The organism is Xenorhabdus sp. TS4 (genome assembly GCF_014467265.1).
GTDB lineage: Bacteria > Pseudomonadota > Gammaproteobacteria > Enterobacterales > Enterobacteriaceae > Xenorhabdus > Xenorhabdus ehlersii.
Genome location: NZ_NKHQ01000024.1, coordinates 1 through 57414 on the forward strand (window position 1 = coordinate 1; position 57414 = coordinate 57414).

The 57414-nt window shown below is 43.5% G+C and carries 63 protein-coding genes and 3 pseudogenes (1 of these 66 only partly in view); 19 read left to right on the forward strand and 47 right to left on the reverse strand.

Going from position 1 to position 57414, the window contains the following annotated elements; all coding sequences use genetic code 11:
* Window positions 1-35 precede the first annotated feature (35 nt).
* A complete protein-coding gene (locus Xets_RS11345) occupies window positions 36-437 on the forward strand; it encodes a hypothetical protein (protein ID WP_222941577.1) in 402 nt (133 codons plus the stop codon).
* A gap of 124 nt (window positions 438-561) precedes the next feature.
* On the opposite strand, the gene Xets_RS28670 is transcribed toward Xets_RS11345, so the two are convergent.
* Window positions 562-741, reverse strand: a complete 180-nt coding sequence (locus Xets_RS28670) for a DNA/RNA helicase domain-containing protein (RefSeq protein ID WP_120211381.1) — start codon at window positions 739-741, stop codon at window positions 562-564.
* 183 nt (window positions 742-924) lie between these two features.
* Between Xets_RS28670 and Xets_RS11350 the strand changes: the two genes are divergently transcribed.
* Both Xets_RS11350 and Xets_RS11355 read left to right on the forward strand, forming a co-directional pair.
* Window positions 925-1272, forward strand: a complete 348-nt coding sequence (locus Xets_RS11350; RefSeq protein WP_187651684.1) for an SH3 domain-containing protein — start codon at window positions 925-927, stop codon at window positions 1270-1272.
* Window positions 1273-1384: 112 nt separating this feature from the next.
* The gene (locus Xets_RS11355; protein ID WP_187651685.1) at window positions 1385-2353 is read left to right on the forward strand and encodes a threo-3-hydroxy-L-aspartate ammonia-lyase; all 969 of its coding nucleotides are present in this window, start codon (window positions 1385-1387) and stop codon (window positions 2351-2353) included.
* A gap of 63 nt (window positions 2354-2416) precedes the next feature.
* Here Xets_RS11355 and prpR read toward each other — a convergent pair whose 3' ends face one another.
* A complete protein-coding gene (gene prpR / locus Xets_RS11360) occupies window positions 2417-4090 on the reverse strand; it encodes a propionate catabolism operon regulatory protein PrpR (RefSeq protein WP_099133777.1) in 1674 nt (557 codons plus the stop codon).
* 294 nt (window positions 4091-4384) lie between these two features.
* On the opposite strand from prpR, the gene prpB reads away from it, so the two are divergent.
* From prpB to Xets_RS11380, 4 genes are read left to right on the forward strand one after another with little or no spacing between them, the layout of a single operon-like run.
* Window positions 4385-5290, forward strand: coding sequence for a methylisocitrate lyase (gene prpB / locus Xets_RS11365; protein WP_099133778.1), 906 nt, complete (start codon window positions 4385-4387; stop codon window positions 5288-5290).
* Entirely contained in the window at window positions 5283-6455 is a 1173-nt protein-coding gene (prpC, locus tag Xets_RS11370; protein ID WP_187651686.1) for a 2-methylcitrate synthase, read from the forward strand. The genes prpB and prpC overlap by 8 nt, the downstream gene beginning before the upstream one ends.
* 38 nt (window positions 6456-6493) lie before the next feature.
* A complete protein-coding gene (locus Xets_RS11375; RefSeq protein WP_099133780.1) occupies window positions 6494-7945 on the forward strand; it encodes a bifunctional 2-methylcitrate dehydratase/aconitate hydratase in 1452 nt (483 codons plus the stop codon).
* Window positions 7946-7981: 36 nt separating this feature from the next.
* Complete coding sequence (locus tag Xets_RS11380) at window positions 7982-9874, forward strand: propionate--CoA ligase (RefSeq protein WP_099133781.1); 1893 nt, start codon at window positions 7982-7984, stop codon at window positions 9872-9874.
* A gap of 277 nt (window positions 9875-10151) precedes the next feature.
* On the opposite strand, the gene Xets_RS11385 is transcribed toward Xets_RS11380, so the two are convergent.
* Both Xets_RS11385 and Xets_RS11390 read right to left on the reverse strand, forming a co-directional pair.
* Window positions 10152-10550 (reverse strand): hypothetical protein, encoded by a 399-nt coding sequence (locus Xets_RS11385; RefSeq protein WP_187651687.1) that lies wholly within the window; start codon window positions 10548-10550, stop codon window positions 10152-10154.
* A 316-nt stretch (window positions 10551-10866) separates the two neighbouring features.
* A pseudogene (locus Xets_RS11390) lies at window positions 10867-11202 on the reverse strand (glutathione S-transferase); the annotation flags it as partial.
* Between the two features lie 289 nt (window positions 11203-11491).
* Between Xets_RS11390 and Xets_RS11395 the strand changes: the two are divergent.
* Together Xets_RS11395 and Xets_RS11400 are read left to right on the forward strand one after the other, a co-directional pair.
* Window positions 11492-12046 carry a cytochrome b gene (locus tag Xets_RS11395; RefSeq protein ID WP_099133783.1) on the forward strand — a complete coding sequence of 185 codons (555 nt, stop codon included), beginning with the start codon at window positions 11492-11494 and terminating at the stop codon, window positions 12044-12046.
* A 21-nt stretch (window positions 12047-12067) separates the two neighbouring features.
* Window positions 12068-12649, forward strand: a complete 582-nt coding sequence (locus tag Xets_RS11400) for a YceI family protein (protein ID WP_099133784.1) — start codon at window positions 12068-12070, stop codon at window positions 12647-12649.
* Between the two features lie 76 nt (window positions 12650-12725).
* Here Xets_RS11400 and Xets_RS24670 read toward each other — a convergent pair.
* The 4 genes and pseudogenes from Xets_RS24670 to pvcA form a co-directional block, all read right to left on the reverse strand.
* Window positions 12726-13235, reverse strand: a pseudogene (locus Xets_RS24670) (AAA family ATPase); the annotation flags it as partial.
* A gap of 534 nt (window positions 13236-13769) precedes the next feature.
* The gene (locus tag Xets_RS11410; protein ID WP_099133785.1) at window positions 13770-15050 is read right to left on the reverse strand and encodes a rhabduscin glycosyltransferase; all 1281 of its coding nucleotides are present in this window, start codon (window positions 15048-15050) and stop codon (window positions 13770-13772) included.
* Between the two features lie 30 nt (window positions 15051-15080).
* Window positions 15081-15953, reverse strand: a complete 873-nt coding sequence (pvcB, locus tag Xets_RS11415; RefSeq protein ID WP_099133786.1) for a tyrosine isonitrile desaturase/decarboxylase — start codon at window positions 15951-15953, stop codon at window positions 15081-15083.
* A gap of 43 nt (window positions 15954-15996) precedes the next feature.
* Complete coding sequence (gene pvcA, locus Xets_RS11420) at window positions 15997-16995, reverse strand: L-tyrosine isonitrile synthase (protein ID WP_099133787.1); 999 nt, start codon at window positions 16993-16995, stop codon at window positions 15997-15999.
* Between the two features lie 408 nt (window positions 16996-17403).
* Between pvcA and Xets_RS11425 the strand changes: the two genes are divergently transcribed.
* Window positions 17404-17997 carry an ATP-dependent Clp protease proteolytic subunit gene (locus Xets_RS11425; protein ID WP_187651688.1) on the forward strand — a complete coding sequence of 198 codons (594 nt, stop codon included), beginning with the start codon at window positions 17404-17406 and terminating at the stop codon, window positions 17995-17997.
* Between the two features lie 79 nt (window positions 17998-18076).
* Here the strand turns inward: Xets_RS11425 and Xets_RS11430 are convergent, their stop codons facing one another.
* From Xets_RS11430 to eco, 3 genes are all read right to left on the reverse strand, one after another.
* Entirely contained in the window at window positions 18077-18529 is a 453-nt protein-coding gene (locus tag Xets_RS11430) for a GNAT family N-acetyltransferase (protein ID WP_187651689.1), read from the reverse strand.
* A 101-nt stretch (window positions 18530-18630) separates the two neighbouring features.
* The gene (aqpZ, locus tag Xets_RS11435; protein WP_099133790.1) at window positions 18631-19338 is read right to left on the reverse strand and encodes an aquaporin Z; all 708 of its coding nucleotides are present in this window, start codon (window positions 19336-19338) and stop codon (window positions 18631-18633) included.
* A gap of 231 nt (window positions 19339-19569) precedes the next feature.
* A complete protein-coding gene (eco, locus tag Xets_RS11440; protein ID WP_099133791.1) occupies window positions 19570-20046 on the reverse strand; it encodes a serine protease inhibitor ecotin in 477 nt (158 codons plus the stop codon).
* A 267-nt stretch (window positions 20047-20313) separates the two neighbouring features.
* On the opposite strand from eco, the gene Xets_RS11445 reads away from it, so the two are divergent.
* Window positions 20314-20538 carry a YdcH family protein gene (locus tag Xets_RS11445; RefSeq protein WP_099133792.1) on the forward strand — a complete coding sequence of 75 codons (225 nt, stop codon included), beginning with the start codon at window positions 20314-20316 and terminating at the stop codon, window positions 20536-20538.
* Between the two features lie 143 nt (window positions 20539-20681).
* Here the strand turns inward: Xets_RS11445 and Xets_RS11450 are convergent, their stop codons facing one another.
* The 8 genes from Xets_RS11450 to Xets_RS11485 all read right to left on the reverse strand — a co-directional run bounded on the left by Xets_RS11450 (window position 20682) and on the right by Xets_RS11485 (window position 28863).
* Window positions 20682-20918, reverse strand: coding sequence for an ogr/Delta-like zinc finger family protein (locus Xets_RS11450; RefSeq protein WP_045973604.1), 237 nt, complete (start codon window positions 20916-20918; stop codon window positions 20682-20684).
* 96 nt (window positions 20919-21014) lie between these two features.
* A complete protein-coding gene (locus Xets_RS11455) occupies window positions 21015-22493 on the reverse strand; it encodes a phage late control D family protein (RefSeq protein ID WP_187651690.1) in 1479 nt (492 codons plus the stop codon).
* Window positions 22490-22954 carry a phage tail protein gene (locus Xets_RS11460; protein ID WP_099133794.1) on the reverse strand — a complete coding sequence of 155 codons (465 nt, stop codon included), beginning with the start codon at window positions 22952-22954 and terminating at the stop codon, window positions 22490-22492. The genes Xets_RS11455 and Xets_RS11460 overlap by 4 nt, the downstream gene beginning before the upstream one ends.
* A complete protein-coding gene (locus Xets_RS11465; protein ID WP_187651691.1) occupies window positions 22951-26604 on the reverse strand; it encodes a phage tail protein in 3654 nt (1217 codons plus the stop codon). The genes Xets_RS11460 and Xets_RS11465 overlap by 4 nt, the downstream gene beginning before the upstream one ends.
* Window positions 26597-26716, reverse strand: coding sequence for a GpE family phage tail protein (locus tag Xets_RS11470; RefSeq protein WP_208638602.1), 120 nt, complete (start codon window positions 26714-26716; stop codon window positions 26597-26599). Before Xets_RS11470 ends, Xets_RS11465 begins: the two co-directional genes overlap by 8 nt.
* A 14-nt stretch (window positions 26717-26730) precedes the next feature.
* Complete coding sequence (locus Xets_RS11475) at window positions 26731-27048, reverse strand: phage tail assembly protein (RefSeq protein WP_074024573.1); 318 nt, start codon at window positions 27046-27048, stop codon at window positions 26731-26733.
* 106 nt (window positions 27049-27154) lie between these two features.
* Window positions 27155-27673: a phage major tail tube protein gene (locus tag Xets_RS11480; RefSeq protein ID WP_074020972.1), complete on the reverse strand. Its 519-nt coding sequence runs from the start codon at window positions 27671-27673 to the stop codon at window positions 27155-27157.
* Window positions 27674-27684: 11 nt separating this feature from the next.
* Window positions 27685-28863, reverse strand: a complete 1179-nt coding sequence (locus Xets_RS11485) for a phage tail sheath protein (RefSeq protein WP_099133797.1) — start codon at window positions 28861-28863, stop codon at window positions 27685-27687.
* A 357-nt stretch (window positions 28864-29220) separates the two neighbouring features.
* Here Xets_RS11485 and Xets_RS11490 point away from each other — a divergent pair, with 357 nt between their 5' ends.
* Together Xets_RS11490 and Xets_RS11495 are read left to right on the forward strand one after the other, a co-directional pair.
* On the forward strand, window positions 29221-30042 hold the full coding sequence (locus Xets_RS11490; RefSeq protein WP_187651692.1) for a hypothetical protein: 822 nt from the start codon (window positions 29221-29223) through the stop codon (window positions 30040-30042).
* Window positions 30043-30044: 2 nt separating this feature from the next.
* Window positions 30045-30395 (forward strand): tail fiber assembly protein, encoded by a 351-nt coding sequence (locus tag Xets_RS11495; RefSeq protein ID WP_187651693.1) that lies wholly within the window; start codon window positions 30045-30047, stop codon window positions 30393-30395.
* Window positions 30396-30423: 28 nt separating this feature from the next.
* Here Xets_RS11495 and Xets_RS11500 read toward each other — a convergent pair whose 3' ends face one another.
* On the reverse strand, window positions 30424-31017 hold the full coding sequence (locus Xets_RS11500) for a hypothetical protein (protein WP_187651694.1): 594 nt from the start codon (window positions 31015-31017) through the stop codon (window positions 30424-30426).
* A gap of 77 nt (window positions 31018-31094) precedes the next feature.
* Here Xets_RS11500 and Xets_RS28675 point away from each other — a divergent pair, with 77 nt between their 5' ends.
* On the forward strand, window positions 31095-31157 hold the full coding sequence (locus Xets_RS28675) for a tail fiber assembly protein (RefSeq protein ID WP_187651771.1): 63 nt from the start codon (window positions 31095-31097) through the stop codon (window positions 31155-31157).
* Window positions 31158-31183: 26 nt separating this feature from the next.
* On the opposite strand, the gene Xets_RS11510 is transcribed toward Xets_RS28675, so the two are convergent.
* The gene (locus Xets_RS11510; RefSeq protein WP_244208813.1) at window positions 31184-31714 is read right to left on the reverse strand and encodes a tail fiber assembly protein; all 531 of its coding nucleotides are present in this window, start codon (window positions 31712-31714) and stop codon (window positions 31184-31186) included.
* On the reverse strand, window positions 31701-32630 hold the full coding sequence (locus Xets_RS11515; RefSeq protein WP_187651695.1) for a hypothetical protein: 930 nt from the start codon (window positions 32628-32630) through the stop codon (window positions 31701-31703). The genes Xets_RS11510 and Xets_RS11515 overlap by 14 nt, the downstream gene beginning before the upstream one ends.
* 162 nt (window positions 32631-32792) lie before the next feature.
* Here Xets_RS11515 and Xets_RS11520 point away from each other — a divergent pair, with 162 nt between their 5' ends.
* Complete coding sequence (locus Xets_RS11520) at window positions 32793-33533, forward strand: hypothetical protein (protein ID WP_187651696.1); 741 nt, start codon at window positions 32793-32795, stop codon at window positions 33531-33533.
* Between the two features lie 110 nt (window positions 33534-33643).
* A pseudogene (locus Xets_RS11525) lies at window positions 33644-33991 on the forward strand (tail fiber assembly protein); the annotation flags it as partial.
* Window positions 33992-34015: 24 nt separating this feature from the next.
* Here Xets_RS11525 and Xets_RS11530 read toward each other — a convergent pair.
* The 12 genes from Xets_RS11530 to Xets_RS11585 form a co-directional block, all read right to left on the reverse strand.
* On the reverse strand, window positions 34016-34441 hold the full coding sequence (locus Xets_RS11530; RefSeq protein ID WP_187651698.1) for a tail fiber assembly protein: 426 nt from the start codon (window positions 34439-34441) through the stop codon (window positions 34016-34018).
* A gap of 2 nt (window positions 34442-34443) precedes the next feature.
* The gene (locus Xets_RS11535; RefSeq protein WP_187651699.1) at window positions 34444-36018 is read right to left on the reverse strand and encodes a phage tail protein; all 1575 of its coding nucleotides are present in this window, start codon (window positions 36016-36018) and stop codon (window positions 34444-34446) included.
* On the reverse strand, window positions 36015-36623 hold the full coding sequence (locus Xets_RS11540) for a phage tail protein I (RefSeq protein WP_099131698.1): 609 nt from the start codon (window positions 36621-36623) through the stop codon (window positions 36015-36017). Before Xets_RS11540 ends, Xets_RS11535 begins: the two co-directional genes overlap by 4 nt.
* On the reverse strand, window positions 36616-37524 hold the full coding sequence (locus tag Xets_RS11545; protein ID WP_099131697.1) for a baseplate J/gp47 family protein: 909 nt from the start codon (window positions 37522-37524) through the stop codon (window positions 36616-36618). The genes Xets_RS11540 and Xets_RS11545 overlap by 8 nt, the downstream gene beginning before the upstream one ends.
* An 11-nt stretch (window positions 37525-37535) precedes the next feature.
* Window positions 37536-37886, reverse strand: coding sequence for a GPW/gp25 family protein (locus tag Xets_RS11550; RefSeq protein ID WP_099131696.1), 351 nt, complete (start codon window positions 37884-37886; stop codon window positions 37536-37538).
* The gene (locus Xets_RS11555; protein ID WP_187651700.1) at window positions 37883-38518 is read right to left on the reverse strand and encodes a phage baseplate assembly protein V; all 636 of its coding nucleotides are present in this window, start codon (window positions 38516-38518) and stop codon (window positions 37883-37885) included. Before Xets_RS11555 ends, Xets_RS11550 begins: the two co-directional genes overlap by 4 nt.
* Window positions 38519-38696: 178 nt before the next feature.
* Window positions 38697-39191, reverse strand: coding sequence for a lysis system i-spanin subunit Rz (locus Xets_RS11560; RefSeq protein WP_099131694.1), 495 nt, complete (start codon window positions 39189-39191; stop codon window positions 38697-38699).
* A 45-nt stretch (window positions 39192-39236) separates the two neighbouring features.
* Window positions 39237-39440, reverse strand: a complete 204-nt coding sequence (locus Xets_RS11565; RefSeq protein WP_099131693.1) for a tail protein X — start codon at window positions 39438-39440, stop codon at window positions 39237-39239.
* A 200-nt stretch (window positions 39441-39640) separates the two neighbouring features.
* Window positions 39641-39877, reverse strand: coding sequence for a DinI-like family protein (locus tag Xets_RS11570; protein ID WP_187651701.1), 237 nt, complete (start codon window positions 39875-39877; stop codon window positions 39641-39643).
* A 17-nt stretch (window positions 39878-39894) separates the two neighbouring features.
* Window positions 39895-40134 (reverse strand): hypothetical protein, encoded by a 240-nt coding sequence (locus tag Xets_RS11575; protein ID WP_370588228.1) that lies wholly within the window; start codon window positions 40132-40134, stop codon window positions 39895-39897.
* Between the two features lie 103 nt (window positions 40135-40237).
* A complete protein-coding gene (locus Xets_RS11580; protein WP_099131691.1) occupies window positions 40238-42193 on the reverse strand; it encodes a replication endonuclease in 1956 nt (651 codons plus the stop codon).
* An 87-nt stretch (window positions 42194-42280) separates the two neighbouring features.
* On the reverse strand, window positions 42281-42619 hold the full coding sequence (locus Xets_RS11585; protein ID WP_099131717.1) for a DUF5347 family protein: 339 nt from the start codon (window positions 42617-42619) through the stop codon (window positions 42281-42283).
* A 254-nt stretch (window positions 42620-42873) separates the two neighbouring features.
* On the opposite strand from Xets_RS11585, the gene Xets_RS11590 reads away from it, so the two are divergent.
* Complete coding sequence (locus tag Xets_RS11590) at window positions 42874-43494, forward strand: phage repressor protein CI (RefSeq protein ID WP_099131690.1); 621 nt, start codon at window positions 42874-42876, stop codon at window positions 43492-43494.
* 74 nt (window positions 43495-43568) lie between these two features.
* On the opposite strand, the gene Xets_RS11595 is transcribed toward Xets_RS11590, so the two are convergent.
* Window positions 43569-44117, reverse strand: coding sequence for a GNAT family N-acetyltransferase (locus Xets_RS11595; RefSeq protein ID WP_099131689.1), 549 nt, complete (start codon window positions 44115-44117; stop codon window positions 43569-43571).
* Between the two features lie 16 nt (window positions 44118-44133).
* Window positions 44134-44628 carry a polymer-forming cytoskeletal protein gene (locus Xets_RS11600; RefSeq protein WP_099131688.1) on the reverse strand — a complete coding sequence of 165 codons (495 nt, stop codon included), beginning with the start codon at window positions 44626-44628 and terminating at the stop codon, window positions 44134-44136.
* Between the two features lie 996 nt (window positions 44629-45624).
* Here Xets_RS11600 and Xets_RS11605 point away from each other — a divergent pair.
* Complete coding sequence (locus Xets_RS11605; RefSeq protein WP_099131687.1) at window positions 45625-46440, forward strand: AraC family transcriptional regulator; 816 nt, start codon at window positions 45625-45627, stop codon at window positions 46438-46440.
* A 314-nt stretch (window positions 46441-46754) separates the two neighbouring features.
* Here the strand turns inward: Xets_RS11605 and Xets_RS11610 are convergent, their stop codons facing one another.
* Together Xets_RS11610 and Xets_RS11615 are read right to left on the reverse strand one after the other, a co-directional pair.
* Window positions 46755-47423 (reverse strand): epoxyqueuosine reductase QueH, encoded by a 669-nt coding sequence (locus tag Xets_RS11610; RefSeq protein ID WP_099131686.1) that lies wholly within the window; start codon window positions 47421-47423, stop codon window positions 46755-46757.
* A 121-nt stretch (window positions 47424-47544) separates the two neighbouring features.
* Window positions 47545-48294: an SDR family NAD(P)-dependent oxidoreductase gene (locus Xets_RS11615; RefSeq protein ID WP_187651702.1), complete on the reverse strand. Its 750-nt coding sequence runs from the start codon at window positions 48292-48294 to the stop codon at window positions 47545-47547.
* 262 nt (window positions 48295-48556) lie between these two features.
* On the opposite strand from Xets_RS11615, the gene Xets_RS11620 reads away from it, so the two are divergent.
* Complete coding sequence (locus Xets_RS11620) at window positions 48557-50161, forward strand: AMP-binding protein (protein WP_187651703.1); 1605 nt, start codon at window positions 48557-48559, stop codon at window positions 50159-50161.
* Window positions 50162-50210: 49 nt separating this feature from the next.
* On the opposite strand, the gene cobT is transcribed toward Xets_RS11620, so the two are convergent.
* The 9 genes from cobT to cbiG form a co-directional block, all read right to left on the reverse strand.
* The gene (gene cobT / locus Xets_RS11625; RefSeq protein ID WP_099131683.1) at window positions 50211-51296 is read right to left on the reverse strand and encodes a nicotinate-nucleotide--dimethylbenzimidazole phosphoribosyltransferase; all 1086 of its coding nucleotides are present in this window, start codon (window positions 51294-51296) and stop codon (window positions 50211-50213) included.
* Between the two features lie 110 nt (window positions 51297-51406).
* Complete coding sequence (gene cobS, locus Xets_RS11630) at window positions 51407-52165, reverse strand: adenosylcobinamide-GDP ribazoletransferase (protein WP_099131682.1); 759 nt, start codon at window positions 52163-52165, stop codon at window positions 51407-51409.
* Complete coding sequence (gene cobU, locus Xets_RS11635) at window positions 52162-52707, reverse strand: bifunctional adenosylcobinamide kinase/adenosylcobinamide-phosphate guanylyltransferase (protein ID WP_099131681.1); 546 nt, start codon at window positions 52705-52707, stop codon at window positions 52162-52164. Before cobU ends, cobS begins: the two co-directional genes overlap by 4 nt.
* The gene (locus Xets_RS11640; protein WP_187651704.1) at window positions 52704-54269 is read right to left on the reverse strand and encodes a cobyric acid synthase; all 1566 of its coding nucleotides are present in this window, start codon (window positions 54267-54269) and stop codon (window positions 52704-52706) included. The genes cobU and Xets_RS11640 overlap by 4 nt, the downstream gene beginning before the upstream one ends.
* A gap of 58 nt (window positions 54270-54327) precedes the next feature.
* A complete protein-coding gene (locus Xets_RS11645) occupies window positions 54328-55086 on the reverse strand; it encodes a cobalt-factor II C(20)-methyltransferase (protein ID WP_099131679.1) in 759 nt (252 codons plus the stop codon).
* Entirely contained in the window at window positions 55083-55874 is a 792-nt protein-coding gene (locus Xets_RS11650) for a sirohydrochlorin cobaltochelatase (RefSeq protein WP_187651705.1), read from the reverse strand. Before Xets_RS11650 ends, Xets_RS11645 begins: the two co-directional genes overlap by 4 nt.
* A gap of 23 nt (window positions 55875-55897) precedes the next feature.
* Window positions 55898-56683, reverse strand: a complete 786-nt coding sequence (locus Xets_RS11655) for a cobalt-precorrin-6A reductase (protein WP_187651706.1) — start codon at window positions 56681-56683, stop codon at window positions 55898-55900.
* The gene (locus Xets_RS11660) at window positions 56680-57405 is read right to left on the reverse strand and encodes a precorrin-3B C(17)-methyltransferase (RefSeq protein WP_099131676.1); all 726 of its coding nucleotides are present in this window, start codon (window positions 57403-57405) and stop codon (window positions 56680-56682) included. Before Xets_RS11660 ends, Xets_RS11655 begins: the two co-directional genes overlap by 4 nt.
* Window positions 57399-57414: the final stretch of a cobalt-precorrin 5A hydrolase gene (gene cbiG, locus Xets_RS11665; RefSeq protein WP_370588229.1), read on the reverse strand. Its footprint extends 1115 nt past the window's final position; the window shows 16 of its 1131 coding nt (coding positions 1116-1131); its start codon lies off the right edge, out of view; it ends in the stop codon at window positions 57399-57401. Before cbiG ends, Xets_RS11660 begins: the two co-directional genes overlap by 7 nt.

Sequence of the window (57414 nt, forward strand, 5' to 3'; positions counted from 1 at the left end):
GCTAAGCAGGTTTATAAAGGCTTGAGCCGTATGCGGTGAAAGTCGCTCGTACGGTTCTTAGAGGGCGGGTGCGTAGTAATACGTGCTCGCTACTCGACGACAACATAAACCGTTATAGTTCACCGATTGAAGCTCTGACAGAAACGTTAGCTGAGTGGTTCAACTCTAATGAATTCAGAGGTTGTGCATTCATCAATACAGTCATCGAAATAGGAAAGGAGCAACCACAAGTTATTCCTCTTATTCAGGAGCATAAAAAGCAAATGGAACAGGTCATTGCGTTTTCTCTCCCCTCAGAACTTAGTGGAAAACGCCTAGCACAGAAATTTGCTTTACTTATCGAAGGTGCCATCACTATGATGCAACGCACTGAGCACAGTGATGAAGTCTTGTTACTATTGCGGGAGTGTCTATCGGATATTTCTATGTCTGAATGACTACAAGTCAACATTACAACAACAAATTCGAAAAATTCACGACCCAAAGTCCCTCTCTGAACGGGTGTGTTTCTGTAGAGCCTGTACTGCATTTTGTGTAAATGCCTTTCTCAGAGGTGACCATCTAGGCGGTCACCTCACTTGACAATATATGCATCCCACAAGATTTAAGGTAATCAAAGGTCTCATCATCATCACTCTTAATGATCAACCCATTTCTGCCTCGACTAAGAAGTACTCGATAGCTGCCAAACGTGTAGTGATCTTGTGTTCTTTTATACTTACTTTGATCTGATAAGACTATACGACCATTGCCACCAAAACATACAACTCACCAACTAAACTTAATTAGACACATTGCATTTTCCAATATTGATGAACCTATTTCAGGCAATTTATGGGGCACCATTAGCTATAGCACATAATTATCTCTGTATCTTTGTGTTGTAATATCCTGACCATAACTATCAATGAGGAGTAAAAAATAATGAGAAAAGGTATTGTAATTCACGATTATGTTAGCGCTTATCCAAATCCGATCAAATTACAAGCTGGAGATATTGTTTCGATCAGCCATAGCGATATTGAATACCCTTACTGGATTTGGACGACAAACTCTTTAAATGTCAGCGGCTGGGTTCCCCAACAAATTCTGTACCTCATTTATCCTGATAACGCAATATGTAAGGAAGATTATACGGCTCACGAGTTAACAGTAAAAGCGGGAGAATATCTGTATCTGGATCAGGTATTAAATGGTTGGTATTGGGCATATAAAGACTCAGGGGAAGCAGGCTGGCTCCCTCTGGAATATATAAATTCTAATATACCATAATGATACAGCCACCCCAGTATTAACCACAATATTGTGATTACACTACCCTCTTATTATCAAGGTATTCAATAGTATTAATGGGATACGTTACTGAGCAAAGGAGACTAAAGTAATGAAGTTTATTCCCGATTATAATCATATCCATGCAGCACATTCTCGTATTAAACCCTATATCAATAAGACTCCTGTATTCACATCAACAACTGTCAATGAACTCTTTGACGCCCAAGTCTATTTCAAGTGTGAAAACTATCAAAAAATGGGAGCATTCAAATTCCGCGGAGCCATGAATGCTCTATGCCAGTTTAGTGATGAGCAGAAAAAAGCAGGGGTTATTGCTTTTTCATCAGGCAATCATGCACAGGCAATTGCGCTGGCAGCTAAGTTACTGAATATTTCTGCCACCATTGTCATGCCACACGATGCTCCCCAGGCCAAGATAACTGCAACCAAAGGCTATGGTGGTAAAGTCGTTTTTTATGACAGATATACTGAAGATCGCGAAGAAATTGGGCGGAAACTGGCGGAAAAACACGGTATGACACTCATTCCGCCTTTCGATCATCCACATATCATTGCTGGTCAAGGCACTGCGGCTAAGGAGCTGTTGGAAGAAATCGGTGAGTTGGATGCTCTGTTTATACCTCTTGGCGGTGGTGGTTTATTGTCTGGCTCTGCGCTTGCCGCTGCTCACTTATCCCCTACATGTCAGGTTTTTGGTGTCGAGCCAGCAGCCGGTAATGATGGTCAGCAATCTTTTAAAAAAGGTGAAATAGTTCATATAGATACCCCAAAAACAATCGCAGATGGTGCTCAAACACAGCACTTGGGGCAACATACTTTTGCCATCATTCGCCACCTTGTCAAAGGTATTCTTACTGCGTCAGATGATCAATTAATTGATGCCATGTACTTTTTGGCAGAGCGAATGAAAACCATTGTCGAGCCTACTGGTTGTTTGGGGTTTGCTGCGGCAAAAGCAATGCGGGAACAATTGAAAGGGCAACGTATCGGAATTATCTTGAGTGGCGGAAATATTGATATAAAACGATATGCACATTTGTTAGCAAACAAGATCTAACTAGCATTCATTGTCTAATAATTAAAAGACCCGATTAGCATGATAAAAATGTGGAAAATGTTTCTACTTAGCTTTTTTCTGCTCCTTCTTTAACTTCCGCCATAACGTTGTGCGGCTAATTCCCAGATATTCTGCTGCCGCACGCCGATTACCTGAAAATCTCGCCACAATACCATGTAATGAAATACCGTGTACTGAAGGCGTGTTTTCAATAAAAGAAGGGAATGCAATTTGGGCGGATTTCATACTGCTGTTAATGGTATTGGTGCCAATCTGGCGCTCAGGTGAAAGTGATAATATCAATGCGGAGGTTAACGCCTGTTCTGGATGAGCACTTAAATAAAGCGCTATCCGTTCCATTAAGTTACGTAGTTCACGTACATTTCCCGGCCAATGATAAGCGTGCAACACATCATGACACCCAGCAAGCTCCTGTATCCTCAATGCAAAAACGGGTAAGTTAAGTACCGCAAAAGCCCGTTGTAAGTACTCTATTGCCAACAAACCAATATCATTTCCCCTCTCCCTTAATGCTGGTACGTTGATCCGCAATACACTTAAACGGTAGAACAAATCTGCCCGAAAACGCCCTTCTCTAACCCAAGTATCCAAATCACAATGTGTAGCACAGATGATCCGTACATCGACGGCAATCGGACGATATCCACCAACCCTGACAACAGATTTTTCTTCCAATACCCTTAATAACCGCGTTTGCAAAGGCAACGGCATTTCACCGATTTCATCCAGAAATAACGTCCCTCTGTGTGCAATTTCAAATAACCCCGCTCGCCCACCACGTCGTGAACCGGTGAAAGCACCTTCCTCATAGCCAAATAATTCAGCCTCCAGCAAAGACTCGGTAATCGCGCCACAGTTAACCGCCACAAACGGCCGTGGATGCTTACCCGCTAACGGCCCATATCGCAAGGTATATTCATGATGAATAGCCTGCGCCACCAACTCTTTTCCTGTACCACTTTCTCCCTGAATTAAAACTGTTGCCGTCGAGCGGGAGTACAGCATAATAGTATTGCGCACATGTTCTACCGCAACAGAATTGCCTCTGATATCGTTGATTGTATGCCGTGTGCGTAGTTTGTCTTCTGTAGGATAAGGAGAAATCACAGCTTGATTGAGTTTGCTCATTCGAGCCATCTCCAAAGCATCTCGAAATGCCTGCCGAATAGAATCCGCTGAATAGACAAAAACCCCCACTAACTCAGCTTCATAAGCAAGATCGGTAATCAATCCTGCCCCTACTATCACTTTGATACCCATCGCCTTCAAAGCATTGACCTGCGTCCTGGCATCTTCCTCTGTGACATAACTGCGTTGTTCAATACGCAAATTGAAACGCTGCTGAAATTCTTCTAATACAGGCAAAGTATTCTGGTAGGTAATGACACCAATTCGGGAGCTAATTTGTCGGGCACGAGCCAATGCCTGCATAAAATCAAATCCGCTGGCTTTGGCAATAATCACCGGCACAGATAAACGGCTTTTTAAATAGGCCCCATTAGACCCCGCGCAAATCACAGCATCACAGTGTTCGGTTTCTAGCTGTTTGCGAATATGTTGAACCGCACGCTCAAAACCCAACTGAATCGGTGTGATATTAGCCTGATGATCAAATTCCGGCGTAATATCACGAAACAGATCAAAAAGCCTGGAAACAGAGACTGTCCAGATCACCGGTCTATTGTTATCACGTTCACCTGCGTTTGTTGATGTCATATCTCCTCCCCTATTTCTTGTATACTGTTTCATCACCAAATCATGAAACAAAAATGAAACACAATTGATTCAAGATGAAACAAATGTACATTATAGCCAATAGCTAAACAGTAACCACTTATCACCCCAAACCTATTCACCAAATTAATTTAGATAATAAAAACAATACATTTGTTATATCCCCACTGACTCACCTTCCCACTTTTTAAGTATTGGCATAGACCTTGCTAGAAACCTTTCCATAGTAACAATCAAATACAAATCGGTTTCATTTTAGTAACAATGGGGTTATGTATGGCATTTTCTTCCGCTGGTTTTGCTTTTCGTCAGGCAATAGAGGACGAATCTCCGTTACAAGTCGTCGGAACCATCAATGCAAACCATGCATTACTGGCAAAACAGGCAGGCTACAAGGCGATTTACCTTTCAGGTGGTGGTGTTTCTGCGGGTTCGCTGGGGCTACCCGATTTGGGGATCTCTACACTGGATGATGTGTTGATTGATGTCCGCCGCATTACTGATGTTTGTGACTTACCATTGCTTGTCGATGCCGATATTGGTTTCGGTTCCTCAGCGTTTAATGTCGCCCGCACAATTCGGTCTATTATAAAGGCAGGAGCCGCAGGTGTTCATATTGAAGATCAGGTCGGTGCCAAACGTTGTGGCCATCGTCCAAATAAAGAAATTGTTTCCAAGCAGGAAATGGTAGATCGCATCAAGGCTGCTGTTGACGCCCGCACCGATGAGCATTTTGTCATTATGGCCCGCACGGACGCACTGGCAGTAGAAGGGTTAGATGCAGCACTGGACAGGGCCGCAGCTTATATCGAAGCTGGCGCCGATATGCTGTTCCCTGAAGCGATCACCGAGCTGCACATGTATCAGGAATTCGCGTCCAAAACGCAGGTTCCTGTTTTAGCGAATATTACCGAGTTCGGTGCGACGCCGCTCTTTACAGTCGAAGAATTAAGGAGTGTAAACGTCGCCATTGCCCTTTACCCTCTATCGGCATTTAGAGCTATGAATAAGGCGGCCGAACAGGTATATACCGCTTTGCGTCGAGATGGCACACAGAAAAATGTCATCAATACGATGCAAACCCGTAATGAACTTTATGAAAGCATCAACTACTACGATTTTGAACGAAAACTGGATGTCCTGTTTTCCCAGAAAAATAGCAGAGGTGATACTAATGAGTAAGCAAAATACGGCAATAGGAGTCTCTGAATCTACACCATTTAAACCCAAAAAATCAGTTGCACTGTCCGGTGTTACAGCAGGCAATACAGCGCTCTGTACCGTTGGCAAAAATGGCAATGATTTACATTACCGTGGCTATGATATTTTCGATTTGGCCACCCATTGCGAGTTTGAAGAGATAGCTTATCTTCTCATCCACGGCAAGCTCCCTTCCCACGCAGAATTAACTTCCTACAAGAACAAATTGAAATCCTTACGTGGCCTGCCTAGCAGCGTCAAAGCCGCATTGGAAGCACTGCCTGCGATAGCACATCCTATGGATGTCATGCGTACTGGTGTTTCTGTACTGGGTTGTACTTTGCCAGAAAAAGAAGATCATAACCTGGCTGGTGCCCGCGATATTGCTGATCGCTTACTCGCCTCTCTCAGTTCAATACTGCTTTATTGGTATCACTACAGCCATAATGGCCGCCGCATTGAAGTTGAAACCGATGATGATTCCATTGGCGGGCACTTTCTCCATCTCTTGCATGGTCAAAAGTCACGGGTATCATGGGAAAAAGCCATGCAAACTTCCTTGATCCTGTACGCCGAACATGAATTTAATGCTTCTACCTTTACCAGCCGAGTGATTGCGGGCACGGGATCGGATATTTACTCTGCCATTATCGGCGGGATTGGTGCCTTGCGTGGACCAAAGCATGGGGGGGCCAATGAAGTTTCATTCGAAATCCAGCAACGCTATGACACTCCCGCGCAAGCCGAAGCCGATATTCTGGCTCGTTTGGAAAGAAAAGAAGTCATCATTGGTTTTGGCCATCCGGTTTATACTGTCTCCGATCCCCGCCATAAAGTCATTAAAGAAATTGCCCTGCAACTTTCCCAAGAAGCAGGTACGACTCAGATGTATGACATTGCTGATCGGATTGAATCCATGATGTGGGATAACAAGAAAATGTTCCCGAATCTCGATTGGTTCTCGGCGGTTTCCTATCACATGATGGGAGTACCTACTACCATGTTTACCCCGCTGTTTGTGATTGCCCGTACTTCTGGTTGGGCCGCTCACATTATTGAACAACGTATTGATAACAAAATCATCCGTCCATCAGCTAACTATATTGGCCCTGAAAATTTGGCATTTATACCGATTGAACAACGTTAATAATCTGATTTACAAATAACACGATTTAAGGATTGATTATGTCTACCTCTGTTGTTAACAACCGACCTGATTACGATCAGGTGATTGTAGATATTGTGGATTATGTCATGGACTACACCATAACATCCCCAATTGCTTACGCCACAGCCCACCACTGCCTGATAGATACCCTGGGTTGCGGATTAGAAGCGCTGGAATATCCCGCCTGCACAAAACTATTAGGGCCAATTGTATCGGGAACAACAGTGCCTAATGGCGCGCGCGTACCAGGAACCCAATTCCAGCTCGATCCTGTTCAGGCTGCATTTAACATTGGTGCCATGATTCGCTGGCTTGATTTCAATGACACCTGGCTGGCGGCCGAATGGGGACATCCTTCTGATAATCTTGGCGGAATACTTGCCACCGCCGACTGGCTATCAAGAAATGCAATTGCCCGCGGAGAAAAACCACTCACCATGTGGGATGTTCTGGCTGCGATGATTAAGGCGCATGAAATTCAAGGCTGTCTGGCATTGGAAAATGCTTTCAATAAAGTTGGTTTGGATCATGTCGTTTTAGTCAAAATAGCTTCTACGGCAGTTGTTGCCCAAATGTTAGGGCTGAAACGTGAAGAAATATTAAGTGCGGTTTCATTGGCCTGGGTTGACGGACAATCCTTGAGAACCTATCGCCATGCCCCCAATACCGGCTCTCGCAAATCCTGGGCTGCGGGAGATGCAACTGCACGTGCCGTACGTCTGGCTCTGATAGCCCAAACAGGCGAAATGGGCTACCCCTCCGTATTGACTGCCAAAACCTGGGGATTTTACGACGTCCTGTTTAATGGTCAGCCATTCAAATTCCAGCGCCCTTATGGTTCTTATGTCATGGAAAATGTGCTGTTCAAAATCTCTTTTCCAGCAGAATTCCACTCACAAACTGCCGTAGAAGCAGCAATGATCTTGCATCAGCAACTGAAAGAACACGGCAAAGGTATTGAAGATATTGCTCAAATCACTATCCGTACCCATGAAGCCTGTATCAGAATCATTGATAAACAGGGACCATTGAATAATCCCGCAGACAGGGATCACTGCATCCAATATATGATTGCCATTCCACTGATTTTTGGTCGTCTGACAGCTGCGGATTACGAAGATGATATTGCTGCCGATCCACGCATTGACGCCTTGCGGGAAAAAATAGTCTGCGTCGAAAACCCCGATTTCACCCGTGACTATCATGACCCCGAAAAACGCTCCATCGCCAATGCGCTGACTTTGACATTCACCGATGGCACTCAATTAGACGAAGTTAAAATCGAATTCCCGATTGGACACGCTCGTCGTCGTAAAGATGGTATTCCGCTATTAGAGGAGAAATTCAAAATCAATCTGGCGCGTCGTTTCCCGCAAGAGCAACAACAGAAAATTTTAGCGGTATCTCTTGACCTGATGTCATTGAAAGACATCCCGGTAAACGAATACCTTGATTTGTATGTCATATAATTTGTATACCCTTGAGAGATGAATGTAGGAGAGATTATGTCATTCCAAGATTTCTATCAGCATTCAATTGATGATCCCGATACTTTCTGGGCAGAACAGGCCAAACGCATTCACTGGCAGCAGCCTTTTGAACAAACGCTGGATCATAGCCATCCTCCGTTTGCCCGTTGGTTTTGTGGAGGAAAAACTAATCTCTGCTACAACGCACTAGACCGCTGGCTGGAAAGCCAACCCGATGCCAGGGCACTGATTGCCATTTCAACGGAAACTAAAACCAATAGCGAGCGAGTTTTCACCTATAAAGAATTACATCGGGAAGTGAACCGGGCCGCCGCTATCATGTTGTCGCTTGGCGTAAAAAAAGGCGATCGTGTCGTTGTTTATATGCCAATGGTGGCCGAAGCCCTGTTTATTTTACTGGCCTGTGCCCGCATTGGGGCAATCCATTCCGTCGTATTTGGAGGTTTTGCTTCCCACAGTCTCGCTACCCGATTGGATAACGCCGAACCGGTTTTAGTCGTCTCAGCGGATGCTGGTTCACGGGGGGGGAAAATCATCCCCTATAAGCCTCTGCTTGATGAAGCTATTGCGTTAGCCAAGCACACGCCACACCATGTTTTAATGGTAGATCGTGGACTGTCTGATATTAATTGGGTGAATGGCAGGGATGTAGATTTTGCCACATTACGGCAGAAACATTTTGATGCAGAAGTTCCTGTCACATGGCTCGAATCCAATGAAACTTCTTGTGTGCTCTATACATCAGGCACAACCGGAACACCGAAAGGGGTTCAACGCGATGTCGGCGGTTATGCCGTGGCGCTGGCGACATCAATGGATGTTATTTTTGGTGGTAAGGCAAGAGGCGTGTTTTTCTGCACATCGGATATTGGCTGGGTCGTCGGGCACTCTTATATTGTCTATGCTCCCTTGATCGCCGGCATGGCAACGATCATGTATGAAGGTCTCCCGATACGCCCGGATGCTGGCATTTGGTGGCAAATTGTCGAAAAATATCGTGTCACCAGAATGTTTTCTGCCCCTACGGCAATTCGCGTCCTGAAAAAATATCCTACGGATTGTATCGCCAAATATGATATCTCATCGCTTGAAACACTCTATTTAGCGGGAGAACCCCTTGATGAACATACTGCCCGTTGGGTTGCCGAAGCCATTAATGTGCCTGTCATTGATAATTACTGGCAAACTGAAACCGGCTGGCCCATTATGGCAATTGCACGTAGTCTGGATGACAGGCCAGGCCGTTTTGGTAGTACAGGCTTTCCCATGTACGGTTTTAACGTCAAACTGCTCAACGAACTGACTGGTCAGGAATGTGGTAATAATGAAAAAGGCATGCTGGTCATCAAAGGCCCTTTACCGCCAGGTTGCATCCAGACTATCTATGGTGACGATCCCCGTTTCATTAATACTTACTGGCGTCACTTTGACCAGCAAGTGTATTCGACATTTGACTGGGGGATACGTGACAGTGATGGTTACTATTTTATTCTGGGACGTTCGGATGATGTGATTAACGTTTCCGGCCATCGTTTAGGAACGCGGGAAATTGAAGAGTGCATTGCCAGCCACGCAGATGTTGCCGAAGTTGCCGTTATTGGTATCAAGGATGAAATAAAGGGACAAGCCGCCGTGGCATTTGCTGTCCTCAAAGAAGGACGAGCAATCCAGAGTGCTGACCATTTTGCCACATTGGAGAAAGCATTAATGGAATTGGTAGATAAAAAAATCGGCAACATTGGACGTCCGGCGCGAGTCTATTTTGTAACGCAATTACCGAAAACCCGTTCAGGAAAAATGTTGCGCCGTACCATGCAGGCCATTTGTGAAGGACGTGAGCCAAGCGATATTGCCCTGATTGAAAACCCCGCTTCATTGGAAGCCATTCGGGATGCAATTTCCCATTAAGCAATCATATACTCATCTCTTCTTTGTTTAATCCGCATTTAATGTCGCAGAGTTATCATACCTTTGTACTACATTTTCCCAGCTACTTTTACCCATTCCAGCTCCGTTCCTATACGGAGCTTTTTTTATCTAAATAAATAGATTAACACTTTCGTTCGTTTATTTTTAAATTAGAATGGTAATTATATTTAATTAAATAGCTGTTAATATGAATTAGAAAAATATTAACAGCCATTATGGACTCACTAAATTGAATAGTAAAAAAATCGTTTATATTCTATTGCATCTGACGCATCAAATAACGATATAAGCGAGCAGATTTCTCTGGAGGTAATACAATAAATCTTTTATTTATATCAATAAGTATCTGGCAGCTTTTCTCTTTATTCGTATTGGCACTCTGAGAAGATTCCAACAAGGTAATATCTTCCCCATATTTATGCACCATATCAACCATGATTGTTTCTATATCTTGTAAAGCAAGAACATCATCCTCGGCTGAGGATTGATACTGCTTCTCACTATAAGAGGCAATAATCATCTCCCTATCAGATCTAAGCCGTTGGTTATACAAATCCTTTGGAAACAATTTTGATAATTCCAAAATATCATAAATATCTCTGTTTATATCTGGAAGAACAAACCAAAGGCATTTTTCAGCACTTTCTTTCTGCAAAAACTCCATCTGTTTTATAACCAATTGCACATGAGCAAGAATCTCTTTATCAGGAACAAACAAAATACGATTAAAAACAATGTGTTCTCAATCCATCTGTTACCCTTTCCGTTATAGAAAATGAAAGTAAACATTATGTATAAAAATGGATAAATAAACACTGATTTATTTAAATGATTTTAAAAAAACTTAAATAATCACCTAAGTTATAAATCTGATAAATAAAAAACAAATCGTATCGTTAACTATAAAAATAGATTATTAAATCAGGGCACACAAAGCACCCTGAATCATAATTTCATTCATAAGATGTGAATTAATGTGCTATTTTAGGTTCTTTTAGTGCAGACTCAGCCCATTCCATCATTGCTGGGTGTTTTAACATACGATTAACCCACTTCTGGCTGATTGCAGAAAGCTTCAATTCTGGAGTTATTTCATTTAACTCAGTGCGAGCAGAACAATTCATCGTGCAAAGCTGACGTAATGTCGCAAAACCAGAGTGCATTTCCGCAGCAGCACTTCTCGCCCACGCTCTGGCTGTTTTATCTGATGGCCAAACTTGAACATGAATCTCAGCAATATATTCAACAATTGCCAGAGAATCCCAAACAGTAATCTCACCATCAATCAAACAAGGAACCAAACCCGTAGATTTTTATTGGCTATCCACAATGTATACATCGTCTTTCTCGCTATAATGATAAAATAGAGTGATTACATAATCACATTATATTTTCATATTAAAATAGTAAGCCAGTTAATCCTATAAAATACCCCCCTTATAAAGTAAGGGTTGTCCATTATAAAAATTCTTATCATTAAAACAAAGATTTATAAAAATAAATAGCACATAAAATAAAGAAATTAATTCACTATGCACTTTAAAAACTCTCGTCTATATTGTAGAAACATCTTTATATTAAAAATAAGGATATAATATGTCACTCAAAAACACTTCCACCAGCTTCGGCCATATTTCTATTTTAATTCACTGGCTAGTAGCGCTCGCTGTTTATGGTATGTTTGCACTTGGATTATGGATGGTCACATTAAGTTATTACGATAACTGGTATCATCGTGCTCCTGAACTGCATAAAAGTATAGGTAGTTTATTATTTATTATCATGATTATTCGGGTAATATGGCGATTTATTTCGCCGCCACCAAAACCCTTGGCAAGCTACGGTCTCTTTATACGCATCAGTTCACAACTAATGCAACTCATTCTCTATATCGCCTTATTTGGTATTCTATTTAGTGGATATCTCATTTCTACAGCCGATGGGCAACCTATCAGCATTTTTGGCTGGTTTGAAATCCCTGCAACCTTAACAGGTCAAGGCATACAGGCTGATACGGCGGGCGTTATTCATCTTTATCTTGCTTGGACTGTTGTGGTGCTCTCCCTATTACATGGGCTTGCTGCACTGAAACATCACTTTATTGATCGTGATACCACCTTAAAAAGAATGTTTGGTTACAAACCAAACTAAAATAACTTTTGGAGAATTATTATGCTGAAAAAGACGCTAGTAGCCCTGACCGTTGGGGGATGGCTCATAAGTACAGGAAACGCACTCGCTGCTGATTATAAGTTCGATAAAATAGGCCAACATGCCTTTATTGAATTTCGTATTCAACATTTAGGATTTAGCTGGCTTTATGGTGGTTTTAAAGATTTCGATGGTAACTTTACTTTTGATCCGCAAAATCCAGCAAACGATAAAGTGAATGTGGTTATCAAAACCGATAGTGTAGATACCAAACATGCCGAACGAGATAAGCATTTACGTGGACCTAACTTTTTGAACAGTAATAAATATCCTGAAGCTAAATTCACATCAACGAATGTTAAGAAAGAAGGTGAACATTACTTTATTACCGGAGATCTCTCATTAAATGGTGTGACCAAACCTGTCACACTGGACGCAAAATTGATCAATGCAGGAAACGACCCGTGGGGTGGATACCGTGCTGGTTTTGAGGCGACAGGCAAACTCAAATTAAAAGACTTTAATATCAAAGAAGATCTGGGGCCAAAATCTCAGGAAGTCGAACTGATCATTTCCGTTGAAGGCGTGCGAGAAAAAGCCTAATTGTAGCGGCTCGCATTTATCCTGCCCGGCTCGCAATCTATTCCACCGGGCTCACAATAACTGCAAATAAACATCGTCATATCGGTAAACCGACAGCCAACATTTTGTCGCGCAGTTCAGCAGTACGAGCTGGATCCAACTGATTGTTAAATAATGCCCTGATTTCAGCCGGTTTTGCATCAAACTGCTCCACCATATCTTTTAGCCGATAACCATGCCGCGTGAGTGTCGGCTCAAGGTCATCCAACTGACGTGACAGCACGGACTCAACCAGCGGGGCGGTAATCGGTTTTTCACCTGTCTGGTATCCTGCTTCCATTGCCAGTGTCAGGTGCAACTGTACTTGCAGCGGTGTACGCAGTTTCATCGCCAACAGGTCGAACGCTTCGGTTGTCAGAATATCTTCCGATTTACCCTTACCGGTGCTGATCTTCAACAACCACTGAATATACTCGCGCTGACTGCCGGTGATCCCGTCTAGTGTGAAAATATCGGTACGATAACCAATTTCCGCCACCGTCGGACAACGCAGGTCATTACGCAGTTTTGGATGACCGGCCAGAACGACAGATACACGATACGGTCCTATGTGATCAATGATTACCGTCAGAGAGGGGCCACTTTGGTCTAGGTAATGCTGTCTATACGCCCAGCAATATAGGTCTGGCTCGAGATACCCACGCGGCGATGGGACCATTTTCACCCAAGATACTGGAGTTTCACGATCCCGGTGAGCTTGAGCTGGTAGTAACCCAAACCTACCAGCAAAGCAAGGATGGAGGCAGATCTTGGACCGACATTCCTGACAGCACCTACCGGATTCGGCGAGTGGCAAGACGCGTAGGTATAAAATTACGATTCACAATTCATAAAGAGAATTTGAGCAACCTGAGGGAAACACTAAGTAATATGACTGAAGTGTAATATAGGTGTTCTTCAGCAATCCGTCTGATCCTGACGGCAGAGCGGCGTGACAGGATGTTGGCGGCGACGGGGTTTATTTGCAGTTAATGTGAGTCGAAATTGGCGCTGATTGCGAGTCGCTACACCTAATCATAAAAGAACGCGGTAAGAAAAACGTACCGCGCTCCATTTACCCTGTTTTAGACAGACATAATATCTATTGGGCAATTAGTTCATTAACGTGATGCGTTATTAGTGCCAAAGCATTATGGGCATCATAATCTGCCTTAATGATCTGTGACTGCTGGCGCCATATCGGGAAAGATAATATCCTTGTCACTGCCTGATATAATTGCTGCTCATTTGGCGTATCAGTATGCAAACTGATTCCACAACGTGACCAGATAACACGAGCGACAGCTTCCAATTTACCATCTCCTGTTCCCGCGACCACCAAAGGTACTCCATGACGAATGGCTGAATTCAAAGAACCATAACCACCATTAGTAATAAAAATTGATGCTCTGGGAAGCCAGTGTTCAAAATTGAGATACTCGACCACCCTGGCATTCTCTGGAAGATCGTTGCCCAGGACATCGATAGAACGACCGCCTGTAATCGCCAATACCCGAACCGGCAAAGTTGCCAATCCACGCAATGTGGGCAAGATCAATTGGCTAAAATCAACATTAGCCAGCGTTCCCTGAGTCACCAAGATCAACGGCAGGCTTTCATCCGGCCAACTGATTTGCGTTTTATCATCTTCCACTTTCACCGGCAGCGATCCGATAAAATCCACCGTTTCAGGTAAATCATCACGAGAAAATTCAAATGATTGAGTTGCCAGTTGTAAGAAACGATCAACTCCGCCCATTAAAGCATCATTGTGATCCGTTGTCAGTGGGGGACAATCCACCGCCGCAAGCGACTGATTGAATGCTGCCCTGACCTGCTCAATTAATTGGTCCGTTTCCTCATCGACCAATTGCTCGCGTGTCAAATCAGCAGGCAATAATTCAGGTGGTATCCGAGCCCCCCAGAATATGGCATCCCTTGCTGACCACGCCAATGGAGTAACACCAATAGCAATGACCGGGATACGTTTTTCAGCTGGTTTCTGCAATAACGGCAGCGCGGCATAAAAAGTATTATCGATAATCAGCAGATCAGCTTGTCCCTCATCGATAACTTGCAGCAATTGTTTCGATAACACAGGAATAGGTGCGGCAAAAAATTGCCTTAACGCCAGCGCCATCTGGGCATTTCCCGGCGGGAGTTCTGCCCGTTCAGGAAAATATTTTTCCAAACAACGGTAATCAATATCCACTTTCTCATCGAAGGGAACAAAAGTGGCCCCCAATGCTTCCGTTTGTTGTTGAAACAGGGACCCACTGAATATGGTGACATCATGTCCCTGCCCTATTAAATGTTCCGCAATAGTGAATATTGGAAAAACATGGCCAGGAGTTGCAATAGCAGCTAAAACAATACGAGACATTAATCAAGCCTCCTTCAAGGCAACTTCTACTCAATCGGCACTGGAAACAGAAATAGTGCGGAAGCTTTGATTTTTACACACAGGCACGCCATGGATATGCACCCGTTGAATATGGCGAGGAGAACGGGAAATAAAAGCTTCCCGTCCATGTAATAAAGTGAAGTTATCACAAATCGCAATGTCACCAGACTGCCATTGATGAGCGTAGAAATAACGCGGATCATACAATCGGTTATACAGTGTTTCCTTAAGGGCTTGTTGCTCTTCCTGTGACATGCCATCTATCTTCAAGGCGTGATGATCAGCATACTTCACATCTTCTTTACCCATTGGCTCATTGTAACGCATCACCCATTTTTTGCCGTCGGGGTGAGAACAAACCAATGGTGAAGTCACTTCACCGCCATAATGTGTTACTCGGCTTGTACGATAAGTAATGGTGGTATTTTTCCATGTATTACGCTCATCATCACTGGCATCAATAATCAATTGTTCAGTGTTGACAAACGTGGTGCGCCCTCCTTGAGCCGCTTCGGGAGCAGAAACACAGTGAAATAGCTGAAATTCAGGAATTGTTTCTCTATACATTCCATCCCAATGCAACGGCAAATTACCACTGTCCATAACATGATCAGACGGTTCCGGGTGCTCCATAACATCCAATACAGCACCAAATGGCCACATCATGATTTCACCCCAACGGCCAGAATATTCCGCCAATTTCTCTTTATCCGTAAAACCGGATTGAAAGCCACGCAATACAACCAACAGATGAGTACGAGCTAATTCACGCAAAGCATCAACTGACAGTGTGGTAATATCCTGATCAGGGTAATTGGGAGTAATAAATACGCCAAAAGGTTTCATCGCCTCAATATGACAATCAAGTTCATAGGTATTCATGATTTTTCTCTCTAAAATACGGTATACCACGTGGTTATTCTGCTTATGCTGTCGCCGTTTGGAATTCTGTTTGCGGGTTTTCTTCAGATGGCGTTTCAATCAAGTAATGGCTTGGAACACCCCGAATTTCGATCAGCTTTCCATTCATCTTTTTCACTTCATCACTTTTCATCAGTAAAAACTGGCCGTTAATGTTGGCCGCCACACCGTGCCACGGCGTTAACCAATCATCCCGAGTCGGCATCATATGAATACCAATTTTAATACTGTCCACGGGTTGCGGGTGAATAGAAAGACGGATCGCCAAGGGGAACTGCTCTGCTAGTAAATTACCCCACGCCCAACTACGTTGGATAACCCCAGCCGAGCGCTGACGGGCATCTTTTTGCAACGCATTTTTTGAACCTGTATATTCTGGCAATAAGCTATCTTCATAAAGAAAACGAGTAATCGCCCGATATAATTGAACACCCTCTTCGGTTTTTTTGAGTTCTACCTTAATCTCCTCTATCGAAGAGGCATAACGACTGACCAATAATTCACGCAGTTGATCGTAATCATTAGTATATTGCGTTAGTGATTCAACGTTACCAAGATTAAAAACTGAAAGATGAGTCGCGCCCAGTTCATGCAACAACTTTTCAATTTCTAACTGATAATGGGTAATTGTGTCATCATCGACAAGAATAAGATCACTAAAAACATGTCCATCAGAACAAATAACAATATTTGCCCCAGGTGGATAATAAAGCTGAATACGCTGACAAAGGGAATTTAGAAAAATCAGTGATAATTTTTCTGCCATATCTGGCATTTTACCCAATACTTTTCTAGGGTTGGGGGATTTTGTCGGAAATGCAGGTAAAATACATTCGATAGGTTTCCCTTGCTCCACAAATGCACGGATACGAGGCAGTTGAACCTCAGAAACCTTTTTTTCTTCATATTGAAGTGAGTGTTCAGACTCAGGGAAACGACGTCGATACTGCAATAATTCATGTAGAATTTTGTTAGACACTTCTTCTATGTCAAGACGTTCCATAATTCATTCCTAATTTATTACATTTACATCACAGCCAATTAATACAGTTAGCAATATGCAGATATTGCTGAGTATAAAAACATTAACTCACATGCTTTTGAATATATAAATATCGAAATAAAACTTACAGCAGGAAAGTTACAATATACAACCAAACCTAACTATAAATATACTGAGTTTTTTATTTTATCTTATTTTATTACACATACTGTAAAACTCTAAGAAATCATGGACATAAATATATATCATTATAATTTCACAAATAAATTAAATTTTTTTAAAAAAATAATTCAATTTTTTTGATGATGTTACAAAACTGAAACAAAGTTCAAAGTTTTTAGAAAATATTATTTTTTAAAGCTATATTTTTTATATATCCAACATTATTTATCACAGGAGAAAAAAATAATGCATTGCGAATTGACAAATAGATCAGAAAAAGAAACAACAGCAATCTCATCTACTCAAAATCAACTCATTAAATCACGATCTGTTATTATTTCCGGGGAAATTAATCAGCCGCTCGCTGAAAATGTAATGACACAACTGATAATTTTGCAGGAAATCAGTAATGACCCAATAAAAATATTTATCAATAGCCAAGGTGGACACGTTGAAGCAGGTGATACTCTGCATGACATGATCAAATTTATCAAACCCAAGGTTATAATGATTGGTACGGGTTGGGTAGCAAGTGCTGGCATTACCATCTTCCTTGCAGCCAATAAAGAAAACCGTTACTCACTACCAAATACCCGTTTTATGATCCACCAACCATTAGGCGGTGTTCAAGGACGCGCTTCCGATATCGAAATCGAAGCCAAAGAAATAATAAAAATTCGCAACCGAATAAATCGACTGATCAGTAAAGCAACCAATCAATCCCTTGATAAGGCCGCAAAAGATACCGATCGGAATTACTGGATGGAACCAGAAGAAGCCCGTGATTACGGTATTATTGGGCAGATCATTCATCATTGGGATGAATTGCATGAATATTGATGAACTTATGAGCCTTATTGGCTAATAACACAGGCGGAATTATCCAAATACTAATAATAGCCGCCTGCTTTCTCAGCATTTATTGAGGTACTCCAGGTATTTTCTCTTTGTCTAATGTCCATACAAAATCCTGTTCTACGACAGGTGAAAATCCTAGTTTCTGATAAAGCCAACCTGCATTAGAAGTCACCAACATCACATGTTTTACATGAGGAATAATCGGATGCTGTAAAACACATTCGACCAACCAACGTCCCAGCCCTTTCTTCTGATATTCATCGATAATAAATACATCTGAAAGATATGAAAACATTGAAAAATCAGTCACTAATCTTGCAAATCCAATTTCTTTATCACAATGAAATAATGCAAAACATAAACTATTTTCTATTGCAATTTTGACTTTTTCAAACTCAACGCCACGCGCCCAAAATAATTGCGTTAATTCACTATGTACGAAATGAATATCAATCTTACTCTTATCCGTTGTAATCCAATATTCACCTCGTTCCCATGTTATATTTTTCTCCATTATTCCTCCTTTTAAGAAAAGATTGAAATGTGAATAAATCTACCATAAAAAGGAGTAAAAAAAGCCATGCTATAACATGGCTTATCAAAATGAAGGAGATATTAATTAATGGATGAATTACCTTTCTGTAAGAGTGTCCGGTATATCAACCCGCCGATAGCACCACCAATTAATGGAATCAACCAAAATACCCAAAGCTGCTCCAAGGCCCAGGTCCCCTGGAAAATAGCAACCGCGGTACTTCTTGCTGGGTTAACTGATGTATTTGTTACTGGAATACTGATTAAGTGAATCAGTGTCAATGCTAAGCCGATAGCCAATGGTGCAAAACCTGCTGGTGCATTTTTGTCTGTTGCTCCAAGAATGACAATTAAGAAAAATCCGGTTAATATTAATTCAATAATAATTGCAGCTCGTAATGAAAAACCACCGGGAGAATGTTCACCATAGCCATTAGATGCAAAACCACTTGCCGTTGCATCAAAACCACTTTTACCGCTGGCGATAAGGTACAGTACCGCAGCTGCCGCAATTCCTCCAATCACTTGGGCAATAATATAAGGAATAACCTCTTTAGCAGAAATACGCCCGCCAGCGAACAAGCCCAATGTTACTGCCGGATTAAAATGCCCTCCTGAAATATTCCCTACCGCATAGGCCATTGTTACCACAGTTAAACCAAAAGCCAGAGATACACCCACAAAACCAATCCCCAGCTGTGGAAATGCTGCAGCTAAAACAGCACTACCACATCCACCAAACACCAACCAAAAAGTACCTAAAAACTCTGCCGATAACTTTTTAAACATTCGACGATTCCTCAATGATATTTGCATGAATGCAAAAGAATCCAAAAATAGTTTAGTTAGTGTTTTTAATTATGGGCAAGGAATCACAGACAGAAAAATAAAGAAAAAACCAATATCACCAATATAAATTTATTTATTGTTAACTTAACAATAAGCAACGACGAAATGCATTTCTAAAACAACCTGAGTTTAATATAACAACTCAGGTTGTTTATTTAGTTAATCAATAACTTATTTGATAACAGCTTTCTTTACCTCATCCGAAGCTTGCCAAATACGATATTTAACTGTCAACGATTTTGGCGTATATACTACGATAGGTAATTTACTGTTATAACGGATAAAAGCATCCTTACCTAACTGAACCTGAACAAAACGCACTGTTTTTTCTTCATTTGGACAAGCCATTTTTGTTGAAGCGGGACCAGTCACATTATTTAGCACATAATAGTCATATCCCCACCCTTCCAGGATTTTAGTCTCCAACTTACCGCCAAACCAGTGATGGTTACAATCCACTTTCATATCCTTGCCAATCACCAACTCAACCATATAGCCGTTTTCATGTTCTTTCTGAGGCAATTCAATCACGCTACGAGCCATTTTCTCAGAAGGCGCAGGATAAGGGGCGATATCTTCAAGTTTTTTGTCGGCAAAAACCGAAGTTGATACCATCAGTGCAGCTAAAGGGAATAGATATTTTTTCATATATCACCTCTGAATATATTTAAAAAGGAGACTAGATAATAACAACAAAAAGACAGGGGTAAATTATGTTTTTTGGCAAGGCACTGATTCTTAAAGGCATTAGATATGGAAAAATCTATCCACTCATAATCAATGTCAAATTTTATTTATCATCAACAAACTAACAGGTTCTACCAGTTCTTTTTTATGTGATATTTCTCAAATCTGATATTAAAATGACCTACTACACTCACTGAGTGTAGTAGTGAATTTCGTATAGGAGGTCTTATGTTTCCAGAATATCGTGATTTAGTATCCAACCTGAAAGAATCTCATCCCCGCTTCCAATCCCTGTTTGAAAAACATAACCGACTTGACCACGAGATAACCCAACTTGAAGGCCCAAATGGTGCGGGTTACAACGATAAAGTTGTGCGCCTGAAAAAAGAAAAACTACACATCAAAGATGAAATGCAAAGGATTTTGCAGGAACAATATCAGAGCCAGAAGTAAATCAGCCAAATGGTTTTGACGCCTACTTTGTTGACGAGTGGGCGTCACAAGAAGTTCTCGAATAGAGAACTCACTTCAACCTAACATCCAAAAAAAGCCACCATAACGGTGGCAAAAAGCTGGAGCAATAATTTTTTCGTTATTTATTGTACGGCAGCCGCTTTCTGGCGAGGTTGTCTCTTGGTTTTTGCCCTTGGATGTGGCGTCACGTTTTGGACTTCACCTGGCTTAGAAATGAAACGGACAAAGGTTTCATGGCTGACGAACGTTGCTCCGCAATTGATATTCTGACATTGGTTATAGCGCTCCTTTGTTTGGCTTGAATGCTCAAAGCTGCTACGAGTATGCGCTGATTGACCACACAGAGGACACTTAATCATATTGTTCACCTTTCTGAAATCGTTATCTTGAAATAACTGTCTTGAAATAACATTATCTCGTCTGGTGAACAATATACCAAAGATCTCATATTGAGATCAAGAACTCATTTCAAATTCGTCAATTTTTATTTCGAGATCTAATGATGTCGTAAAACCACTGTCATTGAGCGTGTGAGTGACTTTGACCAAAGTCCAGTCAGTTTCATCAATTTCTGACTTAAAACCCTCTAACTGGATGGGAGTTTCAGGATAAATATCAGCACGCCCCAATGCTAATGTGATAGAGAACTGCGCAGCTCCTCGTTGCATTTTTTTCCAAACGGCGATAGCAGCACGCTCTGCACTTTCTTTGTTAGAATAAATGCGCGAAAGCGTCAGAATATTCTCCTGAGTTCCCACCAAATAGCTTGCAGATTCTTGCTGTACTGTAGTTGTTTGATGGTGTTCAACCGTTGATTCACGCTGTTCTTCATAAGATATGCTTGCTTCAATATCGAAATTTGCTTCTATCTCGATACTGCCGTTACCTTTGTTTTTCTTTTTACTCCCCTTTTTAATATAAGTCGGCTTTCCACGACCTTTAGTTTTTGGGTTTTTCTTCGCCAAATTAACTTTGCCAGGTGCAGGAGGTTTAGGTTTAAGATCTTTTCCCTTTTTAGTGGATTGTGGTTGCTTTTGCCTGGAAGTCCCCCCCTTTTTTTTAGTGGCGTTTTTGTCTTTTTGAGAAGAATCCTTGTCTGATGATTGGCTACTACTGCTTTCATATTCAACGATAAGTTCAACTTTTCCTTCTTCTGATTCCTTTCGCCTCAGTTTAACCGTCTGTTTAGTCGCTGTACGTGTATCCATCCACTGAGCAGCCACACCAGTATAAGCCTCACGATCGGACAGAGAAAATCTGTGACTATCCCCTGAGTTACGCGTAATCAGTACAGGCGGAATATGCTTACCACTCGCCGTTTTATTCTGCCCTTGCTGAACAAACAATAATTCGCCATTTTTGACTGAAGCGATTGCGCCTTCTTGTTTTGCCAATCGAGTCAAAAAGCTGACGTCAGATTCATTTGTTTGATCGATATGCATAGAGATATTTTCTAACTCTGAGCTAATCTTAAACTCCAATTTATTTCTGGCAGCGATGGTACTGACAATACTGCCTAAAGTGCATTTATGGTAAGAAGCCTCCCGTTTCACATTCAGATCACCACGAAAATCCGCACTGCGGGCACGAATGGTCAATCGATCTGGCGCACCGACATGTTCAATTTCATCAACAACAAATTTTCCTTTCGGCGTTAAAGAGTGGCCATGCCACCCCAGTTCTAATGTAAGAATATCGCCACGAAGAGGCAGCATCAGCATGCCATCCGCATCATCCAACTCAATATCGAGCTGATCTGATTCCAAACCACGATTATCCGTCAATGTTAATGACATCAGGCGTGATTGGATCTTCCCACTGATATCCTTGTTGTTGATTTCCAGACGAAAAGCGGGCTCACTGACTTTTCCAGTGACCAAATCAAATTGGGGAACCCAATCCGTGTCGGGTATCCACTTTTCAAAATCGATCATGAGAACACTCCCCTGACTTTCCTGACAATATCGTCTTTGATATCAGAAAGCTGATCCTGCAAGTCTCCCAACATTTCAAACAAGTTATTGTCAACACGCCGTAAAGTCAGCGTAAAACTGATTTTTCTGGCCGCGCCACCTGACATAAATTCTGTTTTTGTCTCATCAATGCTTTCGATAACGAACATACCGTAAATGGCACCACTGCCATCAATAAATGACCACGCTTTGCCGCTATCTGCCATCACTTTCAATGCGGTCAATGAAAGTGAACCACCGGTCAGTTCAGGATAAAGCTCCCCTGATAGCGTGATAGTATCATTGTCTGAACCGACAAACTGCCAGGCAGGCCGCGCTCCCACGCGGCTGTTGAAGGCATGTCGCCAACTCTGTTTATATTGAAAAGTCTGATAGGGCGTTGTTTTCAGCATAAAAACAAACAAACCAAGTGCAGCCATCATGAGAAATCTTCTCCTCTGTCTGAAAGTGAGCTACGCATACGCGCCTGGTGCATACGTTCTCTTTGTTCCAATTCCTGCCTGACCACACGGGCAATATCCTGCGCGGATTGCCCCTGGGTGCCATAGACATAGATGTTATATTGCGGGGCTGCGCCACCATATTGCTGTGGCTGACTCCGCTCCCGTTTCGCCTGCACTTCCTCATAAGCGTGAGCAGGTAAACTCTGCGCGTGTAATGGTGCATCCTGCGCCGCAATCGGCAGTGACATTGAGCTAACGGCAAGACCCAAAGCAGCAAGTTTCGCGGTATTTTTCCGGCTGGTAACATTAGCTGGGCCATTGATAATTTCAGGACCATATTCCCCCACAAGGCCTTGTTTCCCTGCAGGAATAAATCCGCCTGTATCATGTTGAGTAATCTGTTTTGCCTGCTGAGATGTATCGCTCTTAGTAATTTCCTGTGATGTTTTTACGGTAACTTCCTTTTTATCATCACCAGACCACCACGATTTAAACCAATCAGTAATAGAGGCGAATTTACTTTTCAGGTGCTCCCATTTTTCTTGAATACCAATTAGCAAACTATCGATCATTGCTGAGCCAGCCGCTTTTAATTTTTCAGGAATAGCCTGAACATCAGCAACAATTTCATTCCATCTATCTGAAATTGATTTTTTAACGCTCTCCCAAATTTCTAAAGTATTCTGTTTAACGGATTCCCAAACTTCACCTATTTTAGCTTTAACTGATTCCCAAGCTTCTAAAGTACTTTGTTTAATCGTGTCCCAATTTTGGTAAATAAGACCGATTAATCCACCATCCATGAAATAACTCTTAATGCCCTCCCAAGCAGCACTGACTCTGTCTTTAATTCCCTGCCATGCATTGCTACAGACATTTTTGATGTTTTCCCACAAAGCAGTGAATTTGGGTCCTAATGTTTCCCAATTCTGCCAAATATAAATAGCAGCCATTGCAATAACACCAATAATGGCAAGAATGGGGTTCGCCATCATAGCTCGGCCAACAATCATTATTGCACGACCCAGTATACTGAAAGCATTACCTAAAAAACCTAAACCTTTCGCACCAATACTTCCCAGCATTCTTATACTATTGCCCAAAAAGCCAAATACTTGTTGTCCAATACTTCCTAGTTTTCCTATACTTTTTCTTAACCCTACAAAAATACCGTTTTTGTTACCGCTACTGAATAGTGTATTTAATGAATTCCTGAGAAAACCAAAAACTTTCCCTCCAACACTACCCAATATATTGAGGCTACTTCCTAAGTAATTAAATACTCTTACACCTAATTGACCAAATATATTTAAGCTAATTCTCAGAGAGCCAAAAACTCGTATCCCCAACTGAGCAAAAATATTCAGCCTAATTTGCAATGAACCAAAGATTCGGATTCCCAATTGTCCAAAGATATTCAGCCTTATACGCAATGAACCAAAGATCCGGATTCCCAACTGACCAAAGATATTCAGCCCTATACGCAACGAACCAAAGATCCGGACGCCTAACTGCCCAAAGATATTCAGCCCTATACGCAACGAACCAAAGATTCGGACGCCTAACTGCCCAAAGATATTCAGACTAATACGCAATGAACCAAAGATTCGGACGCCTAACTGCCCAAAGATATTCAGCCCTATACGCAATGAACCAAAGATTCGGACGCCTAACTGCCCAAAGATATTCAGACTAATACGCAATGAACCAAAGATCCGGATTCCCAACTGACCAAAAATATTCAAGCCAATACGCAATGAACCAAAGATTCGGATTCCCAACTGACCAAAAATATTCAGGCCAATACGCAACGAACCAAAGATCCGGATTCCTAATTGCCCAAAGATATTCAGACTAATACGCAATGAACCAAAGATTCGGATTCCCAACTGACCAAATATATTCAGACTAATACGCAATGAACCAAAGATTCGGGTTCCCAACTGACCAAATATATTCAGACTAATACGCAATGAACCAAAGATTCGGATTCCCAACTGACCAAATATATTCAAACTAATACGCAATGAACCAAAGATTCGGATTCCCAACTGACCAAAAATATTCAGGCCAATACGCAATGAACCAAAGATTCGGATTCCCAACTGACCAAAGATATTCAGGCCAATACGCAATGAACCAAAGATTCGGATTCCCAACTGACCAAATATATTCAGGCCAATACGCAACGAACCAAATATTCGGACGCCTAACTGCCCAAAGATATTCAGGCCAATACGCAATGAACCAAAGATCCGGATTCCCAACTGACCAAATATATTCAGACTAATACGCAATGAACCAAAGATTCGGATTCCCAACTGACCAAATATATTCAGGCCAATACGCAACGAACCAAATATTCGGACGCCTAACTGCCCAAAGATATTCAGGCCAATACGCAATGAACCAAAGATCCGGATTCCCAACTGACCAAATATATTCAGACTAATACGCAATGAACCAAAGATTCGGATTCCCAACTGACCAAATATATTCAGGCCAATACGCAACGAACCAAATATTCGGACGCCTAACTGCCCAAAGATATTCAGGCCAATACGCAATGAACCAAAGATCCGGATTCCCAACTGACCAAATATATTCAGGCCAATACGCAATGAACCAAAGATCCGGATTCCCAACTGACCAAATATATTCAGACTAATACGCAATGAACCAAAGATTCGGACACCTAACTGCCCAAAGATATTCAGACTAATACGCAATGAACCAAAGATCCGGACGCCTAACTGCCCAAAGATATTCAGACTAATACGCAATGAACCAAAGATTCGGACACCTAACTGCCCAAAGATATTCAGACTAATACGCAATGAACCAAAGATCCGGACACCCAATTGTCCAAAGATATTCAGACTAATACGCAATGAACCAAATATTCGGATTCCTAATTGCCCAAATACATTAAATCCAATACGCAACGAACTAAAAACTCTAACTCCTATCTTTCCAAAAATATTTAGCCGAACTTTCAATGTTCCAAAAATCTGAATAGACAAAATACCAAAGATACGGAGACTAACTCTCAGAGAACCAAAAACTCTTATACCAACACTACCAAAAATTTTTATAGAATTAATCAGAATTTGAAATGATGCCTTCACTGAATTAGTGGGAAATTTCAAAACTGTTTTGATTTTTTTCAGCGTATCAAATAAAATTGTTATTTTTGGATTAATATTAATAACCAATTTATCTAACAATTTAAAATTGTTAGTCATATTACCCGTCACACCAAGATTAAATTCATTCTTTTTACTGGATGAGTTTTCCTGTCTGACATTCTGGTTTATTTGAACAATATTAGCTGATTGGCTGGCAGAATTCACCTGCATTACTTGTGAGGAGTTCTGCCGCGCAGAGAAAGATTGTTTAATGGTTTGATTATAGGCCTTAAGATCGGCACGCATACGCGCAGTTTCCTGCGCATAACCTACAATGGGTTTTAATCCTTCAACAGTCTTATTAAATTTTTTAAACTGGTTATAAATTTTATCAACTGAACCTACCAGTTTTTTCTGATGCTGTTGAAAAGATTTAAAGGAACTGGTCAACTTACCAACAGTACTCAGTACCTTGTTAAGCTGTGACTGTATATTACTCATTTTCTGCACCACTTCTCAAAATGGCCCGATGTCGCCAGTCCAATAGTTCCGATAGTGACATTGCATCTGTGACTGTCGGTGACCAGTGAAAAACGGTGGCAATATCTGCCACCAATTCATCAACGGTTAATCGTTCTGGGAATCGGACTTGACCGACTTCGGCAACAAAAAATTGACCACCTCCACACTGAGATTAATCAGATCACCAGGTGACATCATTATCAGGTCATTTTTGGTCAATGCAGGGGTGGTAACACGCGGCAGGACAAGCAGCATAGAATCCACATCCATTTCCAGCAGTGCCTGTAAACGTGCACCGCGCAACGCACCGCTGTTAGGTTTGCGTACCATCACTTCCGTGATTTCGCCGTTGCCTCGCGCCAGTGGTGCTTCCAATTCAATGGTGCGCAGATCGTCATTTTGAGTATTCAGTGTTTCTGTCATGGTTCAACCTTGTTTATCCGATTAGAGACCTGTCTCAACAGGCACGATTAATACACTGATGAGACAGGAAATAAGTTTTAAAAAAGTTAATTGCTAAAAGAAGCGATTAAAAAAGACCGATAGCGCGGCGATGCTGCTCCAGACGATCTTCCCCACCTACTTTCTCAACCATGTTGATGGTGTCGATTTCAATCAGTTCTTCACCATTCCATGTCAGTTTGAAATAAGTATTTTTGGCAGTGATTTTGGTCTGGGTGTTATCACCTTGTTTATAAGTACCGTGATCGAACTCCTGGAAACGACCACGCATCACAACTTCGACTGCAACCACTTCACCGTTATCTTCACTCTCAAAAGAGCCAGCAAAGCGCAGCATGACACCATCGGCTTTCGCGATGCCCCACTGTTTGTACAGTTGAGCTTCAACGCCGCCCAGAGTGAATTCAGCATCCAGTGCGCCTTCATCCAGACCTAAATCCACCATTGCGCTGCCATTCATGCCAGCACCGCGATAGGCTTCCAGCTTGCGGCTCAACTTAGGAAGAGTCAGTTCTTCCACGATCCCCTGATAGTTGTTGCCATCATTGAACAAGTTCAGGTATTTAAGTTTGCGAGGTAATGCCATCAGTTAGCCCCTTATTTATTGATACTTTTCGCGAAATCCATCAGGTAACTATCTGTAATGCGCTGGCGTAACATCATGTTTTCCAGTGGCGGTACAGGTGTATAGTCATAGTCGATGGTCAGTTTGCCGGCTTTCAGGGTGTCCTTGTCATTAGCCTTGTCGTCGTACCAACAACGGCCATCAATGATGTAGCCACCAGATTTCAGTTCACGGAACTTGGCATTGACGCCTTCGATGATGTCGCGCACCAGTGATGGAGTCAGCGGTTTATCGATAGCCCACATGTGTGCTTCAGCCATAGTGTCAGCCAGAACCTGAGCGGTACGGGTGTAGCTTTCAAACTGGAACAGAGGATCAGCAGAACCAGCACAAGTTCGTGAACCCCAGAAACGAAAGCCGTTTTTGCGGACCAGCGTCGTGATACCTGCTTTGTTTAGCAGATCGGCGTCAGTCGCGGTATCTTGCAGATCCCAGAAGACATCAGCAGACAGGCCAGTCACTCCGTTAACACCAACGTTGGACAGAGTTTTATGCCAGCCGGTTTCTTCATCGATTTTAGCACGCAGACCCAGCGCATAAGCGGTTGCAAATGCAGTCGCTTCGCTGTTGGTCACCGTATCCCAGCTCAGGAAATCAGGCCAAATCAGCATCAGCTCACGCTGACTGAAGTAGTCACGATATCTGATCACTTCTTCAATAGTTTTGCAGCCGTAAGCGCTGATATAAGCCATCGCTTTCAGTTTCTGCGCAACAGAAACCAGTGCAGTAACAACCGGTAGTGAATCCAGACCCGGAACGCCCAGAATGCGTGGTTTAACACCGAGTTGGCTTGGTGCCGCCAACAGCGCCTGCATACCGGTTTTCTTACCGGCCTCAGTAACACCACCGATGATGTTAGTAACAGTATCTTTTTCAGATTCGCCCTCTTCCACACGAACAACCACAGTCACAGGCTGAGCCTGAGCAGCGATAGCTTTCAGTGAAGCGGACAAAGTCCCTTTTTTCCCAGCCTTACCACTGGCGCTCATAACGTCAGTAATCAGAACTGGAGTGTTTAATGGAAATGTTTTTTCGTCTGCGTCAGGAGCAGTACAAACCATACCTACGATAGCGGTGCTAACGGTAGTGATGGTACGAGTACCTTCATTAATTTCCTGTACACGGACGCCGTGATGATAGTCTTGTGCCATATTAGCGGTTCTCCTGTTAAGGTGTGCTGATATATTGGCGGATTGGACGGAGGAAATCATTCGATTGGCTGTGTGTGGGGGACGGTACAAATGTGGTCTTATATTTTTGTTTATAATCAATTTGTTGGGTTGATTTTAGTTGGTGGGAGAAAATCAAATGGTTTGGTTGGAAAGAACCCTTTATTGGTTAAATAATAACCTTTTATAGGTCATTTAATAACCTAATTTAGTTTAAAATTCATCCTTTCCGGTATTATTCAGTGTGATTCTGGCTTTTGGTTATTTTTTGATAGGCTAAAATGGCTCTTTTTTGTCGCTGAGTTTTGGTTCTCGCGGTTCAGGGAGTGGGATCTTGGCTTGGATCGTAAGGATCCATGGGTTGTGAAAAACCTCGGTTTGGCGGAGACGGTGAAACGGGCGAAAAATGCCTACCCTAAAACAGGCGGAACCATTGAGGGGAAAGTTTGGACTACCAGTGATATTGAGGCGACAGGCTGGATTGGCGGAACAACGCTGCATGATCGCCATACCGACGGGCGGTGGTCGCAGGTATACAGTGAGGCTCACAAACCCGAACCCCGCGAAATTGGTGTGTATTCGACTAGCGAATCGAACGGGCGTTTTGCCCTGAAAAAATCACATGACATGTTTTCGTGCGGTGGTGTGGATGTTGAGGCTACGCATGACTGGGCAGGCGTGAAACTAAAAAATGCGAACGGGTATTACGTTCAGCTATCTGCCGTGCCGCATGAAAAACCGGAAATGCTCACAGTGTTTTATCGGGATAGCACCACTGAAACGCAATATTACGTCAATCTGCGCAAAAAATCCGGCGAGATAGCTTTGCTGTCTGATGTTGCTGAAAACGCCAGTATTGGCATTAACCAGAGCTGGCAGAATGTCCGGTATAAACGGATAGGTGGGACGCAATATAAAAATGATGCAGGCAAGCCAATAGCCGTATTTGTTAAAACCAAACCGCGAAAAAAACAACTGGGTGCAATCGGAATTGGTGCCAATGTCAATGGAATTCAAGTCGCGTATAACTGGTCAGATTTCGATGGGCCACAAGTGGAGATGAGCGTGTTTTTTATTGTCCCCACAGGGGCGCATTACGATGTCAATGCGTATATCGCTAATGATGGCGATTTTATTGATTCGTGGGTTGAATTAAGGTAATCATGAAATATTACAAATCGAACGACGGGCGGGTTTACGGTTTTGAATCAGACGGCTCTCAGGATAAACACATCAAATCGGATTTTATTCCGATTACTGAGGCGGAAGCGCGGATAATCGCGAACCCGCCGCCCACACCTGAGCAGTTGCAGCAAAACGCGGAACATGAGAAACGATACCGCATGACGCAGGCTACCAATTCCATCGCGCCATTACAGTATGCCGTAGACCTCAAAATGGCGACGAACGCGGAGCTGGCGTCACTAACAGCATGGAAAAAATATTGCGTGCTACTGAACCGTGTGGACTGTTCGACAGCACCAAATATTGACTGGCCTAAAGCGCCAGAATAACAATCAGGGGCATAGTTTGCCCCTGTATTTATTCCGACTCAGTCAATTTCCGTTGTTGCTGATTCCAGATAGAATTCTCTGGCATCTGGACACGGACAGATATAGACCGACCAACAGGAATATCAATCGGATCACCGTCGGAGTAGCCGTCCCGTACATTTTGGGCGAATGTGGGTGCGTTTGGATGCTCTCGGTGATACGTCATGATTTTGATGGAACCATCGGGTAACACGCGATAATCCACCCAAATCAACGGTAATTTATTTTTGCACAGCGGAATTTCGATACCGCCATCAACCCCACCCCATGCCGCATCGGCATTAAATCCCAGCACGTTTTTAATGAGATAGACGCCCTCGGATAGACGTTCAACGATTGCGCCCTCGGATTCGTCGTTGGTAGTGAATTTGCCATCGGGGTGAATTTCAATGATAGGGGACGCTGTTTTGATGTAACCGTCAACGACGGTGGTGTTCGTTTTTCCCCATAACGCACCCCCCCGAATAGATGATCCCACCTGCATCTGGAATTGCAGCTCATTGCGGCTCGCACTGACCCACAAATGGAATGCGTTATTGGCATCATACCGGAGCAAAATACCTGCTCCCCACCCTCCCCACATGTCCCTCCCAGCACCTCCCCCCATACGATAAAATGACGTTGGGAACCGCTTGGCTCTTAAATCATCGTTGGTAGCTACTGCTCAATCGGGTGGATTGCTCTACCGCACCTGATATCCAATGGCCGGAACAGCCGAAATAAATAGAGGGGCTAAATGCCCCTGATTGTTATTCTGGCGCTTTAGGCCAGTCAATATTTGGTGCAGTCGAACAGTCTACGCGGTTTAATAACACGGTGTATTTTTTCCACGCGATCAGTGTCGATTGCTCTGTGTCTGTTGCCATGTTGAGATCGACAGCATATTGGAGTGGAGTGATTGAATTTGTAGCCTGAGACATTAGATAGCGTTTCTGCGATTCTGCCTGTTGCTGCAATTCCGCTGGCGTCTGAATTCTGGGCGTAATTTCCCCATTAATGAAAACCCACTCGTGATCCCAGCCAAAATCATCAGGAACATCATTTTTCACAATTTCAGCGACATATAACCCTATTGGACATAACGTGCTGGCATCATCACTAAACGAGCGGATAATACCATCATCATCATAGGCAATTTTTAACGTATCCGGTTCAAAATTCTGTTGTTGTTCGTACCAATCACCATCTGCATTTGTCAGATACAGACAGTTACCGTAGGGTTTTGATGTTGGCGTATATTCAACAAATTTTTTAGCCATTTTATTGTTATTGCGTGACATTGATCCACCCTCCATTTCTCATGATCTGCAAATTAGCGACGCGTAGCCGTTCGATGACCCAAACGCCGCCGCCAGGTGTTCGTGACAGCCGAACACCAACCACAAATTCGTTGGTTGAAAAATCCAACCATTCGTCTATTTTTGTTGTTATTTCACGGGGTGTTGATAATCGCAGCGACGTGACATATTTTTCCGCATCGGCCGAATTCAGTAATGTCCCGTTGGTTTTCGGTATATGATTTACATTTACCTGACCATTAGTTTTTTGTGAAATGATGGCACCACCGGCGCCATTCATTTCTATTGTCACGGTGTTTTTATTGCGTGTATCCGATAATTCAACACCGGCAAATCCATTATTCGCTGCAACATAGACCCTGTCATAGGTTGATAACCATTGTTTAACAGCAATACTGCCATCAACGACGCCACCCGTTCTCGGTAGGGCGTTTTCCGCTAGTTTCACCGTGCCCACTAACCCAATATTCCGCACAAACTCTGGTTTGTTGGGGATATCGGCGCCGTTTCGGGATTTTTCGAGGCGGTTGTCTAGGGCGTCAGTTACGGATTTCTGGCTCATCACCTGCGATACACTGTCACCCACAGATTGGATAATGTCCGCTGAATTCAATAGTATCCCGTTGGTTTTCGGGATGTGGTTTACGTTTACCTGTCCGTTAGTTTTTTGTGAAATGTAAACACCGCCGGTGCCGTTCATTTCTAACGTCGCCGTATTGCTGGTTCTGGAATCCGATAATTCAACACCGGCGAATCCATTATTAGACGCGACATATACCCTGTCGAGTGTAGACAGCCAGTGTTTAACTGCGAGGGTGCCATCAACGACGCCACCCGTTCTCGGTAGGGCGTTTTCCGCTAGTTCCACGGTTCCCGCCAAACCGACGTTTAGTCCCAATCAAAATTCATAACTGAATAAAGTATCCAACGAATACCCTTCTAAAAAATCAATTAATCATAATTTTTATTTATCATTTTTCCATTTGGAAACTTTCTGGATCCTCGTTCTGAAATTTGGAATGTTTAGGAGGTATCTTTTAACGTCGGTTTGGCGGAGACGGTGAAACGGGCGAAAAATGCACTGGATAAAAATTCCGGTGGTGAGCTGTTGTCCCCGGTTAAATTTTCGGGATTCAGAACGAACACCGGTTCGATTGTTATTTCGACGCAATCAGACGGGAATGGTATTGGTGATGGGCAAACGCAATTTGGCTATAACGTGGGGAATGATTCAGCACCGATATTTAACCATTATCTGCGCGGGCAGGGTATCACAAACATTGATACATCAGGTGGGTGTGATATTCGTGAGGGTCTGCGCGTGGGGCGTCGGGTCGTGCCGGGTGATTATGGGAATTTTGACAGCCGGTATTTGAAATTATCTCAAAACGGTAGCGATATACCGAACAAATCAGCGTTCAGAGCAGTATTAGAATTAGGGGATGCCGCACTGAGAACGGTTGGCAATGAATACGCAAACATTCCCAGTATGGGGTATTTTCTGGCGAGCCTCGGCTATAACGGCTGGCAGCAAATCCCATCACAGGATGGGGCAGGTAACCTGATTATCCAATGGGGTACATTTGGGGGATTTCAATCGGGGACGGGGGCAACTGTCAAATTTCCGCGTCCATTCCCTCGTCGTTGTGTATTTGCGATCCCTGTTGCCATTGTGCCGTGGGAAACCAAAACAACAACTATGGAACCCGTCTATCTAGCCGAAAAATCCGCGGCCTATGCCACGTTTAGAAAAGGCGGAACGGTAACCATTGACGGCCTCTACATTGCATTAGGATATTAATAATGATGAGCAAAACCTATATTTATTGTGCTAATAACGAAAAATATGATCCGCCGTGTCCGGGGTTTTGGCCTGTGGCTGAACGTGAACATTACCCAAACACGTTCCCAGAGAGTGGCGTCGAGGTTGATGAGGCTGTCAAACAACGATTTGACGGACAGTGGCCCAGTGGGAAACGGCTGGGTTGTGATGAACGCGGCTACCCGGCATGGGTTGACATTCCGCCGCCGCCCCCTCCGTCACCAGCGGAATTGCGGCAGCAGGCTGAATTCCAAAAACAGCAATTAATGTTTTCCGCAGCAAACTCCATCGCGCCGTTACAGGACGCAGTAGACCTCGATATGGCCACCGATGCCGAGAAATTATCATTAGCCGAATGGCGTAAATATCGGGTACTGCTCAATCGGGTGGATTGCTCTACCGCACCTGATATCCAATGGCCGGAACAGCCAAAATAATGATGGGGCGTAATGCCCCTATATTTACTCTGGCTGCTCAGGCCAGTCAATATTGGGTGCTGTCGAACAGTCTACACGGTTCAGTAGCACGCAATATTTTTTCCATGCTGTTAGCGCTGACAGTTCCGCCGCCGTCGCCATTTGAAGATCGACGGCATACTGTAGCGGCGCGATTGCGCTGGTCGCCTGAGTCATGAGATATTTTTTCTGGGATTCAGCCTGTTGTTGCAATTCCGCTGGTGTCGGCGGTGGGATATCACCCCATGCAGGTAGACCGTCAGATCCCACAATCCGGCGTTTCCCCGCGGGGATATCACGTGTAAATTTAATAAAAACAGCCTCGCGCACCGCAACCCCGTCATCCGGCCATGTCCCCGCGGCAACATATGCATCTTTCAGAGACAACAGAAAGAACGAATTCTGCGCCGCACTAAAAATATATCTACTCATTACTATCTCCCTATGGCTAAATACTGCCCACCTTCACCCTGCACATTGACATGGGCAACAAAACCATTACGTTGTTTGTTTGTTGCTCCCCACGTATGTCCTGTCGCCCAACCTGCATCAGAAACAATAACGTGGTCAACAGTTGTTGGGAATTTGAACGGGAACTCCACAAACACGCGGGTTGACGAACTGAAATCAATCAGACCAAATTGAATGTATATAGCACCTAAACGATACCAGCCATGGCCATGCTCAAACCTGAGATACGCCAGAACCGCATTAATACTGCCCCGTGAGATTAAATCCCGGCCAGTGGGTGTGATGGGGCTCAGTGTTGCCGTATCCGCCCCGGTAAAATACGGCAGCAGATCTCCTCCGGTCACCAATCCGGCCAGTGCCGTCAGGGTCGCGTTCAGGGGTTGCCGATTTTTTATAATTTCAGACAGACTGTTAGAAAAATTTCCGTCATTGTTGATTGACTGAGCCAGTTTCTCCAGCGTATTCAACGCGGCTGGGGGGTTACCTGCAATTAATTCGGGTAAACCGAGGTTTTTCACAAACTCGTTTTTATTTGGAATATCCGAACCGTTCTTGTTTTTCTCCAAACGTGTGTTGGCATTATTATTTGCATTAGCCGCATTTTGGTTTGCAGTATTAGCTAAAGATTTAGCCTCACTCACCTTAGCGTCAGTTTGGGTTGTGTTATATGCACCAACATCTGCTGCGTTCAGTGCAATATCCGCCGACAGTGCTTTTCCATTTACCTTGCGGGTAGAAGGCACGCGAGTGTTTGCATTAGCATTCGCGGCATTTGCCTGTTTTGTCGCTTCCCCTACCTTAGTATCTGTTTCGCCCTTAGAGTACGCTCCAACATCACCTGCGTTCAGAGCAATATCCGCCAACAACGCCTTACCATTCACCTTACGCCCTACCGGAACGCGACCATTGGCATTATTATCCGCTGCTTTAGCAAAATCATACGCCGCCTTCACCGCTTTCGGTGTTGCTGCATGCGTTTCACTATTACTATCCACCGCACTGCTCAGGATCACAAATCCCTTCTCTTGCAGCGTCGCGTCAGGATGGTTACGGCTATTTGCATGTTTCTTAATAGAATCATCCACATATTCACGCGTAGCCAAAATCACCGATGGATCAACTTTTAATGTCACCGCGTTAGCACTACTGACAATCAGGATCATGCGAATAGTCTGGGTACGGCCGGAACCCTCTTGCAATTGGGGTTTGTAGGTTTCCGCACAGTTACCCACAGCAATCAAAATGCCATCTTTGTCAAACAGGCCAATCTCACGGATCCACCAGCCACCTTCGTTTTCAGGAATAACCTGCTCTGCAATGATTTGGTTGGTGTTTTTTGGATCAATGCTCAGCGTGTTAATCGCTGCTCGACGTTTTTCATTAACCAGTTTGGTTTGTTTGGTGTCCGGTGTCGGCAACTTGCCACCACCATCACCTATGGCCATATGGGTAATTTCAATTTTAGTACCCAATGCCGCAGCATTTGCTAACTTATCTGCGCCTAACTGCGTCAGCAGCGCAAAATATTTGGTACTCATGGTCTAATCCTCATGTCATCAATAATATGTATGCCCGCGCCCACAACTTCTGAGCCGGATATTGTTATTTGCTCTGGGAAATAAGGGTAAACTGTCAGTTCATCACCACTGTAAGTCGCCGCCGAGTAGTGATATTCACCGCGTGTATCTAGGTTGATGTCCAACCCAATTAAATGTCGGCTCACTGGCTTGGCATCAAAAATCAGGTTTTCCAGTTCCTCGAACATTTCATGGGTAATACCGTTTTCCAATACACCGATATCCAGCCGGAAAGTACCCGGAGCATCATTGGTTTGCCACCACTCTTTTACACGGATGAGATAACCCAATGGCTCGACAACTCGCCGAATCGCACCAATCGTTCCTTTATGTTTATGCAGGAATAGAGAGCTTTTGATCACTTCCCTTTTGGTGCTCTCAGACCAACGTTCGTCCCAGCGATCAACAGACCAGGCCCAAGCCAGATAGGGTAGAAGTGATACCGGACAAGTGTCTGGATCCCACAACTCGCGTAACGGAACCTTAACCTTCTGTAATTCAGCGCAAGCTTTGGCAGCCGCTAGTTCTAACTGGGTTGAACCCATCGGTAGAAGGCGATCACTCATCCGAACCTCCCATCGTCAGGGTCGTTTTGGTGCAGTAAGATGCCTGGGTTTTATCCAGCACGACGTCTTTCAACGGCGCTTTCAATTCCACGCGCTGGACGCCTTCCACATGCAGTGCGGCATAAATCGCTGACAAACGAATGTCACGCCCCAAACGGTGCTGGGCTTCAACATAGTGTTTCAGTCGCTGTTCTGCCGCCTTACGGATAGGTTCTGATTCTGGTGTTGGGAAGATGTACAACACCGCATCAATTTCATATTCCACAATGTTTGCTGACTGAACTTTCAGACGATCCGCCACTGGACGCACGTTTTCATCGTTCAGCACTTTTTCGACTATTTCCAGCAGCTCTTTGGAAGCAACACCCTTGTCCTCCCGCGACATAATGGTCACTGTGACATTAGCTGGCGACGGGCTGATTGCCGAAGCGTCAGCGACGCGACCATCCGCACTGCGGGCATGGTATTCATACGCACCAACCGGGCCAGCAACACTCAAGCCTTCGAAAGCCTGTGGAATGCGTACGCGGTAGTCATTGTCAGATTCCATCACCGCCGGTGTCGGTGGCACGGTAGAATTATCTGCAGGATGCAGAACCATACGGAATACGTTGTTGTTCACCCCCAACTGATCCAAATCGCTGCCTGTTGAATAGGCCACCATCACCGCCCGTGCAGCTTCGTTAACCCGTTGACGCAAGAGCAATTCGCGATAAACATTCTCTTCCAACAACTTGACCAAAGGTTCAGATTCCAGTTGTAAAGTACGTGCAATGGCATCTTGCTGATCTTCTGGATAGAGCGAGATCAAGCCTTTTTTGCGCTCTTCCAGCAGTTGTTCGTAATCCAGTGGCTCAACCACATCCGGTGGTGGCAACTGGCTTAAATCGATTGTTGGCATGACTTATTACCTCACCGGGAATGGCTCACCGGAATAGAAAGTGAAAATTCCTTGGCGGATTGATGATAAGTACCCGTAATATCCACCACCATTTTGCCGTCCTGTCGGGTTTCCATCGTGATGGAGGTCAGCATCACGCGTGGCTCCCAACGGCTGATTGCGGTATAACTGGCCGCCATAACCTGAAGCCGGAGCGCTGCGTTTTGTGGCCAGTCAATCAGTTCTGGTAGCAAAGAGCCGTAGGTACGACGCGCGATACGGCTGCCCACAGGGGTTAATAAAATATCGCTGACGGATTGCCGGATATGTGCCAAATCGGTCAGCTCTCGGCCCGTCTGCCGATTCATTCCCAGGTACATCATACGGGGCCTCCTGATGTGTCACCGCCTGACCTGATGCCGGTGTGTTTATGGGAATCCACGACCACGCCGTTGGAACTGAATGTGCCTCCGGTGTGTTCAATATTGCCCGTCATTTTGCCGCCGTTGCGCACAATCAAGTTGCCTGTGCTCATTAGCTGCGTACAGATGACCTCCGGTGTATCCAGCGTAATTCGGGTGCTGGCGACACAGGTGATTTCCGGCGCGGTAATATGGACGGAATCCGAAGCAATCACTGTCGCGGTTTTGATGCCAGTCACAGTCAATGCGCCAGATTGCGGTTCATACTCCATCACGGCACCATCCGGAAACTTGATATGCGTCGCTTCAGGTGATGTTGATGGCGCCGGAAACTCATCTGAAAAAATCGCAGGCAATACAAAGGCGGTTGTCAGCTCTCCGCCTATGGACAGTAATAAAACCTGTTCACCGACACTGGGCGCCCACCATGTGCGGGAGTTTCCCGCTCTGGATGTCAACCAGTGCAGCCAGTTGGTTTCAAGATTGCCTGTCGCGACTCGGCACTTTCCCTTTGTGGTATCCACTTGGGTAATGACGCCGGTTCGGATCAGGTTGCGCAATAAGCGCATCAGTTCAGTGAGTTGTGTGTTCATGACGTAAGAATGCCATGAAACAGGAGGTTGGACATTAAACTGGGTTTGTAGGAAACAGCATACAAATCCAGAATAAAAATCCTTTTTAATCAAATAAATAAAAAGGCCTTCTCAGGAATAAAAGAAGGCCTTTTATGGTTTTTTGTATCGCGTTAAACAGCATTGCAATAAGATGCGATCATTCTGATTTACACTGCCGAACAACATCCCGTACATACTGTTGTAAATAGTCTAATTTGGCTTGGTCTTTGATGATGCCGGTTCGGATATCGTAAATAGCGCGTCCAGCTTTTGCAGTGAGTTCGACTTGGGTTCCATCGCCCATACGGCGGGGGCGGGTATCTCGGTTTTGGGTGAGCTGACAGGTAGCAAGGTTGGCGGTGGCGATTTGCACCCGCCGATGACCAGCAATAATGTCAGCACGCAAAGCCGCATTTTTTTCGGTGACATGAGCTAATTTTCCTGAATAGTATTCATCCAATTGTGCAGCCCGATTTTGTGCATCTTTCATTTGCTGAATAGCTGCCAACGTTTCTGAATGGACTTTTTGGTTGATGGCAACAAGCTGTGCAGCATGTTGCTGTTTCAAACCCGCCACTTCGCTGAGAAACAGGGAGCGATGTCCCCACCAGCCAAGACTTCCACCAATGACCAGGCATATAATTAAGGGCATCTTTTTTAGTGTATTAATTCCCAACAAACGAGTTCAGCCTCCCCCTTAATCCCAAAGCTGGATAATAGGTCTGCTGGCAACAGGCATAAATTCCGGCATTTCAACTTTCGTTCCATGAGGCAATACTGCGCCAAAATCAGCCAATCCGGGATTTGCCAGCAACACACGCTCAGTCATTCCCAATGTACGGCCATAATGACGCCAACAAATGGCATCAACTGTCTCATTTTGTTGTGCGATAACTTGCATACACTCTCCTTTCTCTTTGCAAAAGTCAGTTAGTAAATCGGAGAGTTATGATCAAATAATTAGCGAAATGCCTCAATACAGTAAGATTGTTAGGTCAGTAATACATAAACCAAGGGCAGGAAACCATTTCCTGCCCTTGGTTATTATCTCTTATTACAATGATATGCTATTCATTGGAGGATATTACCCCTTTGTCAGCGTTAATCAGATAGCCAACTATCATCCTCCCAAACTTCTTGAATGAGTTCCATCATGTGGTCGTGTTCACTGCTTTTTTTAGTCCCTGTTACTCTTACGGAGGTGCTACTGCTAATTCCAATTCTAAAATTTGTATCAGGATAATATGGTAATATTCTTTTTTTTAGTTCACTTTCTAATGAAGATATGACTGATTCAGAAACATTAGCTCGTTTATAGAAAAGTATCTCTACTCGCATGCTTTTCCCCGCCAAATCTATTCTTCTATTGAACCCGAATTCCCTAATATTTTGTTGCTGCTCACCTCATTACCTAACAGATTGTTTTCCTGTTTACCCTGGTAACTGTTAAATCTTTTTTCATAAGGTGCAGATAGCTCTGCTATCCAAACCAGTGCCAGCTCTTTGTCTTCCGCATGATTGCATTCGCAACTTGTTGCCATTCTGGCAATGAAATTGATACGTTGCGCTACCAATGATTCTATAAGAGATTCCACTGATCTATCTGCCTCCATATAATAAACTGTATATATATACAGTACACGTAATAAGACTAAAATTAAAGTAGTTTTTACCTGTTTTAGTCATTAAATTTAATAGTTAGTAACTATTGTTTGTTGTTTTAGCAGAAATATTTGCCAATTTGTTTGATTTTTCTGCTATGACAATTCTACGGTCTGCATAACCCGCTATCTTTCTACTTCCCTGTTCATCCGTACAGTTATTGACAGAACTCCAAGAGGAAAATTTTTTGCTTCTTTTATAAACAATTCGTTCAGATGTAACCGTCGATTCTGATTTTGGCACGATGGTCCATTGGTGGAGCCGCGTACAAATAAATCCTGCATGCGACAAAAATGGTGAGGTCACGCCTTGTATGGATTGAACATCTTCACCATAAGGGCTGCCAAAAGGGATATTTTTGTAAGATAAGCGAATAACTAAATCACGACGTGAAACCCAAGGCCCGCCCTGTGCCTGAGTATAAGCAGCCCAATTCCCCTCATCTGCCGCTTGTAACACTGCGTTTATCTTGTGGTCAGACAGGCGTACTTCCCTGAGTCGACGCAATTCGCGCCAAACCGAAACTGGAGCGCCGCCGATTTGTTGAAATTGGCGAATGCGCCAGCGACTCGCCCAGGCAGTCACTGATTTTGCCATATCGCACAGGGATTCACCGGTTTCATGGTCTTTTTCTTCTTCCAGCGCATAACCATCAATATTTTTAGAAATATACTTGGCAATATAACCTGTTGCACTACCTTTATTGGGATCGATCGCCCGATAATTAAAACGCACCTTTTTGGCTTCATCGTCCTGCAACTCTCCCTGCTCTTCCTGACAAGCGTAATGCTCAAGGAGCTTTCTGACTTGCTGCAAATGCTCCGGCAACATAAACAGCACCATATGCCAATGAGGGGTGCCATCATGATGTGGTTCCACCACACGGAAACCAAATAGATTAATACCTGCCCGTGCCAACGCAGCCCGAACTTTTGCCCAGACACCGCATAAATAACGTTGAGTATCGCGTGGCGTTGCGCCATTCCAAGATTTGACAAACCCGCCTTTGTGCTGGACGGCATGATATTTCGCAGGAGCCGTGATGGTATAAAATTCGCCAACACAGTTCATCTTGTTGGCAATATCTTCGAAACCGCGCATTCTGACCATCAATTCGCAACGTCGGATCGCAGGATTCGCGTTGCTATGAACAACTGTCTCTGCCAGCGAAATTCGTTCCCCTTTTTCATTTTCCAAATCAAAATGCTTGAAAAATTCACGATTGCGCCGTTTTTGTTCCAACCATTCCCGCAATGCCTGACGTGAAACATAAGGAGAAGCGACTTGCTGTACCTGCCCAACGGCAATTGCCATATGTTCAGATTGGATATCACGCAAACGCTTTAAACGAAAATACCACCAACGGGCAGACATCATGCGCAACATGCCAGAACAGAGTTGATCAACAGATGGCATTTTGCGGCCATGATTGAAACGCCGCCAATATGGGGGATGAGTACCACATTGCAAAGTCAGCTTTGCCAGTAATTGGTACAATTTAGCGACACGGGAAAATGACTCATCTTTGCAACCAACAGAAGTTGATGAGTGTTTTTGGGAAATACGCAAAGAATAGTGCTCATAATTACCAGAAATAAAAATGGAAATGTCATGAGCAAGTTTCAAGAGACGTTTGCGATCATACGTCACCATATTTTCCAATTGTTCAATAAAAGGAAAAGGCGTCATACCGGAAACACTTACATTAGAGACACAATGGCTAAACTGATACCTTTCTTTTACCCGTTGCAATCTCGGCAGGACATTCTGTCCAACCGTTTTTCTCAGAAAAGAATTTGCATCACGGCGGCCTGAGCGATTAAAGATATCGATATAACGGCGGCTAAAGTATTTAGCCAGAAAATCCGGTAGTTGTCCTATATATTGGTGACGCCATTGATGATCTTCCGCGTTAACTTCCCATAACAGGCGCTCCGCCATTGAAACACCCAGCGGTATGTTTTGTTCATAAGTGATAACGTTACTATTCATCAATTTCACCATATTCAGGACGAGTAAGAGCCTGGCGTATCCATGCCATTTGTTCAAAAAAGAGATAACGTGTTTAAAAAGCTGTAATTAATTAGGCAATGTCAGGTACTTAGGAAATTGACTGACAACGACCTTGATATGATTCATCGCCTGGATCAGCGCCCGCTTTTCCTCTTGGGTAAAATGGTTGAATTCACTATCGTGGCGGGAGTGCGGAATATTCGCCAAATAGAGAATGGCAGATAACGCACGTTTATTCTGTTCGTAGTAAGCATCTCTTTTATCACGCATATCAGCCAAAAACCGATTTAACTCCTTTTCATTGTCACCCCAATATGTCGCCCTAATCCTCGACAGGTGATTCAATCCTTCCAGCCGCTGGCCGAGGTTAATCTGGGTAAACTTTTCTTGCTCAGTATTCGCCATATTTTCCCTCAACATTTTCCTACAAAACGATCCTCAAGATTCCCCGCTATTTCCAATATTCTCTTCATTTCAAACTCTCTACCTATCCTCAATGGCATTTCCGAAATACTTTCGATATCAGGCATAAAGATTGAAATTTGGGCGTTCATGATGCAATATCTCTCAATGGTTTTCATCTTAACCAATCTGGGCTCACCAAAGGTCTCATATCGAGAACTTAGGCGGGATACTAATAGCTCTTATCTGTACTGTCAATGAAAAATACCAATATTGAGATCAAAATGGGGGCCGATAGTGGGGGAAGACCTGCTATTGAACGTCTTGTCCGCGCATATGGATTTAAATCACGTCAGGCCCTAAGTGACCATTTGGGCGTTTCCAAAAGCACGATGGCAAACCGCTACCTTCGTGATAGTTTCCCTGCGGATTGGATCATCCAGTGCAATCTCGAAACTGGCGCTTCACTGCTGTGGCTGAGCACGGGTCAGGGAGAAATGTTCCCAGATGGAGAAAGCGGCAAAAAAGCGGAACGGTTAGAAGATATCATTGCCCCATCCATCTCTCGTGTAAAATTATCAGGTGGTAAACTTAATGACGTTAGCCCGGTGATTTTGGACAGCGAGTTGATTTCCAAGGAACTCAAAAATCCGCTGATTGTTGATGATGGTGCCTCATGGTATCTGCTAGATACGCAGGAAGATAATATTCAAGATGGCTTATGGCTGGTGGATATTGAAGGTATGCACAGTATCAAAAAGATTGCCAAAATCCCAATCAGCAAGATTCGGGTCAGCGATAGCGACGTCACTTTTGATTGTGCAATCAGCGATATCAAATTTATTGGCCGCGTCGCTCTGGTCATATCCAAACAATAATAATCTGGCATAAAACAGTTTTCATCAAGGTTATCTCTATCCATTAGGATAACCTTGATGGCGTTCAAGCATTTTCATACAAAATCTGAACGCCGAAGCCTGTACAGAACATGCTCCCTTAGTGGATGATTTTCTTCCAATCCAGGGTGCAGAAATGTTTTTTCATCTCTGACCATACCCAATTTTTTCATGACATTTTCCGAGCGGTAATTAGAAACCGTGGTAAAAGCGACAACTTCCTCCAATCCGATTTCCGTAAACGCAAAGTCAAAAATTCTGCGGGCGGCTTCACAAGTATAACCTTGCCCCCAAAATGGCTTGTCCAGACGCCAGCCTATCTCAACAAAAGGCGAGAATGGAAATTTGATGTGCGGGATATTCAGTCCTGCAGAGCCAATAAATTCACCACTCTGTTTTAATTCAACCGCCCATAATCCCCAACCACCCTGCGTTTCAAACTTGCGGATACAATTATCGATAAAAGTATCGCTCTGCGTTTTAGTCAGTATGTCAGGAAAAAATTCCATTACGTCAGGGTTGCTACTTAAGCGAAAGAAAGGTTTTCTGTCCTCTGTTTTCCAGGCACGGAGCCACAACCTTTCTGTTTCCAATTCGACAACCACAACGCCTCCTTAATTATCAAGTATTGCTTTTCGCTTTTGGTTTATCGCCTTGATTTTCTCTAATGGAAATAACTCGTTCCATTTCTGGTTTTTTCTTATTATCAACCTGTTCAGATTGACCAAAAAACAATCCACCACGTCGAATTGACATACTGCCACAACGGCTAATGCCCCGTAACTCGCCATGTTCAAGGATATCTAATGTTTCCGCACAGCACGTGCCTTCAACATGACCATCAATGATAATTTCAGGTGCATTCAGCTCACCCTCTACTTTACCGGCATGCATAATCCGAATGGCACCACCTTTTACGCGAATATTGCCAACAACTTTACCCCAGATCTGGATATCCCCTTCCATTTCGACATCCCCCTTGAAGACAGAGTTTTTTGCAATAATGGTATTGGGACGGATCTCGGCTTCAGGTAATTTTTTCTCTTCAGGCTTGATGCCCATAGCGGGTGTCGCAGAACTGGCAGTCGCTGCCTCGGTTATTTTTTTTCCAAACATAGCGTTTATTCTCAATTTCATTTTCATAAAGTAAAACACTAAGGCTAAAAAAGATAAAATTGCTGTCATGGTGCAACTAAAATGAGCACCATACAGATATAGTCCCAATGTAATTCCCCAAAGGAGCCATACACTGCATAAAAAAGCGTTATCTGAAAAACGATACATTGTCATATTGTTCTCGTTTTTGTGGTTTTTTCTTATATTTCATCAGCAAAATATATCTATACATATGCCTTAGCAGGTAACAGAAACAGGCTGTGGAAGCACATCCTACCATTGTACAAGTATAAAAAACAATCTACGAAGCTATAACAGAGTGATTTATAGCGTTATTACACGGATAAAGCTTCTATTTGAGTTTAATCCTCTGATTTGTCGTCGAATTTTCTCACATTTATGAAATAAGAAAATCCATAAATATAAATTTCATTTCTTATTTCATATATACAAATCACATAAAATCACAATTTATTAACAATAAAAACAAGAAAAATGCATCATAGTTAGAACCATGAAAACATGTTATGCCCAATAGACATTTAGTCTATGGCTATTTCATCTATAAATCTACAATCAGAACTTAATGGGTTAATCTACCATTGTTTAAATTATATCGATCACCAAGAATTGATATTTTTTGATGTTAATTTTCTATTTCAATATTCATTTGAATAATTAAAAAAAAGAAATCCATGTCATCATTGATGTTCTCCATGGCTAAAAATTTTCAAAACAAATAACTCAATAAACAAAATCCATAAATAAAAATCATTTTAATATTAACAACACCTTAACCTTAAAAATAACCATACAGATATTGATCAAAACAAGGTAAAAAACAGAAAAATAATTTTTAACCACAAAAAATCATACTTAAACCTAACACAAATATTTATTTAGTTATATAATATCAACGGTTACTTAATAATAAAAAACACTTCATGCACTCATCAAAAAATGATTACTCACGATACGGAAAATTAGGAGTATTAGATGAAAAGGACGACAGGCTTAAATCAAAAGAATATTTGTACGATCCAATTAACCATGCCGGATTTCAATATCCTGGAGCATAAACAAAGAGGGCTATATATTTTACTTGATGGCGAAATGGTGTGGAAAGATTGCATAAACACTTATCACATTAAATCGAATGAAATCCTTTTTACCCACCCCGGAAGTTATGCAGCTAAAACCAATACAGAAAGTTGTCAGCTATTATGGTTACCCTTACACATGGAGTTTTTACGTAGTTTTTTACAACGTTTCGGATCATTATTAAGTCAGTTAGAGCGACACGAGTTTCCTGCTTATAGGTTGATTCCTTTTAACCAGTTTCCCTTGTTAACGGAAAGCATTCGTGGGCTGGCAAACTTACTGGCGCATGATTCCCCTCCAGCTTTGGTTCAACTAAGAGTTGAAGAGTTACTGTTGCTGCTTTCCTTAGGTAAGCAGGGAACACTGCTAATGTCTATTCTACGGAAATTAAGCAACCGCCCGGTAGAACGCCTGCAAACATTTATGGAGGCTCACTATCTCAAAGAATGGAAATTGAATGACTTCGCACGTGAATTCGGTATGGGATTAACGTCTTTTAAGGAGCTTTTTAACAGTGTCTATGGCACTTCACCCAAGGCTTGGATTAGTGAACAACGCATTCTTTATGCTCATCAATTATTACTAAATAGCGAAATGAGTATCGCCGATATTTCATTGGAATCGGGTTTTTCCAGTCAGTCCTATTTCACTCAAAGCTATCGCCGACGTTTTGGCTGTACACCTAATCGCTCCAGATACGGCAAAGATTAATGATTCATTTAATAACTAATAGTTAGTGCTATATTCCATAAATCAAGGCTTTTCAGTTTTATATAAACTTGTTTAGATCAAACTGAAAAGCCGCAACCACAATTAGGCTAAGATATTGCCTAAATCATGTATGATCGTTTTTATCGATCAATCTCCTCTTATTGATCTGTGCAATCCATTGGACGGCAGTATCTCATCTCACATATAGTCATGGTGACTCATCACTGTTTAGAGCTAATCCGACTAAGCTCTAAGTCACCACCAGGGATTTTTGTATTTGCCGTATTTTTGGCCTGCTTCCGCGCAGGCTTTTTTTATTCTTTTTGCTTGCTATCTGCACTATAAAAGACTGTACCTAATTTAATTCTTTCACGGCCGGTAGCCAGACGATGGCGATTAGTATCCCGCAGCGAGTAAATACAACCACAATATTCCTGCTGATAGAACTCTTCTCGTTTACTGATTTCTATCATACGAGCAGATCCGCCCCCTTTACGCCAGTTATATTCCCAATACATCAAGTCAGGGTAACGGGAAGCAGCACGAACCCCACATTCATTGATTTGCTGCATATTTTTCCAGCGAGAAATACCGAGTGAGCTGGTAATCACCGGGAAACCATGTTCATAGGCATAAAGTGCTGTTCGTTCGAAACGCATATCGAAACACATTGTGCAACGAATACCGCGTTCAGGCTCATTTTCCATTCCTCTCGCGCGTTCAAACCAATTATCACGGTCGTAATCGGCGTCGATAAAAGGAATGCCCATCTCCTGAGCAAAACGGATATTTTCATCTTTACGCAGTTCGTATTCTTTCAGGGGATGAATATTCGGGTTATAGAAAAATATTGTGAAATCAATTCCTGAAGCCAACATTGCTTCCATCACTTCCCCAGAACATGGTGCACAACATGAGTGCAACAAGACTTTTTTGTTCCCATTTGGCAGTGGAAGAGATTTACGCTCATAATTCAGTGACATAATATTTCTTACCTGATTCAGACAATAAAAAATCAGGAAGAGAACAAAGACCCCCTCCCTGTGTTTACTGGATAGACATTTTACCTTTTTCTACTGTCTTACGACAATCTTTGTAAAAGAATCAGGCCTCCTGTACTTCTGGCAAAACCTGCCCACCATCAACGACAATTGTTTGCCCAGTAATATATTTTGCTTCATCGGAAGCCAGGAAACAGGCAGCATAGCCAATATCTTCAGGCGTACCCAAAGCCCGCATTGGCGTGCTATCTTTCGCATAACTGAGAAATTCATCACCAAATGACTTTAAGCCTTCCGTCATAATCATGCCTGGCATAACCGCATTAATGGTGATACCTTGTCCTGCGTATTCCAATGCTGCACTGCGCATAAACCCTAGTTGCCCTGCCTTACTGGCACCATAGTGACTGTAACCCTGAATGCCCGTTATCTCACCTGTTATTGATGAAGTGATAACAACACGCCCGTAGCGCTGCTTTTCCATAACATTCAGCGCAGCTTGCACCAGGAAAAATGTCCCTTTAAGGTTGACTGCGTGCACTAAATCCCAATCTTCCGCAGTCATATCTTTCAAATAATGCTGTGGAAAAATACCTGCATTGGAACAAAGAATATCGAGCCTACCGTACTTTTCAACAATCTGAGCAATCACATTTTTACATGCTGTCTGATCAGTCACATCAAGGGGAATGAAATCAACTTCCAGCTCTTTGGCAATGGCTTCTCCTCTCAGCTTATCAGTGCCGGCAATAATGGTAACAGCACCAGCTTGCTTCAATACCTTGGCAATTCCCGTGCCAATACCTTTGGTTCCACCTGAAATAAAAGCAATTTTTCCTGCTAAATTGAACATAGCTTTTCCTTTTGTATTAGTGGTGAGTGTTTTTTTATTATCTAAAATATAATTCTTCAATTTATTTTTAAACCGTGACTTTATCAAGCTTAATAAATGAAAGCAGCACATTAAAAAACATAAAATAAAATCACGTTATTTACATGAAAAATTGAAATAAAGATCCCTCCTTAAATTTTCCCGACATTGCTTATTCTTCTGCCAGAGATTATTTTTAAAGAACACAACATTTTGTTAACGATAATAATATGGAGTGAAGAATATGATTCTCGATAATTCATTCTTACATGAATATACCGGTACAGCATTATCACCGATTTTATTTCTTAAAAGGGCTGTATTAAGCAATGGTAATGATATAGCCATTATTGATGGAAAACAGCGTTGGACCTGGCACCAATATGCCAATCGCTGTGAAAGGATTGCTATCTCACTCCAACAAATGGGTGTGGATAAAGGAAGCGTAGTCTCGGCTATTTTACCCAATATCCATGAATTGCTTGAGTTACATTTTGCTGTTCCTTTGTCCGGTGCTATCCTCAATGCCTTGAGTACCCGAACAGATGCAGCCACATTAAATTTTGTTTTTGAAAAACTGCATCCCAAAATATTATTTATCGACAAAAGTTATCTTTCACTATTAAATAATGTCTCTTTCAATAATCCAATTAAGATAATTATTGTTGATGAAAACAACTCAACTATTCCTATATCTCCTGCCGGACATGAATTTATATCTTACGAATCACTGATAACCGAACACTCATCAAAGACACTCTCATTCAGCCAAATTGACGAACAAGCCGCTATCAGTATCAATTCCACTTCAGGCACCAGTGGGCAACCGAAACTGGTTGTTTATTCTCACCGTGGGGCATTTTTAAATGCTATTTCTAATATCCTGGATTGGGACATGCCCAGGACTCCCACCTTTTTATGGACTCTTCCCATGTTTCACTGCAATGGATGGTGTTTCCCGTGGACAGTTGCGGCACGAGCAGGCACACATATCTGCATAAGAAAATTTGATGCAGAAGAAGCAATGCAACTGATCCAGGAACATCACGTAACCCACTATTGTGGTGCCCCGATTATTCACTACTCTTTAGGCAAGATAACGCAAAAGCATAAAAAGCATTTTGGTGGCCGTGTTTATGGCTTGATTGCTGGTGCACCACCGACAGAAATGATGTTTTCATTGCTGGACGAGGTCGGTATCAATGCAACCCATGTTTATGGATTAACCGAAACTTATGGTCCTGTAGTTGTTTGTGAAAATAAGCATGAATGGCAAGCACTACCAGAATCAGAAAAAGTCTTAAAACGGATGCGTCAGGGAATTGTTTCTAATTTACAAGGGCAGGTGAGTGTTATTGATAAAAATAACTCAGCCGTTCCTTTTGATGGCAAAACCATTGGCGAGATCGCTATTCGCGGTAATATCGTAGCAGCTTATGATCCTGTACGTCAGGTTATACCAGAGATCACCAACCAATGGTTTTATACTGGTGATTTAGCCGTCGTCGATCCTGATGGCTATATCAAAATCATCGATAGAAAAAAAGATATCATTATTTCCGGTGGTGAGAATATTTCCAGTCTTGAGTTAGAAAATGCCCTGTCCAGTTACCCGGGTGTTTTGGCTGCCGCTGTTGTGGCAAAACCCGACCCCTATTGGGGAGAAGTTCCCCATGCTTTTATTGAACTCGACGAAAATGCATCAATCACAGAGCAAGAGTTAAATGATTATATTTGTACAGTAGTAGCACGTTATAAACGCCCCAAAGGATATACTTTTTTAACTTTACCGCGAAATGCCAATGGCAAAGTTGTAAAAGATCAATTGAGAAAACGTGTCAAAGACTGATATAACCAGCATAAAGACAATAACGATAAATTAATCCCTTGGACTTAATTTATATGTTTAAAGACGGCGCTATTACGTGCGGCCTTTCTAACGCCGGCAGACTGATCCCACTACTTGCCAATTTCCCCATATGGCAATACATCAAGCAGGCTGCATCAATCAGGGACATAGCCATGGCCGCACCGCTACCCTCACCAAGACGCAAATCTAAATGCAAGTAGGGTTGCAAATTCAAATATTGTAACGCCAGCGCAGCACCTTTTTCTGCCGACATATGGGAAGGGATGCAATAATTCCGTGCCATAGGGGATAGTTGACATGCCGCTAATGCTGACGCATAGGACAAGAAACCATCAAGTATCACCGGTACACCAGAAGCTGCCGCTCCCAGAATCACACCGGCCATGCCGACAAGCTCAAATCCTCCCACTTTTGCCAGTACATCAATGGCGTTTTTGTTATCTGGCTGATTGATGGCAATAGCCTGCCGTACAATGGATTGTTTATGCGCTAGCCGCTCAGAAGGTAAATTAGCGCCTAACCCAACCACATCACGGGGATCACTTCCTGTCAGGACACTGATAACTGCGGCTGCCGCAGTCGTATTAGCAACACCTAACTCTCCAATACCAAATACCGTTATTCCTGCCGCAATGCGTTGTTGCACCAATTGTGCGCTTGTCAGCAACAGCATTTCAGCGTGTTCATAATCCATTGCAACCCCTTTGGCAATATTGCCGCAACCTCGTGCGATTTTAAGGGACAACATTTGTTCGATAGGATCACAATCTATGCCAATATCCACAGGCAAAACATGCGTTCCACTGTTTTTCGCCAGCACACAAACACCTGTTAACCCTTTCAACATATTGCGTGCCTGTATGGTCGTAACGTTTTTAGGTGAAATAGCCACACCTTCGTCATATACACCATGATCAGCACACATGACGATAATCTCTTTTCGCAGGTTTTGTAGACCAACAATGCCAGGCATACCCGATAGTTGTATCGCCAATGCTTCAAGACGCCCCAAACTTCCCAATGGCTTGACTAAGCTGTCAATGTGCTGTGCCGCTTTTTCCATGTTTTTCCGATCCAGAGGTTGGATCGCATCAATCAATGATTGTAGTGTCATGTTTATCCATCCAACTGACATTCTGTCCGAGCGTTGAACATGCTCAACGTGGTATCCCACATGGGTATCGACAATACTGTAAGCTCCTTGCTTCTCCTGATTGACTTTGTTTATTGCCAAATCATTGCTATCAAAAAAACAATTTCCCCTACCTCAATGGAAGCCCCCAGCGTATCGCCAGTTTGTCCACCAAGGCGATAATTGAAATAGAAGGCAAGCCCGTAAACCACAAGCAATGACGCCATCATTGCCGACAAGGTTTGCCAATTCCCCAGAGCCATTACCAACACAACACCAGTCAACAAAGTCAGCATCGTTGCAGAAAAGCTAATTTGGCCAATATAACTGCTTCCCATTCCCTCACCTTCACGGGCATCACGTTGCGCATACATTAAAAGCACCACGGCTGTACGTCCGACAATCGATGCGCAGGTCAACAGGGCAAGCAAATAGAGGGGGGGATGATAAGATAATTCAACGACAGCGAATGTTTTAAGCAAGATACAGAAAATTAACCCAACACCGCCATAAGTTCCAAGCCGACTATCGCGCATGATCTCCAGCATTTTTTCTCGCTGGCGGGAGGAAAAAAGCCCATCACTCGTGTCCGCCAATCCATCTAAATGTAACCCTCCTGTCAATAAAGCCAAAGCCAACACATAACCCATCGCACCAATATACATTCCCCCACCCGACTGGCTGATCGAAAGTGATACCAAGCCCGCCAAACCACCAACAATTAACCCAATCAATGGAAAATAAGGCACACCACGCCAATATTGACGAAAATCGACGCCTTCCGCCCACTTTTGCGGGATTGGAAGCCGTGTCATAAATTGTAGTGTGGCCCAAAAAAGGTGCAGTTTCATTTAATCTTCACTCCAATGCCCGAAACCATCAGCCAGACTTCTTCAGCCGCTTGTGCCAACTTTTGGTTAGCACGTCCAGCAATATCGACAAAATGGCGTGCCAATCGGTTTTCAGGTGTAATGCCCATCCCCAACTCGTTGGTCACCAAATATACTGGCATCGGACACATCAGACTAGCATCAATCAGGTCATCGATCTGATGATGGATAACTACCTCCAATGGTGCGAAATCAAGGTTATCAGGTGATACACCCCCCGATAAGTCAAACAACAAGTTGGCAATTAATGTGGTAACACATTCTAGTATAACGCCTTCTTGGGATTGGCGGTGCTGGCGAATAACTGAGCCTAAATTTTGATGGCCTTCCCAGGTTCGCCAATGTGCCGGACGCTCCTGTTTATGCCGCTCAATACGAGCTGCCATCTCTTCATCTGTGACCTGTGCCGTCGCGATATATAACACCCGCTCGCACCGTTTAGCGAGCAGGCGTTCAGCGTAGGTACTTTTGCCACTGCGAGCCCCGCCTGTCACCAAAATCATGGCATAACTCCGCCAGATGTGTGTTCATGCATTAATTGATAAATCTGCGCGATATCCAGATGCTCACGCATACTGGCAGCCAACCTATTGAATTGTTTTTCTTTGTGCTGGCAGTAATTAAAGGCCACATTTTCCAGTGGAACATAGCCTTTTCTTATCCGCAATTGATTTAATAATGGGCGAGTAAACGTGTTTTCATCGAACAGACCATGCAGGTAACTTCCCATTACCAAACCATCTTGAGCAACTGCACCATCAAGCCCGTTTTTTTCTTCACTATTTTTTTCTTCGCCATTGCACCAATATATTTGGGCAAAAGGCATTGCCTGCTTACCAAGCCGAGTGGTTCCCATATGGATTTCATAACCCGAAATCGGTTGTTCGCTGCATAATTTCAGCATACCTGACAATGCAGGCACTACTACGCCCCTAACCTGTGCAGTCTGTTTTTCACTGGCAAAGTGGGTTTCCGTATCCAATAAACCTAATCCTGCCATTTGAGTTAAGCCGGATTCCACCCCATCCACGATCTGCTTACCTAACATTTGATAACCACCACAGATCCCGATAATCGGCACATTTTTCTGCCGGGCTGTGATAATTGCCTGCCCAAACCCTTTGATTTTTAACCATGCCAAATCTGCCAATGTATTCTTGCTGCCGGGAAGGATAATAAGGTCGGCTCCCTGAAGTTCAGAAGGTTCGGAGACATAACGCAAAAGCACATCCGGTTGAGCTGCCAGCGCATTAAAATCGGTGAAATTGGCAATATGGGGGTATTGGATGACAGCAACAACCAGACAATCTTCTGTTTTTTGCCGCTGACGACCATATTTACCCACCTGCAAAGCGACACTGTCTTCATCTTCCAAATCAAGATCCAGCCACGGCAACACCCCCAATATCGGGACTTGTGTCAAGGCTTCGATCTGATCGATCCCTGATTGCAACAAAGAGACATCACCGCGAAATTTATTGATGATCACCCCCTTGATACGGGCTTTTTCTTCAGGTTTAAGCAAGGCTAATGTGCCGTAGATGGATGCAAATACACCACCACGATCAATATCTGCTACCAAAATGACCGGAGCATCCACTAATTCAGCCATCCCCATATTAACAATATCGCGATCACGCAAATTGATCTCAGCCGGACTGCCCGCCCCCTCTAACACCATGATATCCGTTTCTGCCGCTAACCCGTTATATGCCATCAGAATCTGCTGGAGCAATTGGGGTTTATATTCGTGATATTCCACCGCATTCATGCTGCACATCACTTTCCCCATAAAAACCACCTGGGCCTTGCGATCGCTGGTGGGTTTCAACAATACAGGATTCATGCGTACATCCGGCGTAATCCCCGCTGCTTCCGCCTGAAATATCTGCGCTCGTCCCATCTCTTTGCCATCTGCGGTAACCCCAGAATTAAGTGCCATATTCTGTGATTTAAAGGGAGTGCAACGATAACCATCCTGTGCAAATATCCGACAAAATCCGGCTACCAGCACACTTTTACCTGCATCAGATGCCGTTCCCTGAACCATCAGCGATAATGTCATTCTATTTCCTCCCTAGTTCACCGTGTACTTTTATCCGCCATAGGCATCCCATTATCATTCACCTTGATAATTGCCAGTTTTTATTAACCAAAATCGTTGAAAAATACGACAATCCCTGCTCCCATTCTTTTTCACTGAAGGACAGTGTGGCGAGATTGCGCCAACATTGTTCAGTCGGCAAAGTGGCATCAGCCATCATCAATGCATGTTCTAATAGATTGTGACGTTGCAGCAGGTCACGGATCAGGGGAAAACGCGAATAGACTTTCATCAGGACAATGCAGTCGTGATTGAGTAATGCTTGCTCTAAGACAACTTCAGAAGCGGTACAGGAAATGACAGCCAATGTCTGATCTTCCATCGCCAGTGGCATCGCACTGGTTGCGGCAATGGCAGAAAATGAGGTTATCCCCGGTACAATTTCCAACCATGAGGGAGAGGTCATCTGTTGCGATACCAACCGCTGCAAAAGAAATACCCATGTACTAAACAGCATCGGATCGCCCAAAGTGATAAAACCGACTTTCCTGCCATTATCCACTGCCTCTTTCAAAGCGTGCGCCACTTCATCCCACACCGCTTGTTTTGCTGCCATGTCGGCTTTCATTAAAAAATGGTAAGTGCAAACTTCCGTTTTCGGCGAAAGGTACTCTTCAATGATGGAGTGAGCAAAACTTTTGGCGCCTTTTTTTCCCGTTGGGGTATAGATCACATCAAGCTCAGAAAGAATACGCGCAGCCCGTACAGTCATCAGATCACTGGCACCTGGGCCAACGCCCATAACATACAATTTTCCTGCTTTTGCTGTTTCGTTCATAAGGCTTTCTCCTGATCATTTAGCGCGTAAGCAAGGTGATCGACAAACATTTGCCGAATCATCGGGTTTTCCCCCAATCCCTGTAACCAGGGGATCGCGACGATCCCCGCATTCTCTAACTGTGATTTCCAGGAGTCTTCTTCATTTGAAGCCATATCATTGGTGGCATGATCGCCTGCCACCAGCATCAATGGCATCAAATAAGCTTTGCGGATCTTTTGCTCTTTTAATCCCTTGATGATCAGAGGAAGTTCGGGATAACTTTCCACCGCGCCTACCCGTGCCGGAAAATGGTAGTGGCTCATCAGGTGATCCAGACAGGCATAAGCAGAAAAAGCAGGGTGGGTTGTACCGTGTCCCATAAAAACAACACATTCATTCTCTGCCAACCGAGGAAGCTGGTGGCGCAATGCCTGCATCAATTTCAGGTAATCATCAAAGTGGCTAAGTAGAGGCGTACCCAGCACCAACCGCTTAAAACGAGGACGAAATTTCTCAACCTCACGCCGCACCTTTTCATATTCATCGCCATTAATGATATGCAGGCATTGAACAGCAACATCGTGATAACCTGCGTGATGCAATCTGGTCAGTGCATCATGGGGAGTATCGATGTGAATGCCATCGCGTTGACGCCATTTGCGAATGATCATGCCAGAGGTAAATGCCCGAAATAGTTCCCTGTCTGGAAACACTGAGGCCAATTGCTGCTCACAGGCTTCAATATTGTTTTTCAGCGTTTCTGGATAACTGGTTCCAAAACTTATCACCAATAATGCTTTTTTCATTTCGCTTTTCCTTATTGGTCTATTTACATGCAAACATTCGCCAATAACTGTGCCATCTCTTCCAATCCGTTGGCCTGCGTGATCCTCTCACCTGCAAATTGTTGCTCTGGGCGACAGAGCACGATGCAGGGCAGCCCAAGGGAAAGGCATGGCTCCACTTTTTCCCTGAAACCTCCTTGTTCACCAGACTCTTTGGTAATGACAACCTCCGCCTGACAAAACTGGTAAAATGCCCGATTGAAATCGGCACTGAATGGACCTTTCAGGGCAAAAATCTGATCAACTGATAAGCCACAGGCTTCACACATCGCCAAAACTTCTGCGGTGGGCAATACACGAGCCAGCACGGTTTTTCCTTGCAGGTAAGCCATATAGTCGGCTAATTGCTTACTGCCGGTTGTCAGCAAAATACGGGTTGCCAAATTGGCTGCTATTTCACACGCCTGCTTAATGGTTGCTACTTTATAGACAAGAGGATGTTCAACAGCATCAATATCGCTGGGGCGGATATAACGAATCAGAGGGATGCCCAACTTTTGGCAAGCATCGACAATGTTTTGACTCAGCCGTTCGGCATAAGGATGGGATGCATCAATCACCATTTTCGTCCCTCGCTTTTGCAGATATTCGGCCATCTCTTCGGCTTCCATCCTGCCAGTAACAATTTCACCGCGAATACCCATCGCCTGCTGTGCTCCCGCCGGGGTTGCCACTGACAAGCCATAATCTATGCCGGCAATATCCATCATCACACAAATCTGGCGGGCATCGCTCGTACCGCCAAAAATGTGGATCAATGGCCGTTTCATAACTTATACCCTCTCGGCGTGATCATCAGCCCATCACGTATATACGTTGACTGATTGCCCACTATCACCAGACTGCGCATATCAACACGGGAAAAATCCATTGAGCCAAAAGTCGTCAGCCATTTATCCTCCTGTTTTCGCCCTGCCGCTTTCACCACACCCACGGGAGTTTCTGGTGATTTCCACGGAGCCATCAAGGAAAATGCCCGTGCCAAATGTTCTTCTCGTCCGCGACTGCGGGGATTATAGAAACAGACCACAAAATCGGCTTCTGCCGCAGCCTGCACCCGCTTTTCAATTACCTCCCACGGGGTGAGCAGATCGCTTAGGCTGATATGACAAAAATCATGCATCAATGGTGCACCAAGCAAAGTGGCGCAAGCCGTACTCGCCGTCACTCCCGCCACCAGCCGAACTTCTACATTGCGCTTTTGCTGGCTGACCAACTCCAAAATCAAGCCAGCCATGCCATAAATACCCGCGTCACCGCTACAAACTACCGCCACATTTTTACCCTGCTCGGCCAGCTCAATGGCTGTCTGGCAACGCTCAATCTCTTTGCACATGCCGGTTTTAATAATTTCTTTATCGCCTACCAGTGGTTTCACCAGATGAGTGTAGGTTTTGTAACCCACCACGATGTCAGCCGCTTTCAATGCAGCAATTGCTTCCTGCGTCATCATGGCTTCGCTGCCGGGACCAATTCCAATGACAGTTAACATGGATGCAAT

What these genes read in the sequence shown, in the direction of transcription:
- Xets_RS11350 (WP_187651684.1), top strand. Translation starts at nt 925, where the DNA reads ATGAGAAAAGGTATTGTAATTCACGATTATGTTAGCGCTTATCCAAAT.
- Xets_RS11355 (WP_187651685.1), top strand. Translation starts at nt 1,385, where the DNA reads ATGAAGTTTATTCCCGATTATAATCATATCCATGCAGCACATTCTCGT.
- prpR (WP_099133777.1), bottom strand. Translation starts at nt 4,090, where the DNA reads ATGACATCAACAAACGCAGGTGAACGTGATAACAATAGACCGGTGATC.
- prpB (WP_099133778.1), top strand. Translation starts at nt 4,385, where the DNA reads ATGGCATTTTCTTCCGCTGGTTTTGCTTTTCGTCAGGCAATAGAGGAC.
- prpC (WP_187651686.1), top strand. Translation starts at nt 5,283, where the DNA reads ATGAGTAAGCAAAATACGGCAATAGGAGTCTCTGAATCTACACCATTT.
- Xets_RS11375 (WP_099133780.1), top strand. Translation starts at nt 6,494, where the DNA reads ATGTCTACCTCTGTTGTTAACAACCGACCTGATTACGATCAGGTGATT.
- Xets_RS11380 (WP_099133781.1), top strand. Translation starts at nt 7,982, where the DNA reads ATGTCATTCCAAGATTTCTATCAGCATTCAATTGATGATCCCGATACT.
- Xets_RS11395 (WP_099133783.1), top strand. Translation starts at nt 11,492, where the DNA reads ATGTCACTCAAAAACACTTCCACCAGCTTCGGCCATATTTCTATTTTA.
- Xets_RS11400 (WP_099133784.1), top strand. Translation starts at nt 12,068, where the DNA reads ATGCTGAAAAAGACGCTAGTAGCCCTGACCGTTGGGGGATGGCTCATA.
- Xets_RS11410 (WP_099133785.1), bottom strand. Translation starts at nt 15,050, where the DNA reads ATGTCTCGTATTGTTTTAGCTGCTATTGCAACTCCTGGCCATGTTTTT.
- pvcB (WP_099133786.1), bottom strand. Translation starts at nt 15,953, where the DNA reads ATGAATACCTATGAACTTGATTGTCATATTGAGGCGATGAAACCTTTT.
- pvcA (WP_099133787.1), bottom strand. Translation starts at nt 16,995, where the DNA reads ATGGAACGTCTTGACATAGAAGAAGTGTCTAACAAAATTCTACATGAA.
- Xets_RS11425 (WP_187651688.1), top strand. Translation starts at nt 17,404, where the DNA reads ATGCATTGCGAATTGACAAATAGATCAGAAAAAGAAACAACAGCAATC.
- Xets_RS11430 (WP_187651689.1), bottom strand. Translation starts at nt 18,529, where the DNA reads ATGGAGAAAAATATAACATGGGAACGAGGTGAATATTGGATTACAACG.
- aqpZ (WP_099133790.1), bottom strand. Translation starts at nt 19,338, where the DNA reads ATGTTTAAAAAGTTATCGGCAGAGTTTTTAGGTACTTTTTGGTTGGTG.
- eco (WP_099133791.1), bottom strand. Translation starts at nt 20,046, where the DNA reads ATGAAAAAATATCTATTCCCTTTAGCTGCACTGATGGTATCAACTTCG.
- Xets_RS11445 (WP_099133792.1), top strand. Translation starts at nt 20,314, where the DNA reads ATGTTTCCAGAATATCGTGATTTAGTATCCAACCTGAAAGAATCTCAT.
- Xets_RS11450 (WP_045973604.1), bottom strand. Translation starts at nt 20,918, where the DNA reads ATGATTAAGTGTCCTCTGTGTGGTCAATCAGCGCATACTCGTAGCAGC.
- Xets_RS11455 (WP_187651690.1), bottom strand. Translation starts at nt 22,493, where the DNA reads ATGATCGATTTTGAAAAGTGGATACCCGACACGGATTGGGTTCCCCAA.
- Xets_RS11460 (WP_099133794.1), bottom strand. Translation starts at nt 22,954, where the DNA reads ATGATGGCTGCACTTGGTTTGTTTGTTTTTATGCTGAAAACAACGCCC.
- Xets_RS11465 (WP_187651691.1), bottom strand. Translation starts at nt 26,604, where the DNA reads ATGAGTAATATACAGTCACAGCTTAACAAGGTACTGAGTACTGTTGGT.
- Xets_RS11475 (WP_074024573.1), bottom strand. Translation starts at nt 27,048, where the DNA reads ATGACAGAAACACTGAATACTCAAAATGACGATCTGCGCACCATTGAA.
- Xets_RS11480 (WP_074020972.1), bottom strand. Translation starts at nt 27,673, where the DNA reads ATGGCATTACCTCGCAAACTTAAATACCTGAACTTGTTCAATGATGGC.
- Xets_RS11485 (WP_099133797.1), bottom strand. Translation starts at nt 28,863, where the DNA reads ATGGCACAAGACTATCATCACGGCGTCCGTGTACAGGAAATTAATGAA.
- Xets_RS11495 (WP_187651693.1), top strand. Translation starts at nt 30,045, where the DNA reads ATGAAATATTACAAATCGAACGACGGGCGGGTTTACGGTTTTGAATCA.
- Xets_RS11500 (WP_187651694.1), bottom strand. Translation starts at nt 31,017, where the DNA reads ATGTGGGGAGGGTGGGGAGCAGGTATTTTGCTCCGGTATGATGCCAAT.
- Xets_RS11510 (WP_244208813.1), bottom strand. Translation starts at nt 31,714, where the DNA reads ATGTCACGCAATAACAATAAAATGGCTAAAAAATTTGTTGAATATACG.
- Xets_RS11530 (WP_187651698.1), bottom strand. Translation starts at nt 34,441, where the DNA reads ATGAGTAGATATATTTTTAGTGCGGCGCAGAATTCGTTCTTTCTGTTG.
- Xets_RS11535 (WP_187651699.1), bottom strand. Translation starts at nt 36,018, where the DNA reads ATGAGTACCAAATATTTTGCGCTGCTGACGCAGTTAGGCGCAGATAAG.
- Xets_RS11540 (WP_099131698.1), bottom strand. Translation starts at nt 36,623, where the DNA reads ATGAGTGATCGCCTTCTACCGATGGGTTCAACCCAGTTAGAACTAGCG.
- Xets_RS11545 (WP_099131697.1), bottom strand. Translation starts at nt 37,524, where the DNA reads ATGCCAACAATCGATTTAAGCCAGTTGCCACCACCGGATGTGGTTGAG.
- Xets_RS11550 (WP_099131696.1), bottom strand. Translation starts at nt 37,886, where the DNA reads ATGATGTACCTGGGAATGAATCGGCAGACGGGCCGAGAGCTGACCGAT.
- Xets_RS11555 (WP_187651700.1), bottom strand. Translation starts at nt 38,518, where the DNA reads ATGAACACACAACTCACTGAACTGATGCGCTTATTGCGCAACCTGATC.
- Xets_RS11560 (WP_099131694.1), bottom strand. Translation starts at nt 39,191, where the DNA reads ATGCCCTTAATTATATGCCTGGTCATTGGTGGAAGTCTTGGCTGGTGG.
- Xets_RS11565 (WP_099131693.1), bottom strand. Translation starts at nt 39,440, where the DNA reads ATGCAAGTTATCGCACAACAAAATGAGACAGTTGATGCCATTTGTTGG.
- Xets_RS11570 (WP_187651701.1), bottom strand. Translation starts at nt 39,877, where the DNA reads ATGCGAGTAGAGATACTTTTCTATAAACGAGCTAATGTTTCTGAATCA.
- Xets_RS11580 (WP_099131691.1), bottom strand. Translation starts at nt 42,193, where the DNA reads ATGAATAGTAACGTTATCACTTATGAACAAAACATACCGCTGGGTGTT.
- Xets_RS11585 (WP_099131717.1), bottom strand. Translation starts at nt 42,619, where the DNA reads ATGGCGAATACTGAGCAAGAAAAGTTTACCCAGATTAACCTCGGCCAG.
- Xets_RS11590 (WP_099131690.1), top strand. Translation starts at nt 42,874, where the DNA reads ATGAAAAATACCAATATTGAGATCAAAATGGGGGCCGATAGTGGGGGA.
- Xets_RS11600 (WP_099131688.1), bottom strand. Translation starts at nt 44,628, where the DNA reads ATGTTTGGAAAAAAAATAACCGAGGCAGCGACTGCCAGTTCTGCGACA.
- Xets_RS11605 (WP_099131687.1), top strand. Translation starts at nt 45,625, where the DNA reads ATGAAAAGGACGACAGGCTTAAATCAAAAGAATATTTGTACGATCCAA.
- Xets_RS11610 (WP_099131686.1), bottom strand. Translation starts at nt 47,423, where the DNA reads ATGTCACTGAATTATGAGCGTAAATCTCTTCCACTGCCAAATGGGAAC.
- Xets_RS11615 (WP_187651702.1), bottom strand. Translation starts at nt 48,294, where the DNA reads ATGTTCAATTTAGCAGGAAAAATTGCTTTTATTTCAGGTGGAACCAAA.
- Xets_RS11620 (WP_187651703.1), top strand. Translation starts at nt 48,557, where the DNA reads ATGATTCTCGATAATTCATTCTTACATGAATATACCGGTACAGCATTA.
- cobT (WP_099131683.1), bottom strand. Translation starts at nt 51,296, where the DNA reads ATGACACTACAATCATTGATTGATGCGATCCAACCTCTGGATCGGAAA.
- cobS (WP_099131682.1), bottom strand. Translation starts at nt 52,165, where the DNA reads ATGAAACTGCACCTTTTTTGGGCCACACTACAATTTATGACACGGCTT.
- cobU (WP_099131681.1), bottom strand. Translation starts at nt 52,707, where the DNA reads ATGATTTTGGTGACAGGCGGGGCTCGCAGTGGCAAAAGTACCTACGCT.
- Xets_RS11640 (WP_187651704.1), bottom strand. Translation starts at nt 54,269, where the DNA reads ATGACATTATCGCTGATGGTTCAGGGAACGGCATCTGATGCAGGTAAA.
- Xets_RS11645 (WP_099131679.1), bottom strand. Translation starts at nt 55,086, where the DNA reads ATGAACGAAACAGCAAAAGCAGGAAAATTGTATGTTATGGGCGTTGGC.
- Xets_RS11650 (WP_187651705.1), bottom strand. Translation starts at nt 55,874, where the DNA reads ATGAAAAAAGCATTATTGGTGATAAGTTTTGGAACCAGTTATCCAGAA.
- Xets_RS11655 (WP_187651706.1), bottom strand. Translation starts at nt 56,683, where the DNA reads ATGAAACGGCCATTGATCCACATTTTTGGCGGTACGAGCGATGCCCGC.
- Xets_RS11660 (WP_099131676.1), bottom strand. Translation starts at nt 57,405, where the DNA reads ATGTTAACTGTCATTGGAATTGGTCCCGGCAGCGAAGCCATGATGACG.